Origin of the sequence: Streptomyces sp. HD (assembly GCF_028369295.1) — a bacterium.
Classification (GTDB): Bacteria; Actinomycetota; Actinomycetes; order Streptomycetales; family Streptomycetaceae; genus Streptomyces.
In genome coordinates this window covers 57,672-115,342 of sequence record NZ_JAQMYP010000028.1, presented here as the reverse complement: position 1 = coordinate 115,342, position 57,671 = coordinate 57,672, and the positions used below count along the sequence as shown (strand labels likewise).

Below are 57,671 nucleotides of genomic sequence, written 5' to 3'. Positions count from 1 at the left end.
TCAGGGGTACGACCAAGGTCCACTGCACCAGCGTTCCGTCCCTCTCTTGTCGCGGCCATTGTCACTCAGCCGTCACCAGCGCCATCTGGTGGTGGCTGTGGCGAGGCGTACGGTGTTCTCGACAGACCGGCGGCCTGGGGTGACACTTGTGCGGCCCACCGGCCCGACGTCCTTGACCCCTAGAGGAAGGTGCACGCGTGCCCCGCCGCAGAATCGGCTTCTGGTACCGCTTCGCCGCGGTGATCTGCAAACCACCGCTGGTGGTTCTGATCAAGCGGGACTGGCGTGGAATGGAGCACATTCCGGCCGAGGGCGGATTTATCACCGCGGTGAACCACAATTCGCACATCGATCCCTTCGCGTACGCGCACTTTCAGTACAACACCGGCCGGGTCCCGCGATTCCTGGCGAAGAGCGGGCTTTTCAAGAAGGGATTCGTCGGCGCTGCGATGCGCGGCACCGGGCAGATCCCCGTCTACCGGGAGACGACGGACGCGCTGAGCGCCTTCCGCGCCGCGATCAACGCCGTGGAGCGCGGCGAGTGCGTGGCGTTCTACCCGGAGGGCACCATCACCCGGGACCCGAACCAGTGGCCCATGACCGCCAAGACCGGTGCCGCACGCGTCGCCCTGCAGACCAAGTGCCCGGTGATCCCGGTCGCGCAGTGGGGGGCCAACGAACTGCTGCCGCCGTACGCCAAGAAGCTCAACCTCCTTCCGCGCAAGACGCACCAGGTGCTCGCGGGCCCGCCCGTGGACCTCTCCGGCTTCTACGACCAGGAGATGACCCCGGAGCTGCTGAAGGAGGCGACCGAGGTCATCATGGCCGCCATCACCCGCCAGCTGGAGGACATCCGCGGCGAGAAGGCGCCCGACACCCCGTACGACCCGCGCCAGGAGCGCATCGAGCAGCGACGCAGGACCGCCGCGCAGAACAGGCGGGCGCAGCAGGCGAAGGCCGAGCAGGAAGAGGGGCAGGGCACGTGAGCAAGCCCGTCAAGGCGGCAGTTCTGAGCGCCGGTTCGTGGGGCACGGCCTTCGGTATCGTCCTCGCCGACGCGGGGTGCGAGGTCACCCTGTGGGCCCGTCGCGCGGAGGTCGCCGAGGCCATCAACTCGACCCGGACGAACCCCGACTACTTCCCCGGCGTCGAGCTCCCGCAGGCCGTGCGGGCGACCACGGACCCCGCCGAGGCCATGGCCGGCGCCGACTTCACGGTGCTGTCCGTCCCCTCCCAGACCCTGCGCGCCAACCTCGCCGAGTGGACGCCGATGCTGGCGCCGGGCACGGTCCTGGTGTCGCTGATGAAGGGCGTCGAACTCGGCACCACCATGCGGATGAGCGAGGTCATCGAGGACGTGGCCAAGGTCGGCCAGGACCGCATCGCCGTGGTCACCGGCCCCAACCTGGCCCGCGAGATCGCCTCCCGCATGCCCGCCGCGGCCGTGGTCGCGTGCACCGACGAGTCCGTCGCCCAGCGTCTCCAGGCCGCCTGCCACACGCCGTACTTCCGGCCGTACACCAATACGGACGTGGTGGGTTGCGAACTGGGCGGAGCCGTGAAGAACGTCATCGGCCTCGCCGTCGGCATCGCGGACGGAATGGGCCTCGGCGACAACGCCAAGGGCTCGCTGATCACCCGCGGGCTCGCCGAGACCACCCGGCTGGGCCTCGCGATGGGTGCCGACCCGCTGACGTTCTCCGGACTCGCGGGCCTCGGCGACCTGGTGGCGACCTGTTCCTCGCCGCTGTCCCGGAACCACACCTTCGGCACGAACCTCGGCAAGGGCATGACGCTGGAGGAGACCATCGCGGTCACCAAGCAGACCGCCGAGGGCGTCAAGTCCTGTGAGTCCGTGCTGGATCTGGCCCGTCGGCACGGCGTCGACATGCCGATCACCGAGACGGTCGTCGGCATCGTGCACGAGGGCAAGCCGCCGGTCGTCGCTCTCAAGGAGCTGATGTCGCGCAGCGCGAAGCCCGAACGACGCTGAGCGACGCCCGCCCGGGCACGCTGTCTCAGGGCCCTACCAACGGGTACTCTCAACGCGATATGAGCACCGAGAACCTCCCCCAGAGCCCTGGCCAGCCGCCCCGCAAGCCGCGCGTGGCCGTCGTGTTCGGCGGTCGCAGCTCCGAGCACGGGATCTCCATGGTCACCGCAGGCGCCGTACTGCGCGCGATCGACCGGACGAAGTACGACGTCCTGCCGATCGGCATTACGCAGGGCGGCCGATGGGTGCTCACCGCCGACGAACCGGAGCGCATGGCGATCACCGAACGCCGTACGCCCAACGTCGAGCAGATGGCGGAGTCGAGCGAGGGCGGCGTGGTGCTCCCCGTCGACCCCGCGAACCGCGAAGTCGTCTACACCGAGCCCGGATCGGTGCCCAAGGCGCTCGGCGAGATCGATGTGGTCTTCCCGGTGCTGCACGGCCCCTACGGCGAGGACGGCACCCTCCAGGGGCTGCTGGAGCTCTCCGGTGTCCCGTACGTCGGTTCGGGCGTGCTCGCCTCGGCCGTCGGCCAGGACAAGGAGTACATGAAGCGGGTGTTCACCTCGTTCGGGCTCAAGGTGGGCCCGTACGTGGTGATCCGGCCGCGTGAGTGGGAGCAGGACGAGTCCGCCGCCCGCAAGAAGATCATCGACCTCGCCGGCGACCACGGCTGGCCGTTGTTCGTGAAGCCCGCGCGCGCGGGTTCGTCGATCGGCATCACCAAGGTCGAGGACCTCTCCGGCCTGGACGACGCGATCGCCGAGGCCCGGCGGCACGACCCGAAGATCCTGGTCGAGGCGGCGCTGCGCGGCCGTGAGATCGAGTGCGGTGTGCTGGAGTTCGAGGACGGCCCGCGCGCCTCCGTCCCCGCGGAGATCCCGCCGCCGGACACGCACGCGTACTACGACTTCGAGGCCAAGTACATCGACTCCACGCCCGGCATCGTCCCGGCACCCCTCACGCCTCAGGAGACGGCCGAGGTGCAGCGCCTGGCCGTGGACGCCTTCGAGGCGGCCTCCTGCGAGGGCCTGGTGCGCGCGGACTTCTTCCTCACCGAGGACGGCGAGTTCGTGATCAACGAGATCAACACGATGCCCGGTTTCACGCCGATCTCGATGTACCCGAAGATGTGGCAGGCCAGCGGGATCAGCTACCCGGACCTGATCGACCGGCTGATCCAGGCGGCACTGCGCAGGTCGACGGGCCTGCGCTGAACCCCGCGGCGCTCAGTAGGTCGTCCGCTTCGGAATCGCCTTCTTGATCGCCGACGCCAGGTCGATCAGCACACCCGAGCTGTCGCGCCCGGCAGGCACCGTCACCTCGACATACGCGTTTCGATTGGCGGTGGTGAAACGATGCGCCCCGCCGTCCTGTTTCTCCATCAGCCAGTCGACACCCTCGACCCCACCCGGAACCGCGTCGGCGTCGTGTCCCTCGGCCACGTCGGGGTCGACCATCTTCGGCGGTCGCGTGACCCCGCACCGCAGTATGATCGCCGGGTCCCCCCAGCCCGCGGTCAGCGCGGACGCGGGCGAGGGGTCCTCGCGGCGCACACCGTCCACCTTGGCCGGCAGTACTTTGTCCAGCTTCCGGCACAGCCCGGCCACCGTCGTGTCGGGGCTGGGAACCGCGGCCGACCCGCTGTCGTCTGCTGATGAGCAGCCCGCGGCGGTGATCAGCAGGACGAGTGCGGGCAGCCCGAGGACAGAAGTGTGCCGGTGACGGAAAGAGTTCACCGGCCAAGGGTAGACGGGGGCTACAGATGGACGACCGGGCAGGTCAGGGTGCGGGTGATGCCGTCCACCTGCTGGACCTTCGCGACCACCATGCGACCCAGATCGTCGACTGTGTCGGCCTGGGCGCGCACGATGACGTCGTAGGGTCCCGTCACGTCCTCGGCCTGGATGACTCCAGGGATCTTGCTGATCGTCTCGGCGACGGTCGACGCCTTGCCGACCTCCGTCTGGATCAGGATGTACGCCTGTACCACGGAACCTCCAGGGCGGCCACGAGGATCATGTGGGGAAAAGGAACGCCACGGTATCGCGTCGCCGCTCGTCGCGGGGAGACCTGCGGTGGCCGGGGCTCGCGTGCCGGGGCCGAGAACCTGTCCGCAGGCTCTCGGGCACGACAGAAGTTGACGTACACCTCGACCGTAGCGAGGACCGTAGTGACGCGCGACCGGGTGCGGACAGGGACAGAAGGGGCGTAAGGGTAATGAAGGGCACTGTTGGTGAGCTCGGTGAGTTCGGGCTCATCAGGGAGCTCACCTCCCGTCTGACCACCACCCCGGCGGTCCGGGTCGGCCCGGGCGACGACGCCGCGGTGGTGGCCGCGCCCGACCGCAGGGTCGTGGCCAGCACCGACATCCTGCTGGAGGGACGGCACTTCCGCCGCGACTGGTCCACGGCCTACGACGTCGGCCGCAAGGCCGCCGCGCAGAACCTCGCGGACATCGCCGCCATGGGCGCCGTACCGACCGCGCTGCTGCTCGGCCTGGTCGTGCCGGCCGAACTCCCGGTGACCTGGCCGAGCGAGCTGATGGACGGGCTGCGCGACGAGTGCCAGGTCGCGGGCGCCTCCGTGGTCGGCGGGGACGTCGTACGGGGCGACACGATCATGGTGTCGATCACCGCGCTCGGCGATCTGCGCAACCAGGAGCCGGTCACACGGGCTGGCGCGCAGCCCGGCGACCGCGTCGCCGTGACCGGCTGGCTGGGCTGGTCCGCCGCCGGATACGCCGTGCTGGCCCGGGGATTCCGCTCGCCGCGTGCCTTCGTGGAGGCGCACCGGCGTCCCGAGCCGCCGTATCACGCGGGCCCGGCCGCCGCCGCGCTCGGCGCGACCGCTATGTGCGACGTGAGCGACGGGCTGATCGCCGACCTCGGACACATCGCCGAGGCCAGCAAGGTCCGTATCGACATCCGGTCCGGCGCGATCGACATCCCGACGCAGATGAACGACATCGGCCAGGCCGTCGGCGTCGACCCCATGCAGTGGGTGCTGACCGGGGGAGAGGACCACGCGATCGTGGCCACCTTCCCGCCGGACGTGAAGCTCCCGGCCCGCTGGAAGGTGATCGGCGAGGTCCTCAACCCCTCCGCGCTGCCCCAGGTGACGGTCGACGGGGCGCCGTGGACCAAGAAGGGCGGCTGGGACCACTTCGGCGGGGACATCGAGTCATGATCCCGCGCGTTCTCACGGTGGCGGGCTCCGATTCCGGCGGCGGCGCGGGCATTCAGGCCGACCTGAAGACGATGCTCGCGCTCGGCGTGCACGGCATGAGCGTGATCACGGCGGTCACCGCCCAGAACTCCCTTGGTGTGCAGGGCGCCTGGGAGTTGCCGGTGGAGGCGGTGCGGGCGCAGTACCGCAGTGTCGTCGACGACATCGGCGTCCAGGCGATCAAGACGGGGATGCTCGCCTCGGCCGAACTCGTGGAGGCGGTCGCCGAGTTGATCGGCGGCACGGACGCGCCCGCCGTCGTTGACCCGGTGGGCGTCTCCAAGCACGGCGACTCGCTGCTGGCGGCCTCCGCGCTGGACTCCGTCCGCACCAAGCTGCTCCCGGTCGCGACCGTGGCGACGCCGAACCTCGACGAGGTGGCCCAACTCACCGGGGTGCACGTCGAGTCCGAGGACGACCTCAGGCGGGCCGCGGCGGCCGTGCTGGCGTACGGGCCCCGCTGGGTCGTCGTGAAGGGCGGCCACCTTTCGGGGGACGCCCTGGACCTGCTCACCGACGGCTCCGAGGAGCACTGGCTGCGCGCCCCGCGCCACGACAACCGGCACACCCACGGCACGGGCTGCACCCTCGCCTCCGCGATCGCGTCGCAGCTCGCCAAGGGACAGTCCGTGCCGGAGGCGGTGGCGGCGGCCAAGGAGTACGTCACCGCGGCGATCGTCGCCGGATTCGCGCTCGGCGGCGGAATCGGGCCGGTCGACCACGGCTGGGCCCTGAGGGCCCGCGCATAACCCGTCACACCGGGTACTCCGGCAACTTGATGTTGGTCGCCGACTTCTCGGTGAGCCGCTTGAAGAACGCCGCCAGCGGGCGGGAGGCGAGCAGCCGGTACATCCGGTCCCGGCTGCGGATCCGCCGCTCGGTGGCCGGCGCGAAGAACGGGCCCGCGTTGCCCGAGGTCTTCTGGCAGCCCTTGGCGAAGGCCGTGATCCGCGACTCGTACGCGGCGAACGCCGTACGGTGATCGCCGCCGGCCAGGGCGAGTTCACCGGCCAGGACATACGCGCCTACGACCGCCACCCCCGTGCCCATCCCGCCCATGGTCGCCCCGTACCCGGCGTCCCCCAGCAGCGCCACACGCCCTCGGGTGAGCCGTTCGACGTGGATCTGGGCGATCGCGTCGAAGTACAGGTCGTCGGCCGTCTCCAGGGCCTTGAGGACGTTCGGCCCCTCCCAGCCCATGCCCGCGAACCGGTCGGCGAGGATCCGCTTCTGTGCGGCCACGTCCTGGCGGTCGTACGACAGCCGCTCGGACCGGAAGACCAGCAGCGCGCCCGCACGGTCGGGATCGCCGTCGTAGTTGCCGATCGCGATCGCCCGGCCGGGCTCGCTGTAGACCCGGCCGGTGCGGTCCAGGCCCAGGTGGTTGGGGATGCCGAAGCCGGCCACGTAGTGGTCGAAGAAGCGCAGGTGGCCGGAGTTCTCGCCGAACGCGAGGGAGCGGGTGTGGGAGTGCAGGCCGTCCGCGCCGATCACCAGGTCGAAGCGGCGGGCGGGGCTGCGGTCGAAGGTGACGTCGACACCGTGGGGCGTGTCGGTGAGCGTGGCGATCGAGTCGCCGAAGATGTACTCCGCGCGGTCCCGGGTGCGTTCGTACATCAGGCGCGCGAGTTCGCCGCGGAAGATCTCCACGTCGCCGCTCATCATCTCCGACGGCAGGTCGACCTTCGGGGCGCCGTTCGCGTCGACGACCACCTGCCGCCCCATATGGGTCTGGCGGGCGTGGATCTCGTCCCAGATGCCCATCTCGGTGAGCACCTTGCGGTGCACATGCCCCCGGAAGTCGACGGCGAATCCGCCGCCGCGCAGCTCGGGCGCCTTCTCGACGACGGTGACCCGCGCGCCGTGGCGGAGCAGATTCAGCGCGAGGGCGGGTCCGGCGACGCTGGCGCCGGAGATCAGGACGGTGAGATGGCTGAGGTCGTGGGTCGCGTTCGTCGCGCTCGTCGTGTCGGTCGTGTTCGCCGTGTTCGCCGTGTTCGTCATGTACGGCAGCCTCGGTGGTGCCGCTGACCGCCCTCCTACCGTTCGCTGACCGCCGCTGACCGCAGGGCGCGGCCCTGTTCGAAGGCCTTGCCGTAGGCCTCGGGGGACAGCCTCGCGTGTACCGCCCGCCGAGTCCGTACGACATCGGGGTCACCCTCGGCCGAGGCGCCCCGCAGGCCCTCGGCGGCGCCCAGGAGTTCGGCCGCGCGCTCGGGGTGCGGGGCGACGGAGGCCAGGGCGTCGGCGGCGGCCGCCAGGGCGAGGGCGTCGGGCGAGTCCAGGGCGTGGGTGCGGGCCTGTGCGAACCAGCCGCGGGCCTGGTCGAGGTCGCCCTCGGCAGCGGCCGTGCGGCCGAGGCCGATGAGGATCAGGACCGTCTCGCCCACACTGAACCAGTTGGCCGCGCAGGCCTGAAGCGCGCTTTCGTAGTGCACGCGCGCGTGGGCGGTGTCCCCGGTCAGCCGGGCCGCGTCGCCGAGACCGCGCCGGGCGGCGGCCACCTTGTCCGGAGCGCCCGCCTCACGGGCCAGGTCGGCGGCCTGCGTGAAGTGGCCCGCGGCCTCTTCGGCGTCGCCGCGGTGGAGCAGCACGGTGGCCCGGGAGCGCAGCAGGTCGGAGGTCTCCTCGGGTGCGTCCAGTTCTCGGACGTACCCCAGCCCCTCGTCGAACAACTCCAGGGCGCGGTCGTACTCGCCCCGTCGGCCCGCGAAACCGCCCAGCGGATCGAGGCAGTTGGCCATGCCCCAGCGGTCCCCGGTCGCACGGAAGCCGGTCAGCGAGCGCGCGAAGGCGGCCTCGGCGGCCACGGGGTCGCCGGTGAACTGGTCCCGGTAGGCGAGCCCCAGGTCCAGCAGCGCCCTGCCCCACGGTTCGCCGCGCACCTGCACGGCGAGCAGGTCGTCGGCCACGGCGTACAGCGGTCCGGCGGCCAGCGACCACAGGACCATCATGAACGGGAGCCGCAGCGGCTTGTCCATGGTGTGCATGAGGGCGGCCACGCGCGCGATGCGGCCGGGTTCGCCGGGGTCGTCGCCGCGGCCGGTGACCGTGTTCATCAGGCACAGGGCGTACTCCTCGGCCAGTCCCGGGGGCGGCGTCCCGCCGACCGCTGCCAGGAGCGCGCGGGCCAACGGCACCTGCTCGCCGTGCGGGGTACGCAGCCGCCAGAACCACGACAGGGCCGCCATCAGCCGCAGGGCGTCCTCGGGTGCGGCGGCCACCAGGTGCCGCAGGGCCGCGTCCAGGTTGTCCCGCTCGGCGTCCAGGCGGGCCAGCCAGGGGAGTTGCCCACCGCCGCGCAGACAGGGCTCCGCGCGCTCGGCCAGCGCCCGGAAGTACGCGGCGTGGGCGTCCCGCCACCGGTGCTCGTCGGCGGCGTCCACGCGCTGCCCGGCGGCGAACGCACGGATGGTCTCCAGCATCCGGTAGCGCCCCTCGGACACCTCCAGGAACGACTTCTCCACCAGCGAAGCCAGCAGATCCTCCGGATACGCCGTCGCGCACACCGCCTCCACGGCCTCCAGGGTGGCCCCGCCCGCGAACACCGTCAGCCGCGTCGCGAGCTCCCGCTCCTCCTCCTCCAGCAGATCCCAGCTCCACTCCACGACGGCACGCAGCGTGCGATGCCGGGGCGCCTTGGAGCGGTCGCCGCGGGACAGCAGACGGAACCGGTCGTGGAGGCGGTCGGCGAGCTCGTCCGGGGTTAGGGTGCGCAACCGGGCCGCCGCCAGCTCGATGGCGAGGGGCAGCCCGTCCAGGGCGGCGCAGATGTCGGCCACACGCGTGTGCCCCTCGAATCCGGGACGCACCGCCCGCGCGCGGTCGAGGAAGAGCCGCCCGGCGGGCTCCGGCGGCAGCGGCGGCACCGGGATCAGCACCTCACCGGTGATCCCGAGGGACTCACGGCTGGTGGCGAGCACCCGCACCCCGGGGCACGCACCGAGGAGCAGCGCCACCAGCCGGGCCGCGTCCGCCACGAGATGCTCGCAGTTGTCCAGGACGAGAAGCAGCTCGCGCTCCTCCAGCGCGGCCGACAGCCGCTCGGTGCCGTCCGTCGCGGGCGTCCGGAAGCCGTCGCGCACACCGAGGGCGACCAGGACGGCGTACGGGATCTGCGCACCGTCGGTGAGGGGCGCCAGCTCGGCGTAACAGACGTCGGCGTGCCCGCTCGCCACCTCGATGGCCAGCCGGGTCTTGCCGGCGCCGCCGGGGCCGGTGAGCGTGACGAGACGGGAGCCGTCGAGCGCCGAGTCGATCTCGGCCAGTTCGGCCTCGCGGCCGACGAAACGGGTGAGCTGGACGGGGACGCTTCGGCGTTCGCTGTGCTGCCCCTGGAGCAGCTCCAGATGCAGCGCGGACAACTCGAGCGACGGGTCGGCCCCCAGCTGCTCCGCGAGCGCCCGCCGCGCCTCCTCGAACACCGTCAGCGCCTCCGCGGGCCGCCCTCCCGCGTGCAGCGCCCGCATCAACTGCCCGTACAGCCGCTCGCTGAGCGGGTGCGCGGCGAGCAGGGACCGCAGCTCCGGTACGAGATCGGAGCCGCCGCCGAGTGCCAGATCCGCCTCGATCCGGTCCTGGACGGCGGCCGGCCTGAGCTCTTCGAGCCGGATGCGCTCGGCGTGCGTGTCCGGCAGGTCGGGCAGCGCCGGGCCGCGCCACAGGGAGAGCGCCTCCCGGAGCAGACGCGCCACGCGCGCGTGGTCACCGGCGGCGAGCGCGGCCCGCCCCTCGCGCGCCAGGCGTTCGAAGCAGTGGGCGTCGACGGATTCGGGCGGAACGGTGATCCGGTAGCCGGCCGGCCCCGCCTCGATGTCCGTGTGCGGGGCCAGGCGCCTGCGCAGACGGGAGATCTGCGACTGGAGGGCGTTGGCGGCTCCGGCGGGCGGCTCGGCGCCGTACAGGCCGTCGATCAGACGCTGCGGGGACACCGCGTGACCGGCGTCGAGGAGCAGCAGGGAGAGCAGCGCACGGGGGCGGGGTCCGCCGGGGTCCAGTGGCGTGCCGTCGTCGGTGCGTACGTCCAGGGGGCCCAGGATGCCGAAGCGCATGCCCCGGATTCTGGCAGGTCAGTGTGGTGGAGGGAGCGGGGTCGGGGGAGCGGGGTCGGGTCAGCCGGTTGTCAGGTACGGCAAAAAGCCGGCCCACCCTCAGGTGGACCGGCTCTGTGCAGCGAACCAGCAGTGGCCGCGCGCTTAGCTGTGCGTCAGCGCGAGACCTTGCCGGCCTTGATGCACGAGGTGCAAGCGTTCACGCGCTTCGGCGTCCCGCCGACCACGGTACGCACGCGCTGGATGTTCGGGTTCCAGCGGCGGGACGTACGGCGGTGCGAGTGCGAGATGTTGTTGCCGAAGCCCGGCCCCTTGCCGCAGACGTCGCAGTTGGCAGCCACGGGTCACTCCAAAGACTTCAGATGCACTTACGGTTAATCCCGGCATGCCGGGATCGAGATCTAGGATCTGAGATCTGAGTGGCGCTGCCAGGGGAACGGCCCGATGTGGATCGGGCAACCGGAGCAGCATACAACGGCTGCGCCAGTGGAACGAAACTACCATGGCTGCTCAGGGGCCCGCTCCCGGCCCTCTTCCGGCGCCGAGCGGCCCTGGGTCTACGCTGCGTCCCACGGCCGGCAGCTCAAGGAGGCGCAGGTGGCGCAGGTGCCGCAGACATTCTTCGATGCTCTCGCGGTGCGCACCTGGTGCGGCCTCGCGTTGGAGTCGCTCGGTCGCGCGCGCGAGGACATCGACGCGATCAACGTCTATCCCGTGGCCGACGGGGACACCGGAACGAACCTGTATCTGACCGTGGAGTCGGCGGTCGCGGCCGTGGAGGCCGTGTTCACCGCCTACGACGACGGGAAACCCACCCTCGCGGACGCCGCCCGCGCCATGGCGCACGGAGCTCTCATAGGCGCCCGGGGGAACTCGGGGACGATCCTCGCCCAGCTGCTGCGCGGCATGGCCCAGGTGCTCGCCGCCGACGGTGAGACGGCTCACACGGACGGTTCCGGTCTTCGCCTCGCCCTGCGGCAGGCCGCCGACTCCGCCCGCGGGGCCGTGGCCCACCCCGTGGAGGGCACGGTCCTCACGGTCGCCTCGGCCGCCGCCGACGCCGCCGGTGATGCCGAGGGCGAGGACTGCGGGGCGGTCGCGCGGGCGGCCTACGAAGGGGCGCGTACGGCACTGGCGGCGACGCCCGGGCAGCTGGCGGTCCTGGAGCGCGCGGGGGTGGTCGACGCCGGGGGACGGGGGCTGGTGGCGGTGCTGGGCGCGCTGGTGGAGACGTTCACGGGGGAGGCGGTCGCCGCGTTCTCCGTCGTCCACACGCGCGTGGACGACGGTCCGCACGCAAACCCGATCGTCGGTGGGGGCGCGTCCCCCGCCGAGGAGTGCGGCGACGCCGTGGGCGACGGCGGTCCCGCCTTCGAGGTGATCTACCTCCTGGAGGCCGGCGACGACGCCGTGGCGCGGCTGCGGGAGCGGCTCGACGGCCTCGGGGACTCGCTCGTGATCGTCGGCGGGGACGGGCTGTGGAACGTACATGTGCACGTCGACGACGCCGGGGCCGCCGTGGAGGCGGGCGTCGAGGCCGGGCGGCCGTACCGGATCCGGATCACCCACTTCGGGGCCGACGACGCGCACACCACCGGCCGGCAGCCGAGCCGGGAGCGGGTCCAGCGGGGCGTCGTAGCCGTCGTGCCCGGTGAGGGCCTGGCCGGGCTGTACACCGAGGCCGGTGCGACGACCGTCCTCGCCCGCCCCGGCGAGCCGCCCGCGAGCGGGGAACTGGTCGAGGCCGTACGGCGGGCCCACGCGCGTGAGGTCGTGCTGCTGCCCAATGACGCAGACCTGCGCCACACGGCGGCCGCCGCGGCCGAGCAGGCCCGCACGGAGGGCATCCGCGTGGCGCTGATCCCGACCAGGTCGGCGGTCCAGGGCATCGCGGCGCTCGCCGTGCACGAGCCGGAGCGCCGCTTCGACGAGGACGTCGTGTCGATGACCTCGGCGGCCGGCGCGACCCGCTACGCCGAGGTCGCCGTCGCCGAGCGCCAGTCCTGGACCATGGCCGGCATCTGCCAGGCCGGTGACGTCCTCGGCCTGGTCGACGGCGACGTGGCCGTGATCGGCTCGGACGTCACCGCCACCGCCGAGTCCGTGCTCGACCGCATGCTCGCGGCCGGCGGCGAACTCGTCACCCTCGTCCTCGGCGACGAGGCGCCGGAGGCGATCGCCGAGCACCTCGAAGCACGCGTGCGTGAGTCGTATCTCGCCGTCGACACGGTGGTGTACCGGGGCGGGCGGCAAGGGGCGCTGCTGCTCATCGGCGTGGAGTGAGCGAGGCCTACTCCCTGGCCTGCTCCCCGGCTTGTTCCTCCATCACCTGAAGCATCTGCTCGGCCTCCGTCCGTCGCTCCTGCGCCGCCTCGTCGTCCTCCCCGGCACCGGCGTACGCCGCTAGCACCGCACGCGCGCGTGCCGCCGCCTCGGCCGGGCGGCTCAGGTCGGCCTCCAGCCAGCCCGCGGCGAGTTCGGCGCCGGTACGGCTGTGCAGGGCGTCGTCGCCGAGGGAGACGAACACCGCGATGGCCTGCGCCACCTGGGACAGCGACTCCTCCAGCACGCTCTGGATCGACTCGTCCTCGGCGTCCTCGGCCGCGGACCGCGCGAGGAGGTCGCTGAACTGCCGGTGGGTGTGGCCGAGTTCGGCGACGACCCGCTCGCGTGCCTCCTCGTCCTCGGCCTCGTCCAGCGCCGCCCTGCACTCCTGGACCGCGCTCGCCATCAGCTCGGCCGCGGAGTCCTCCCGGCCCTCGACACGCAGCGCCAGCCACGCACGTGCGCGCAGGGAGCGGACGAGGCCGTGGACGTTGCCGAGGGTGCGCCACAGCGTGCCCGCGCGCTCGTAGGCCCGGTCGGCCTCGTCGAGCAGGCCCGCGTGGCCGAGGGACTCGGCGGCGAGGTGGGCGAGTGTGGCGTGGTCGTGCTGCTCGGGCCAGTGCCGGGCGATCTCGGCGGCCTGCAACCGGCGTTCGGCCGCCTCGCGGTGTTCGCCGAGCTCGCTCAGACAGTCGCCGAGCCACCACTGCGTCTGGACGACCGCCCCGTCGCCGTGCGTGTCGGCGGACAGGTCCGGCAGCGCCGACTCCAGCACCTCGGCGGCCTCGGCGAACCGGCCCTGCCGCAGCAGGAACCCGCCGAGCTGGTGCCGCGCCCAGGCACCCAGCGTGCGGCTCTCGCCCGCCTCGTCGGCCCAGTGCGCCGCCTCCAGGGCGTGTTCCGCGGCCTCCTCGGACAGCCCCCGCCCGCCGAGCACCTCGGCCAGCTGCAGATGCAGCTGGGCCCGCCCCGGGGCCTCCAGATGCGGCCCGCCGTGCTCCAGGGCCGCCCGCAGCGCCCGCTCGGCCTCCGCGATGTCGCCGAGATGGTGCGCCAGCCCGGCCAGCCGGGCCTCGTACTCCACCGCGAACCACGGCAGCCCGGCGCCCACGAACGCCTCCGAGGCCCACCCGAACAGCACCGCGGCGCCCTCCACGTCCCCGGTGAGCACCGCCAGCTCCGCGAGCATCGCCTGCGCCTCGGCGGCCCGTGAGGCGAGCCGTACGTCGTCCTCGGTGCACCCGTCGACGAGCGCGAGCACCTCACGCGCGGCGGTCTCGGCGTCGGCCAGGACGGCCCCCTGGAGCGTCTCCCCGGCCTCGTGCACACCCCGCATTAGGATCCGCGCCCGGCTCATCAGCACGGCCGCCGTCTGCCGTACGCCCGTGCCGTCCTCGGCGTACAGCGCCAGGGCCCGGTCGTACAGGTCGGCGATCGTGGTGAGGGCCTCGGACACCTCGCCCGTGAGTGCGCGTACGTACGCTCCACGCGCGTGTGCCGCCAGGGCCTCCCCGGGGTCGCCCGCCTCCGCGTACAGCTCGGCGGCCTCCTCGAACAGGGGGAGGCCCTCGGGGCCCAGGTCCATCGCCCGGTGCTCGGCGATCTCCGCGCGGTCGAGGGCGTCCAGCTCGACGCCCTCGGCGGCGCGGGAGACGGCCGCCCAGGCCTCGATGGCGTTCGGCTGCAGGGTGTCCGACAGCCGCCGCGCCTCGGCGATCAGCGCGGGCAGATCGGGCCGCTCGGCCGGGTCCTCGGGGGCGTTCGCCGCAGCCGGTACGGGTGTCACCGCCGGCGTCGGCCTGGCCGCCGTACGCACGCCCAGAGGCAGCCGCTCCACCAGCGGCTGCCGCGCCATACGCGCGCGTGCCCGCTCGCTGATGTACGTCGTGCCGTTGCGCTCGTCGAAGCGCGCGGCCAGGGCGAGGGCCTCCTCGCGCGCGTGGGCGGCGAGTTCGCGGGCGGTCCAGGTACGGCCCGCCGGACCCGGCACCTGCCGGCCGGCCGGACCGAGCGCGCTCAGGCGGTCCATGAGCAGGGCCACCACCGTCATGAACTCCAGCTTGCTGCGCGGATGCCCGTCGTCCGTGAAGTACGCCGGCCGCTCCGCGAGCAGCTCCAGGCCACGCGCCTCGTTGCCGGTCAGCGCACAGAACTCCACATGGTCCGCGTACGCGCCCCGCATGCTCTCCATGGACCGTACGAGCCTGAAGCCCCGCAGATGGTTGGCGCGGGCCTCGTCCACGCGGCCCAGGCGCAGCAGCGGCGTCAGGGAGGACGCGAGGACCGTGTGCGGCTCGTGGGCGCAGGTGAACTCGCCCTCCAGGACCGGCCGCCACAGCCGCAGCGCCTCGCTGTCCCGGCCCCGCTCCGCCTGCCACCAGCCCTGCCCGTGCAGCTCGCACGCGTGGCAGTCGGCCATGCTGTCCCGGTCGGCCGCCAGCCAGGCGTCGTACGCCCGCTCCGCCCGCGCCACGTCGCCGACATGCGCGGCGACGCTGAACTCGGCGCCACGCACGGCGCGTTCGGAGTGCCCGGCGAGCCGGTAGCGGTGCTCCATCTCGCCGAGCCACTTCTCGATCGAGGCCAGCGGGACGTGCGGCTGGTCGAGCATGCCCGACGACATCCACTTGAAGACCCAGTGCAGCGAATGCGTCTCGTACTCGTCGAAGTCCTCGGGCCGCTCGTCCCACATGCGCAGCAGACGCGCGAAGGGGACGAACATCTTGTCCTTCTCGGAGCTGTAGTTGTAGACCTTCAGCTGGTGTCCGAGCGCCTCGATCACCGCGAGCGGGACGTTCAGCCTCTCGGCCTCGGTGAGCAGCTGCTCCGCGCGCGCGTTGCGGGCGGGACCCTCCGGCTCCTCGCCGTTCTCCGCCATCGCCCGGCGCAGTGCGTCGAAGTCGGTGATCTCACTCATCAGCGTCCTCCCTCGCCGTTCGTGGCCCATTCCAGCAGGCCGATGAAGGCCCGGTTCAGCAGCGCCGAGTCGGCGGGCCGGAGCGGGCGCTGGGCCATCAGCAGGGCCTGCCCGTAGAGGGACTCGGTGGCGGTGCCGATCAGTTCCGGATCGCCCAGCGAACTGATCCGCCGGATCAGCGGGTTGAGGTGGTTGAGCACGAGACGCGCGCGTGGAACGCTGCCGCGCAGCGAGCCGAGGATGCCCGCCCACAGGTCGTCGGCCTGCTCCTCGGCCTCCGCGCGGGCCTGCTCGTGCCGGGCCGCGCGGTCGTCCAGGTGCAGCGCGGGCACGGACAGCGGATGGAAGGCGCGCAGTACGACATCGCAGCCCAGCGGGTCGAGCTTCGCCCGCGCGGCCGCCAGGAAGCCCGACAGGGCCAGCTCCTCGGCCGGGTCCACCGAGTCCAGATGGGCGGTCACGGTGTCCGCGTCCAGCTCGGCGACGACCGTCCCCGGCCGCACCGACGGCAGCGCCTCGATCAGCTCGCTGTCGTACGTGTAGCCGCCGTTGATCACCCCCACGCCCTGTGCGGACGCGATCGGCGCGACCTGCCGGTACTCCTCCACGGTCCGCGTGAAGTGCACCACCGGGTGCCGCTGCGCGAACTCCTCCAGGGACAGCCGCCCGTCGGTCGTCTCGAACGGCAGCCACGGCAGCATCGTGCGCAGCATCTCCCCGTCGTGCCGCGCGAGGGACTTGACCCCCAGGTGGTGCACGGACAGGAACGCCGCCAGCCGTTCCGGATCACCGGCCGCGAGCCCCGTCAGCCAGGACCGAATCCTTTCGCCGAGCGCCTCCCGTACGCCCGCCAGCGTCTCGTCCTCGTACAGCGACTCGCGCGACGCCGTCGGGCGCAGACTGTCGGTGTCCAGGACGCAGCGCACGAAGAACGCCCAGTCGGGCAGCAGCTGTTCGGCTCGCTCCGTCAGCAGCATGCCCTTGAGGTGGACGCGATGACCCGCCCGCTGGGCCGGGCTGACCGCCGACGGAAGGACGTACGCCACGCCCCGGATCCCCGCGAGCGGCACGTCCAGCTCGATCGAGTCCAGCGGCGTGAAGCCGAACAGCTCGCGACAGTGCCGCGCCAGAGCCACCCTCCGGGTGGCGGGGGAGGGGTAGGGCCGGTCCCAGGGCGCCGGCAGGTCGGTGACCGCCTCACCGCCGACCCGCACGTCGTACGGCAGCAGCGAGCCGAAGTCCCGCGCCAGCGCCAGCACCCGGTCCTCGGCCAGCCACTCCGCGGCACCGGCCCGCGCCACGAGGTGCACGGTGGTGCCCGGTTCGGGCCGGGCGTCGTCCGGTAGCGTCCGCACCGTGTACGAACCGTCGTCCGTGGCCGTCCACTCCACGGGCGCCGCGTCCGGTGTACGCGCGCTGCGGCTGACCACCCGGATCCGCTCGGCGACCACGAAACAGGCCAGCAGACCGATGCCGAACTGCCCCAGGAAGTCGGACCGTGCCTCCTGCAGCCCCTCGGCACGCTTGGAGCTGCGCCCGATGGTCGCGAGGAGGTCGTGTACATCCGCCTCGGTCAGCCCGACACCGGAGTCCTCGACCCGCAGGGCGCCCTCCTCGGCGTACAGCCGCACCTTCGCGGGTGCGTCCGGCTCCTCGGCGCGTCTGGCGGTGATGGCGTCGACGGCGTTCTGCAGCAGCTCGCGCAGATAGACCTTCGGACTGGAGTAGAGATGGTGGGAGAGCAGGTCCACCAGACCGCGCAGGTCGACCTGGAACGTACGAGGCGACTGTGAGGGCTGAGGGGCCTGGGATGACTGTGAGGTCTGGGAGTCCATCGTCGCTGCGCCGTTGGGGGGACTTGGCGACGGCGCGGGGTCGGGCGGTCCCGGTGAGGCGGTGACCGCGAAAGGATGGCCGGAGCGCGCCATCCTAGGGCCGAATCGAGCCGCCTGACCAGGGCTTTCCGGGACGTTTACCGGGACGGCCGCCGCGACCTCTACGGCATTGTCAGTGGTGTGGTGTGGAATGGATCTCGTGCCCGCACTGGAAGAACCACTGAAAAAGGTGCTCGGCCCTCCCACCGCGAAGGTGATGGCCGAGCACCTCGGCCTGCACACCGTCGGCGACCTTCTGCACCACTACCCGCGCAGATACGAGGAGCGGGGCCAGCTCACCCACCTCGCCGACCTCCCCATGGACGAGCACGTCACCGTGGTCGCGATGGTCGCCGACGCCCGCCTGCACACCTTCGCCTCCGCCAAGGCCCCACGCGGCAAGGGCCAGCGCCTCGAAGTCACCATCACCGACGGCAGCGGCCGCCTCCAACTGGTCTTCTTCGGCAACGGCGTTCACAAGCCCCACAAGGAGCTCCTGCCGGGCACCCGTGCGATGTTCGCGGGCAAGGTCTCCGTCTTCAACCGCCGTCTCCAACTGGCACACCCGGCCTACGAGTTGCTGCGCGGCGCCGACGACGAGGCAGCCGAATCCGTGGAGACCTGGGCGGGCGCCCTGATCCCCATCTACCCCGCCACCGCCAAGCTGGAGTCCTGGAAGATCGGCAAGGCGATCCAGACGGTCCTGCCCAGCGCCCAGGAAGCCGTCGACCCCCTCCCCGACAGCCTCCGCGCGGGCCGCGGCCTGGTCGCCCTCCCCGAGGCCCTCCTCAAGATCCACCGCCCCCACACCAAGGCCGACATCGAGGACGCCCGCTCCCGCCTCAAGTGGGACGAGGCCTTCGTCCTCCAGGTGGCCCTCGCCCGCCGCCGCTTCGCCGACGCCCAACTCCCCGCGGTACCGAGGAGGCCCGCCCCCGACGGCCTTCTCACGGCCTTCGACGACCGCCTCCCCTTCACCCTCACCGAGGGCCAGCAGAAGGTCTCCAGCGAGATCTTCGGCGACCTGGCCACGGAACATCCGATGCACCGGCTGCTGCAGGGAGAGGTGGGTAGCGGAAAGACAATGGTGGCGCTGCGCGCCATGCTCGCCGTGGTCGACGCAGGCGGCCAGGCCGCCATGCTCGCGCCCACCGAAGTGCTGGCCCAGCAGCACCACCGCTCCATCGTCGAGATGATGGGCGAGCTCGCCGAGGGCGGGATGCTGGGCGGGGCCGAGCAGGCCACCAAGGTCGTGCTGCTCACCGGCTCCATGGGAGCCGCCGCCCGCCGCCAGGCCCTGCTGGATCTCGTCACCGGCGAGGCCGGAATCGTGATCGGCACGCACGCGTTGATCGAGGACAAGGTGCAGTTCCACGACCTCGGGCTGGTCGTGGTCGACGAACAGCACCGGTTCGGCGTCGAGCAGCGCGACGCCCTGCGCGGCAAGGGCAAGCAGCCGCCCCATCTGCTCGTCATGACCGCCACCCCCATCCCGCGCACGGTCGCGATGACCGTCTTCGGTGACCTGGAGACCTCGGTCCTCGACCAGCTCCCCGCCGGCCGTTCCCCGATCGCCTCCCATGTCGTCCCGGCCGCCGACAAACCCCACTTCCTGGCCCGCGCCTGGGAGCGGGTGCGCGAGGAGGTGGAGAACGGCCATCAGGCGTACGTCGTCTGCCCCCGCATCGGCGACGAGGAGGACGACCCCAAGAAGGCCGGCAAGAAGAAGTCCCCCGAGGACGAGGCCGAGAAGCGCCCGCCGCTCGCCGTGCTGGAAGTGGCCGACCAACTCACCAAGGGGCCGCTCCAAGGCCTCAAGGTCGAGGTCCTGCACGGCCGGATGCACCCCGACGACAAGGACGCCGTCATGCGCCGCTTCGCCGCCGGCGAGACGGACGTGCTGGTCGCCACCACGGTCATCGAGGTCGGCGTGAACGTCCCGAACGCCACCGCCATGGTGATCATGGACGCCGACCGCTTCGGCGTCTCCCAGCTCCACCAGCTGCGTGGCCGAGTCGGCCGCGGCTCCGCGGCGGGCCTCTGCCTCCTGGTCACCGAGATGCCGGAGGCCAGCGCGGCCCGCCAGCGCCTGGCCGCGGTCGCCTCCACCCTCGACGGCTTCGAACTCTCCCGCATCGACCTGGAGCAGCGCCGCGAGGGCGACGTCCTGGGCCAGGCCCAGTCGGGCGCCCGTACCTCTCTGAGGGTCCTCGCTGTCATCGAGGACGAGGAGATCATCGCCGAGGCGCGAGACGAGGCTGCGGCACTGGTGGCGGCGGACCCGGAGCTGACGCAGCTTCCCGGCCTGCGGACGGCTCTGGATGCCCTCCTGGACGAGGAAAGGGAGCAGTACCTGGAAAAGGGGTGAGCGGAACCCACCCAGGGGCGCGGGGCTGTAATCCATATGCGGCTACCGCCGCGCGGGCGCGACCAGCCACACTGTTACCTAAAGCCGTCCACGACCAAGGACCGAAGATGACCCGCGTGATCGCCGGCGCAGCCGGCGGACGTCGTCTAGCCGTGCCCCCCGGCACGGGAACCCGTCCCACCTCAGACCGCGCACGCGAAGGTCTCTTCTCCACCTGGCAGTCCCTCCTGGGCGGCCCCCTGGAGGGGGAGAGGGTCCTCGACCTGTACGCCGGTTCAGGCGCCGTCGGCCTGGAGGCCCTGTCCCGAGGCGCAGGCCACACCCTCCTGGTGGAGGCCGACGCCAGAGCCGCCCGCGTCGTCCGTGAGAACGTCAAGAACCTCGGCCTCCCCGGCGCCGAGGTCCGCGCGGGCAAAGCGGAACAGATCATCCAGACTCCGGCGCCGACCGAGCCGTACGACATCGCCTTCCTCGACCCGCCGTACCGAGTCACAGATCACGATCTTCGCGAGATTCTCCTCACACTCCGCTCGGGGGGCTGGCTCGCGCCCGAGGCGCTCGTCACCGTGGAGCGCAGCACCAGAGGCGGCGAATTCAGATGGCCGGACGGCTTCGAGGCCATCCGGGCCCGTCGTTACGGCGAGGGAACGTTTTGGTACGGTCGCGCCGCCTCTACGTGCGAAGACGCACGATGACCGGACCGGAGAGCGAGGGATCACAAGTGCGCCGCGCCGTCTGTCCCGGGTCGTTCGACCCGATCACCAACGGACATATCGACATCATTTCCCGCGCCTCCAGGCTGTATGACGAGATCTACGTCGCCGTCATGATCAACAAGGCCAAGAAGGGCCTGTTCGAGATCGACGAGCGGCTCGACCTGATCCGCCAGGTCACGGCCGAGTACGGCAACGTCCGGGTCGAGGCCTTCCACGGCCTCCTCGTCGACTTCTGCAAGCAGCGCGACATCCCGGCCATCGTGAAGGGCCTGCGCGCGGTCAGCGACTTCGACTACGAGCTGCAGATGGCACAGATGAACATCGGTCTGTCGGGCGTCGAGACGCTGTTCGTCCCGACCAACCCCACCTACAGCTTCCTGTCCTCCTCCCTGGTCAAGGAGGTCGCGACCTGGGGCGGCGACATCTCCCACCTGGTGCCGCCGGTCGTCCTGGAGGCCCTCAACAAGCGCCTGCGCAAGGACTGATGGGGCTACAGTCGTCCCGTCCGTCTCCATCACAGCTGTAGAGAGTGGCGAGCACACGGTGGACGTGCAGAAGAAGCTCGACGAGATCGTCTCGGCGATCTCAGGTGCCCGGTCGATGCCCATGTCGGCCTCGTGCGTGGTCAACCGCGCCGAACTGCTCTCGATGCTCGAAGAGGTCCGTGAGGCCCTGCCCGGCTCGCTCGCCCAGGCCCAGGAGCTGATCGGCGGCCGTGAGCAGATGGTCGAGCAGGCCCGCCAGGAGGCCGAGCGGATCATCCAGGGCGCACACGCCGAGCGCGGCTCCCTGATCTCCGACACCGAGGTTGCCCGCCGCTCCCAGAACGAGGCCGAGCGCATCGTCGCCGAGGCCCGCAAGGAGGCCGAGGACATTCGCGCGGAGGCCGACGACTACGTCGACTCCAAGCTCGCCAACTTCGAGGTCGTCCTCACCAAGACCCTCGGCTCCGTCGGCCGCGGCCGCGAGAAGCTCCTCGGCACCGGCCCCGGCACCGACGAGCAGGGCTACGAGGACGAGGACGCCCCCGAGCGCAGCCACGACCCGGAGACCCTGCGCCGCAACGCCGACGCGTACGTCGACGTCAAGCTCGGCGCCTTCGAGGCGGTCCTGGCCAAGACCCTGGAGGCCGTCGGCCGGGGCCGGCAGAAGCTGCACGGCCGTATCGCCACCGACGACCTCGGCGCCCTCGCCGACGACATCAGCACCGTCCAGCACTCCAGCGACGCCGACTACCTCGCCGACCTCGCCGCTCTCGCGGAGCGGGACACCCCGGCGACCCCCGCGGAGCAGGCGCCGGCCGTACCGCCACAGCCGCAGTACGACCCGCAGACGCCACAGACCCCACAGCCGGCGTACGGCTATCAGCAGACGGACAACACCTACGGCGGCTACCCGCAGCAGGCGTACGCCCAGCAGCAGGACCCGTACGGCTACCAGCAGGCCGATCCCTACGCCTACCAGGGCTACGACGCCCAGCAGGCGGCGTACGACCAGCAGCAGGCCCAGCAGCCTCAGCAGGCCGCCTCGCAGTCGTACGCCCTCGACGAGACCAGCCTCTTCGACACCGGCATGATCACTCCGGAGCAGCTGAGGGCGTACGAGCAGGGTCGCGGCCAGTAGACCACCACCGGATTGGGCCGTGAGCGAAAGGTCCAGTATCCTGGCTCTTCGGTCGCGAGTACGTCCGCGATCAACGCTGCCCGCAAGCACCGATGGGCAGTGCCCCTTGAGCTCAGCAGATCGAAAGCAGGAATGGCGTGACAGCCCGCCTCGACCACCGCAACCCTCTCGTGTTCGACACGCACGAGCTGGGCCGGCGGCCCGGTGCGCTGCAGCGCCTGACCCGCACGGTCGACGCCCCCAAGGACTTCGGTGTCCAGGGAGTCGTCGGAGTGCCGGAAGGCGCCCCGGTGGAGCTCGAACTCCGACTTGAGTCGGTCATGGAAGGGGTGCTTGTCACAGGCACCGCCCGTGCACAGGCTGAGGGGGAGTGCGTAAGGTGTCTGGAGTCGCTTCAGCTCGATGTCGAAGCGGACTTCCAGGAGATGTTCTCGTACCCTGACGCCGACGACCGGGGCCGCGTCCACGCGGAACCGGGCGACGACGCCGAGGACGACGAGGACAGGCTCTTTCTTGAGGACGGCTTGTTCGACCTCGAATCCGTGCTGCGCGATGCGGTGGTGCTCGCACTGCCGATGCAGCCGGTGTGCCAGGAAGACTGCCCCGGCCTGTGCTCCGAGTGCGGAGCCCGGCTGGCGGACGACCCGGACCACCACCACGACGCCGTCGACATCCGTTGGGCGGCACTGAAGGGACTCGCCGGTTCACTCGGAGACGGCGAGAAGGACGAGATGAGCGGCGCCGAAGCGGAAGCGGGCGTCGACGAGAAGCAGGAGAAGTAGCCGTGGCTGTTCCGAAGCGGAAGATGTCGCGCAGCAACACGCGCCACCGCCGGTCGCAGTGGAAGGCTGCGGTCACCCCCCTGGTTGCGTGCGAGCGCTGCCACGAGCCCAAGCAGCAGCACATTGCGTGCCCGTCTTGCGGCACCTACAACAAGCGCCAGGTCCTAGAGGTCTGAGCGGCTGGTGAGAGGCACTGTGTCCACGCCGAAGAAGAACGCATCGGACAACCAGGCCTCGTCTCACACGCTGTTGGAAGGGCGGCTCGGGTACAAGCTTGAGTCCGCCCTTCTGGTGCGTGCGCTGACCCACCGGTCGTACGCGTATGAGAACGGCGGCCTGCCCACCAACGAGCGCCTGGAGTTCCTCGGGGACTCCGTCCTCGGCCTCGTTGTCACGGACACGCTGTACCGCACCCACCCCGACCTGCCCGAAGGCCAGCTGGCCAAGCTTCGGGCCGCGGTGGTCAACTCGCGTGCGCTGGCGGAGGTCAGCCGTGGGCTCGACCTGGGCTCCTTCATCCGGCTCGGCCGTGGTGAAGAGGGCACGGGCGGCCGGGACAAGGCGTCCATCCTCGCCGACACCCTGGAAGCGGTGATCGGCGCGGTCTATCTCGACCAGGGACTGGACTCGGCGGCGGAGCTGGTGCACCGCCTGTTCGACCCCCTGATCGAGAAGTCCTCGAACCTCGGAGCCGGCCTGGACTGGAAGACCAGTCTCCAGGAGCTCACCGCGACCGAGGGGCTCGGCGTGCCCGAGTACCTGGTCACGGAGACCGGCCCCGACCACGAGAAGACCTTCACTGCTGCCGCCCGCGTCGGAGGCGTCTCGTACGGCACCGGCACCGGCCGCAGCAAGAAGGAGGCGGAGCAGCAGGCCGCGGAATCCGCGTGGCGGTCCATCAGGGCCGCGGCGGACGAGCGAGCCAAGAAGGCGGCGGCGAACGCCGCCGAACCCGACGCCGACGCGTCGTCGGCCTCCGCCTGACCGAACAGCGCGATCCGAGCGCCCGCCCCGGCCACGGGGCGGGCGCTCGGCCCATACCCGCAAGGTGTGTACGGGGGATCCCATGCCCGAGTTGCCCGAGGTCGAGGTAGTCCGGCGCGGTCTGGAGCGGTGGGTCGCCCACCGGACGGTCGCCGATGCCGAGGTGCTGCACCCGCGTGCCGTACGCCGGCACATCGCCGGTGCGGACGACTTCGCGCACCGCCTCAAGGGGCATCGGATCGGCGTGCCCAGCCGGCGTGGCAAGTACCTGTGGCTGCCCCTGGAGGACACCACCCAGTCGATCCTGGCCCACCTCGGGATGAGCGGTCAGCTGCTGGTCCAGCCACAGGAAGCGCCCACCGAGAAGCATCTGCGCATCCGGGTCCGCTTCGCCGACGAGCTGGGCACCGAACTGCGCTTCGTCGACCAACGCACCTTCGGCGGACTGTCGTTGCACGACACCACCCCCGACGGACTGCCCGACGTCATCGCGCACATCGCCCGCGACCCGCTCGACCCGCTCTTCGACGACGAGGCCTTCCACCAGGCACTGCGCCGCAAGCGGACGACCATCAAACGGGCCCTGCTCGACCAGTCGCTGATCAGCGGCGTCGGCAACATCTACGCGGACGAGGCCCTTTGGCGCGCCCGCCTGCACTACGACCGCCCGACCGCGACCTTCACCCGCCCGCGCACCCTCGAACTCCTGGGCCACGTAAGGGACGTGATGAACGCGGCCCTCGCGGTGGGCGGCACCAGCTTCGACAGCCTGTATGTCAACGTCAACGGCGAGTCGGGCTACTTCGACCGGTCGCTCGACGCGTACGGCCGTGAGGGCCTGCCGTGCAAGCGGTGCGGTACGCCGATGCGCCGGCGGGCCTGGATGAACCGGTCCAGCTACTTCTGCCCGAAGTGTCAGAGGGCGCCGCGCCTCTCGTCGTAGCGCTGACGTGCCTGGAGTACGTCGTCCATCCGGCCCTCCACGAAGTGGATGAGGCTCAGCAGCCGTTCCGCGACCCCGCGCCCGAGCGGCGTCAGTTCGTAGTCGACCCGTGGGGGATTGGTCGGCTGGGCCTCGCGGTGCACCAGGCCGTCCCGCTCCAGGGCGTGCAGGGTCTGGGACAGCATCTTCTCGCTGACGCCGTCCACCCGGCGGCGCAGCTCGTTGAAGCGCAGCGACCCCTCGTACAGGGCGCCGAGCGTGAGCCCGCCCCAGCGGCCGGTGACGTGCTCCAGCGTGCCGCGCGAGGGACAGGCCTTGGCGAACACGTCGTACGGGAGGTCCTGCGCCTCCGTGCGCTCCTGCGTGGTGTCCATCCCGCAAGCGTACTCCGACGCAGCGCTGGCGTTGGGTTTGCGCTAACTTTCCGTTAGCTTTGATTGATCGCAGGGGGTGGCGACTTGGAAGAAGCTGTGTGGGACGGCCCGTTCCACCGGGTGCGCAGGGACGGATACGAGATCTGCTTCCTCCCGGGCGAGGGAGAAGATCTCGACGACGTCTGCGACGTCGACATGTGGGTGACGTTCGCCGACGGACAGCGCTGGTCGGGGACCGTCGCCACCCTCGACGAGGCGCGCCGCCTGATGGACCGGTGGCAGGACACGGGGGAGAGTCTCGGCGGTCGGTACTACTACGGCTGGGACAGCCTGATCGTGCGGGATCCGGGCATCCCCGCCATGGTCCGCGTCATCGACCACCTCGTGGAGACCGGCCACTACAGGGCGGCTCTGCGCCCCATCGGCCTCGCCGAGGACTGACGGACAAGGCCCGGAGCCCGGATCAGTAGCCGAAGTCCTGGGTCCACCAGGGGCCGCCCGCGCCGAAGTGCACGCCGACTCCCAGGGTCTTGAAATCGCAGTTCAGGATGTTGGCCTTGTGGCCCGGGCTGTTCATCCAGGCTTCCATGACCGCGGCCGCGTCGGCCTGGCCGCGGGCTATGTTCTCGCCACCGAGGTCCGTTATGCCGGCCTTCGCGGCCCGGTCCCACGGGGACGCCCCGCTGGGGTCGGTGTGATCGAAGAAGCCCCGGTCGGCCATGTCCGCGCTGAAGGCCTGGGCCAGATCGGTGAGCGAGCTGTTCGCGGCGACCGCGCTGCAGCCGACCTGTGCGCGCTCCTCGTTGACGAGCTTCAGCACCTCGGCCGCGGCGGCGGCCTCCGCGGAGACCTGCACGGGGGCGCCGGCCTGCTCCTTGCCCGGTTCCTTCGTCTTCGCGGGCGCCGGAGCCTTCGTGGCCTTGCGCGAAGGGGTCTCCTGCTGCTTCTCGCTGGGCGTCGCCGGCGGCTTCTTCGACGGGGTCTTCGTCGGCGCGGCCGACGAGGTCGAGGGAGCCGGCGAGGCGGGTCGGTCGACGTCGCGGCTGGTCGGGTCGCCGCCGTCCTCCCGCTCCGCGCTGCCGGACGTGCCGCCCTGCTCGCTGGGGGAGTTGGTCGGGGTGTCGGCGGCCTGCACCCTGTCCGCGCCGCTGCCGCCGAGCTGGTAGTTCTCGACGCCGGGCACCACACCCGTGGCGACCGCGACCGTGCCCAGGGCGACCGCCGCGGACACGCCGAGCAGCCCGGTCTTCACCGGGGCCCCGGCCTTCTTCCTACGGCGGTGCGAGCGGTCGCCGGAGCGAGGGGAGCCGGCGTCGGGCGTGAAGCCGTCACTGCGGAAGGCCGCCGCGGTTGCCCGCTTGTCGTCGCTCGGGAAGGTCGTGGCGGCCGTGATGGCGTCGTAGCCGTCGTCCGTGGCGAAGAGGTAGGCGTCGCTCCTCGCGTAGGCCTCGGCGTACGCCTCCGGGTTCAGATAGGGCGCGATGCCCCTCGTGGGTCTGTCGCTCGCGTACGAGTCCAGCGGGTCGTGGCTCTCCGTATAGGAGCCGTCCGTGTGTGTGACCCCCGTGGCGCGGCCCCTGGCGGCGCGGCCGGCGGCGGAGCGTCGGTGGCGTCCCATGTTCTGGCCTTCCTCGTCCGTGCGGTCTCAACGTCCTCACAGAACTCACTCGATCGTGTGAGTTTCATATGGGATTCATTGGGTGGGGACGGTACCGCATGGCGCCCGAGGAGGAAGTGCCCGGAGAGACATTGGCCCGTTAGGTTGCACTCATGAGCGAGGATGTACGACTGATCGCCTGGGTGCGAGGACGCGTCCAAGGTGTGGGTTTCCGCTGGTTCACGCGGGCCAAGGCCCTGGAGATCGGAAGCCTGAGTGGTTTTGCTCTCAATTTGGACGACGGCAGGGTCCAGGTGGTCGCGGAAGGGTCGCGAGAGGGCTGCGAGGGACTTCTGGACTGGCTTCAGGGCAACGACACGCCCGGGCGGGTGGACGGAGTCACCGAGATCTGGGACACACCCCGCGGGGGTTACGACGGCTTCGCCATCCGCTGAGCCGGTTCTGTAAAGCGGGCCCGGCACAAGCGGAGGGATCTGCCACCGGCAACTGCCCCGAGCAGAAATGAGCAGGTGGTTGCCAAGAACCCCACTGCGGTGGCAGGCTCCGCACCTAAGAATGATCGCCACGCCCCGAGGGGCCCGCAGGAGTCGCCGCACCGCCGCTTTCCGGCCGTGCGCCCCCGGGTTTGCCACCGATACGGGGCGTGATCGTGTTGACCGTCAAACTTTTTGGTGAGACGCTGAAAGCCCCGCGCACCTTAGCTGTTTGGCATGGCTGAACGGCAGCACAATTCCAAGCCTGCCAAGCAACCGCGGGTGCGAATCCCTCACGACCCACACCGCTTCGGTCGGTCACTCAGTGTGGAGGACCATCCATCATGGCAAAGGCGCTTCTCGGTTACGTCGGCGGCTCCGACCCGCGACTCCTCGCCGAGATGCGACGGCTCCAGCAGCGTGTCCAGGACCTGGAATCCGAGCTCGTACGGATCCAGGAGGAGAACGACGCGCTGACGGCTGCCGCTTCTCACGACAGGATCATGGAGAGCATCGACGCACACCAGGCGGAGCCTGCGCTCACCTGATCACTGCATCGCTCCACGACAGCACCAGCAGTGGTTGGGCGGCCCGTATCAACCGCTAAGTTCAACCGCTAAGTTGTCAACGGCTGGCCAGTCAGCCGTCGGGAAGTTGCAAGGGACGCTTCGGCGTCCCTTCTTTCTTGCCCCCGCCTTAATGCCTCGCGCATCCTTTCACCCTCTATAACGTCTGGTGTGCCCTGCACGTTCATCGGTGAAACCGTGCGTTCATGGAGCGAAACATCCCCGGAAGGTAGAGTCCAGCGGCGTGCACCTCAAGGCCCTGACCCTCCGCGGGTTCAAGTCGTTCGCCTCGGCGACCACGCTCCGGTTCGAGCCGGGCATCACGTGCGTCGTCGGGCCCAACGGCTCGGGCAAGTCCAATGTGGTGGACGCGCTCAGCTGGGTCATGGGCGAGCAGGGCGCCAAGTCGCTGCGCGGCGGCAAGATGGAGGACGTCATCTTCGCCGGCACCACCGGCCGCCCGCCGCTGGGCCGCGCCGAGGTGTCGCTGACCATCGACAACTCCGACGGGGCGCTGCCCATCGAGTACGCCGAGGTCACCATCACGCGGATCATGTTCCGCAACGGCGGCAGCGAGTACCAGATCAACGGCGACACGTGCCGCCTCCTCGACATCCAGGAACTGCTCTCCGACTCCGGCATCGGCCGCGAGATGCACGTCATCGTCGGCCAGGGCCAGCTCGACTCCGTCCTGCACGCCGACCCGATGGGCCGCCGCGCCTTCATCGAGGAGGCCGCGGGCGTCCTCAAGCACCGCAAGCGCAAGGAGAAGGCGCTCCGGAAGCTGGACGCGATGCAGGCCAACCTCGCGCGCGTGCAGGACCTCACGGACGAACTGCGCCGCCAGCTGAAGCCGCTGGGCCGGCAGGCGGCGGTCGCACGCAGGGCCGCGGTCATCCAGGCGGATCTGCGCGACGCCCGGCTCCGACTCCTCGCCGACGATCTCGTACGGCTGCGGGAGGCGCTGCAGGCCGAGGTCGCCGACGAGGCCGCGCTGAAGGAGCGCAAGGAGGCCGCCGAACAGGAGCTGAAGAAGGCGCTTCAGCGCGAGGCGCTCCTGGAGGACGAGGTACGCCGGCTCACGCCGCGCCTGCAGCGGGCCCAGCAGACCTGGTACGAGCTGTCCCAGCTGGCCGAGCGGGTGCGCGGCACGATCTCGCTGGCCGACGCGCGCGTGAAGAGCGCGACGTCCGCGCCGCCGGACGAGCGTCGGGGCCGCGACCCCGAGGACATGGAGCGCGAGGCCGCCCGGATCCGGGAGCAGGAGGCCGAGCTCGAAGCCGCGCTGGAGGCGGCCGAGCGGGCCCTTGAGGACACGATCGCCCACCGCGCCGAACTGGAGCGGGAGCTCGCCCTCGAAGAGCGCCGTCTGAAGGACGTCGCCCGCGCGATCGCCGACCGCCGTGAAGGGCTCGCCCGGCTGAACGGCCAGGTCAACGCGGCGCGCTCGCGGGCCGCCGCCGCCCAGTCCGAGATCGACCGGCTGGCCGCCGCCCGCGACGAGGCCCAGGAGCGTGCCTTCGCCGCCCAGGAGGAGTACGAGGCCCTGAAGGCCGAGGTCGACGGGCTCGACGCCGACGACGCGGAACTCGGCGAGCAGCACGACGCCGCGAAGGGGCGCCTGAGGGAGGCGGAGGCGGCCCTGACGGCGGCCCGCGAGGCGGCCACCGCGGCAGAACGCAGCCGCGCCGCGACCCAGGCCCGCCATGAGGCGCTCGCCCTCGGCCTGCGCCGCAAGGACGGCACAGGCGCGCTGCTCGGCGCGAAGGACCGCCTCACGGGACTGCTGGGCCCGGCTGCGGAACTGTTGACGGTGACGCCGGGCCATGAGGTGCCGCTGGCGGCGGCCTTCGGGGCGGCGGCGGACGCGATCGCGGTGACGTCTCCGTCTGCTGCGGCCGAGGCGATCCGGTTGTTGCGCAAGCAGGATGGCGGAAGGGCGGCCCTGCTGCTGGCGGGGGAGGCGGTGGACGCTTCGGCTGCAACGCCCCCAAGGGGCGCGGGGAACTGCGCGCCCAGCCACAACGCACCCGCAGACGCCGGACTCCAGGAATCGGCACCACCTGCGGCGAACTTCGTTCGTGGCCCTTCCGAACTCATGACCGCCGTACGCCGCCTCCTCCACGGCATCGTCGTCGTCGACACCCTCGAAGACGCCGAGGACCTCGTCTACACCCACCCCCACCTCACCGCCGTAACCGCCGAAGGCGACCTCCTCGGCGCCCACTTCGCGCACGGCGGCTCCGCAGGCGCCCCCAGCCTCCTCGAAGTACAGGCCTCCGTGGACGAGGCCGCCGCCGAACTCGAAGAGCTGGCCGTCCGCTGCGAGGAACTCACCGAGGCACAGCACGCGGCCGCCGAACAGCGCAAGGCATCCGCCGCGCTCGTGGAGGAGCTGGGGGAGCGGCGCAGGGCGGCGGACCGGGAGAAGTCGTCCGTGGCCCAGCAGCTCGGCCGGCTCGCCGGCCAGGCGCGGGGCGCGGCAGGGGAAGCGGAGCGCTCCGTCGCCGCCGCCGCACGGGCCCAGGAGTCGCTCGACAAGGCCCTGATGGAGGTCGAGGAACTGGCCGAGCGCCTCGCCGTCGCCGAGGAGATGCCGGTCGAGGAGGAGCCCGACACGTCGGTACGGGACCGTCTCGCGGCCGACGGGGCCAACGCCCGCCAGACCGAGATGGAGGCCCGCCTCCAGGCCCGTACGCACGAGGAACGCGTCAAGGGACTGGCCGGCCGCGCCGACTCCCTCGACCGCGCCGCCCGAGCGGAGCGGGACGCACGCGCGCGTGCCGAACAGCGACGGGCCCGGCTGCGCCACGAGGCGGCCGTCGCGGAAGCCGTCGCCTCCGGTACGCGGCAGCTGCTGTTGCACGTCGAGGTCTCCCTCGCCCGCGCCGACGAGGAGCGCACTGCCGCCGAGGCCGCCAAGGCGCGGCGCGAGCAGGAACTCACCGTCGCCCGTAACCAGGGCCGCGACCTCAAGGCCGAGCTCGACAAGCTGACCGACTCCGTGCACCGGGGCGAGGTGCTCGGCGCGGAGAAGCGGATGCGGATCGAGCAGCTGGAGACCAAGGCGCTGGAGGAGCTGGGCGTGGAGCCCGCCGGGCTCGTCTCCGAGTACGGCCCCCACCAGCTCGTACCGCCTTCCCTGGCCGCCGAGGGCGAGCAGCTTCCCGAGGATCCCGAGCACCCCCGCAACCAGCCCAAGCCGTTCGTGCGGGCCGAGCAGGAGAAGCGGCTCAAGGCCGCCGAGCGGGCCTACCAGCAGCTCGGCAAGGTCAATCCGCTCGCGCTGGAGGAGTTCGCGGCGCTGGAGGAACGGCACAAGTTCCTCAGTGAGCAGCTCGAAGACCTCAAGAAGACCCGCGCCGACCTGCTCCAGGTCGTCAAGGAGGTCGACGAACGCGTCGAGCAGGTCTTCACCGAGGCGTACTGGGACACGGCCCGGGAGTTCGAGGGCGTCTTCAGCCGGCTGTTCCCCGGCGGCGAGGGGCGGCTGATCCTGACCGACCCCGACAACATGCTCACCACGGGTGTCGATGTCGAGGCGCGTCCGCCCGGCAAGAAGGTCAAGCGGCTGTCGCTGCTCTCGGGTGGTGAGCGCTCACTCACCGCCGTGGCGATGCTGGTGTCGATCTTCAAGGCCCGCCCGAGCCCGTTCTACGTCATGGACGAGGTCGAGGCCGCCCTCGACGACACCAACCTCCAGCGGCTGATCCGCATCATGCAGGAGCTGCAGGAGGCCTCGCAGCTGATCGTGATCACACACCAGAAGCGCACGATGGAGGTCGCCGACGCGTTGTACGGCGTCTCGATGCAGGGCGATGGTGTGTCGAAGGTGATCAGCCAGCGGCTTCGCTGACGCCGTCAGCCGCCTTTCATTCAAGAGTCGAACACATTCCCCTCACCTGGGCGCTTCTATGTCACATCCGGGACCCCTTGACTTCGGAATCTGAAGACATAGGGTCAGCGACGTTGCTTTTGCCTTCACCCGGCAGCGTTGCCGGTGCCCGAGGAGTACACGTGACCAGCACAGCGCAGGCACCCACGTCAGGGGCCAGGACGGCTCAGCCCGAACATCTCGGGCACGTCGTCTTCATCACCGCGGCGGCCGCCATGGGCGGCTTCCTCTTCGGCTACGACAGTTCCGTCATCAACGGAGCCAACGGCGGCATCCAGGCCCGGTTCGACCTCAGCTCCGGTGTCACCGGTACCGTCGCCGCCAGCGCCCTGCTCGGCAGCGCCCTCGGCGCCGCGATCGCCGGCCGCATAGCCGACCGCATCGGCCGCATCCGCGTCATGCAGATCGCGGCGGTGCTGTTCGCCGTGAGTGCCGTCGGTTCCGGACTGCCGTTCGCCGCGTGGGACCTCGCCGCCTGGCGTGTCCTCGGCGGTATCGCCATCGGTATGGCCTCGGTCATCGGCCCGGCCTACATCGCCGAGGTCGCCCCGCCCGCCTACCGTGGCAGGCTCGCCTCGTTCCAGCAGGCCGCCATCGTCATCGGCATCGCCGTCTCCCAGTTGGTCAACTGGGCCATCCTGAACATGGCCGACGGCGAGGAGCGCGGCACGGTGGCGGGCCTGGAGGCCTGGCAGTGGATGCTCGGCGTGATGCTCGTGCCCGCCGTGGTCTACGGCCTGCTGTCCTTCGCCATCCCCGAGTCCCCGCGCTACCTGATCAGCGTCGGCCGTGTCGACGACGCGAAGAAGGTCCTCGCCGACGTCGAGGGCGACGCGAACCTGGACGCCCGGGTCGCCGAGATCGACCAGGCGATGCGCAGTGACCACAAGTCGACGTTCAAGGACCTGCTGGGCGGCCGCTTCGGGCTGCTGCCGATCGTGTGGATCGGTATCGGCCTCTCCGTCTTCCAGCAGCTGGTCGGCATCAACGTCATCTTCTACTACTCGAACCTGCTGTGGCAGTCCGTCGGCGTCGACCCGTCGAGCTCGTTCTTCTACTCGTTCGAGACCTCGATCATCAACATCATCGGCACCGTGATCGCGATGATCTTCGTGGACCGCATCGGCCGCAGGCCGCTCGCCCTCATCGGCTCCGTCGGCATGGGCATCTCGCTCGCGGCGGCCGCCTGGTCCTTCTCCTTCCAGCACGGCAACGACCCGCTGCCGACCGCGCAGGGCTACGTCGCGCTGATCGCCGCCAACGCCTTCGTCCTCTTCTTCGCCCTGTCCTGGGGCGTGGTCGTCTGGGTCATGCTCGGCGAGGTCTTCCCGAACAAGATCCGCGCCGCCGCCCTGGGCGTGGCCGCCTCGGCCCAGTGGATCGCCAACTGGGTGATCACGATCACCTTCCCGGACCTGTCGGACTGGAACCTGTCGCTCACCTACGTGGCATACGCGGTGTTCGCCTTCCTCTCCATCCCCTTCATCCTCAAGTTCGTGCCCGAGACCAAGGGCAAGAAGCTGGAGGAGATGGGCTGACCGGCCCCCGAACCCGGGGGGAAGGGCCAAGTCCCCGCTGCCCCTCTCCCCGTATCCCCGCCGCCGCCCCGGCTCGGCCACTGCCCGAGCCGGGGCGGCGGTGTCGTGTACGACGGGTCAGGCGCCGAGTCCCGGCAGCACCCGCTCGCAGAACAGCCGCAGACTCCGCCACCCCTCCTCCACGGGCATCCCGCCCGACAAGGGATGCAGCACGTAGTTGTCGAACCCCAGCGCCACGCACTCCTCAGGCGTCACGATCCGGTACACGCCCTCGGCGCGCAGCTCGTCCACCGTCGTGGCCGCCGACTTCACGGCGGACCGCACCTCGCCGGACTGCCAGGAGGCATACGTCCGCGCCTCGTGCAGGAAGTGCCGGCCGTGCTCGCCCCAGGCCCGGTCGGGGTCCTCGGCGATGTGCAGCAGGGGTGTCTCGGCGGCCGGCATCATGGTCCAGCCCTCGGTGCCGTACTCGACCAGCCGCTCCTTGTAATACGCCTCCAGCTCCGGCAGATGCGCGCTGGGGAAGAACGGCAGGCCGAGGCGGGCGGCCCGGCGGGCGGCGGCCTTCGAGGAGCCGCCGACCAGGAGCAGGGGGTGCGGGTCGGTGCAGGGGCGCGGGGTGACCCGCACCGTACGGCCGCGGTACTCGAACTCCTCGCCGGTCCACGCCTTCAGCAGCGTCTCCAGCAGCTCGTCCTGGAGTTTTCCGCGCCGCTTCCAGTCCACGTCGAACTGGGCGTACTCCTCGGGCCGGTACCCGATCCCGGCGACCGTCACCAGCCGCCCGCCGCTCAGCAGATCCAGCACCGCGATCTCCTCGGCCAGCCGCAGCGGGTCGTGCAGCGGACCGATGATCGCCGAGACGGTGACCGCGAGGCGCTCGGTCGCTCCGAAGACCGCGGCCGCGAAGGCGAACGGTGACGGCAGCCAGTTGTTCTCGGCGCCGTGATGCTCCTCCGTCTGCACGGTGGTGATCCCGTGCTTATCGGCGTACGCGGCCATCCGGACGGCGGCCTGGTAGCGGGCGGCCAGTGCGGCGGGGGTCGCGTCGGGCTCGACGAGGTTGAAGCGTACGACCGTGACGGGCATGGGGGTCCCCCTTCACCGGGCGAGTGTGAAGGCGGACGTTAGCTGACGGTGTGTCAGACATCCAGAGGGGTGTCGCAGGACTCCATGGCCGATACTGGACGGGTTATGGACATCGTCATCCTTGCTGTAGTCATCGCCGTGGTCGTGCTCGGCGCGCTCGGCGGGCTCATCGTCGGCAGCCGGCGCAAGAAGCCGCTGCCCCCGCCGCCGCCCGCCGCGCCCGACATCACCGCCCCTCCGGCCGAGCCGCACGTCGGCGACGAGGCCGAGACGCCGCGCGACGAACCGCGCCGGACCATAGAGGAGGTGGATCTTCCCGACGGCTCGACCGGGGTCGCCGTCGAGGAACCGCCCGTAGTCGAAGAGCTCCCGCCGACCGAGATCGAGGTCCCGGAGCCCACCGCCGGCCGCCTGATCCGTCTGCGCGCCCGGCTCTCCCGCTCCCAGAACGCCCTCGGCAAGGGGCTGCTCACGCTCCTGTCGCGCGAGCACCTCGACGAGGACACCTGGGAGGAGATCGAGGACACCCTGCTCACCGCCGACGTCGGCGTGGCTCCCACCCAGGAACTGGTCGAGGGACTGCGCGAGCGTGTGAAGGTCCTCGGCACCCGCACCCCCGCGGAGCTGCGCGGCCTGCTGCGCGAGGAACTCCTCAAGCTGGTCGGCACCGACTTCGACCGCACGGTCAAGACCGAGCCGGAGACCAGCAAGCCCGGCATCGTGATGGTCGTCGGCGTCAACGGCACCGGCAAGACCACCACCACCGGCAAGCTCGCCCGCGTCCTCGTGGCCGACGGCCGCAGCGTGGTCCTCGGCGCCGCCGACACCTTCCGTGCCGCCGCCGCCGACCAGCTCCAGACCTGGGGTGAGCGGGTCGGCGCCTACACCGTGCGCGGGCCGGAGGGCGGCGACCCCGCCTCCGTCGCCTTCGACGCGGTGAAGGAGGGCAAGGAGATGGGGTCCGACGTCGTCCTCATCGACACCGCCGGGCGCCTGCACACCAAGACCGGCCTCATGGACGAGCTCGGCAAGGTCAAGCGGGTCGTCGAGAAGCACGCTCCGCTGGACGAGGTGCTGCTCGTGCTGGACGCCACGACAGGGCAGAACGGCCTGGTCCAGGCCCGCGTCTTCGCCGAGGTCGTCGACATCACCGGCATCGTGCTCACCAAGCTGGACGGCACGGCCAAGGGCGGCATCGTGGTCGCGGTCCAGCGCGAGCTGGGCGTACCGGTGAAGCTGGTCGGGCTCGGCGAGGGCGCCGACGACCTGGCGCCGTTCGAGCCGGAGGCGTTCGTTGACGCCCTTATCGGCGAGTGAATTCACCTCACCTACGAAATTTCGTATGTGGTCGGTCGAAGAAGTGCCCGCCTCCCAAGGTGCATTTGGGAGACGGGCGCTTCGCTGTGTACACCTATGCGCGCGACCTGTGGGCCACGTAGGCCAAGGTCCCCAGCAGTAGCCGCGCAGCCGGTGGCTTCGTCGCCGTGTCCAGTGCCGGGGGTCGCAGCCAGCGCACCGGGCCCAGGCCGCCCCGGTCGGACGGCGGGGCCGTGATGTGCGTACCGGGGCCGAGGCCGCGCAGATCGAGGTGGGTCGGGTCGTCCCAGCCCATGCGGTAGAGGAGCTCGGGGAGCTCGGCTGCGGCGCCGGGGGCGACGAAGAAGTGGGCGCGGCCGTCGGGGGTCGCGGTGACCGGGCCGAGGGGGAGGCCCATGCGTTCGAGCCGGGCCAGCGCGCGGCGTCCGGCGGGCTCGGCCACCTCGATCACGTCGAACGCGCGCCCGACGGGCAGCATCACCGCGGCGCCCGGGACCTCTGCCCACGCCTTGCTGACCTCGTCGAGTGTGGCCCCGGCCGGAACCTCGGGCGCGAAGGCGAGGGGGTGTGCGCCGGGCGCGTCACAGTCGGAGTGGCCGCACGAACAGGCGCCCGCCGCGGCCCGCGCGCCCGGCACCACGTCCCAGCTCCACAAGCCGGTGAACTCGGCGACGGTGGTGCACTCCGAGGAACGGCCGCGTCGTCGCGAGCCGGATCGGATCTCCCGGATGCCGCCGATCGTGAAGCCCATGCCCCCTCCAACGGGTCCAGCGCGCCGGTGGTTACGACGCGGATGCGGAACGTGACCCTGTGTGTTCCCTGGGGTGACCGGTTGCCTCCTGGCTCCGCTCGGTTCACGCGGCGCTTTGAGGTGCTCAGGGTTGTGGACTCCGCGACGCACGCCCCAGAGTGCTTCGCTCTGCCCACTTCCGGTCGTCCCATGTCAAGTGAATCGCGTAGAGGCCACCGTTAGTTCATTCGAAGGGGTGGCGAATGGTGGCGATTCCGGGATCGCCATGGCTGGAGGCGTGATCGTAGGATTACTGTGAGTGCACACAGCTTCGGGGCACATGCGCTCGTGGGTATGCCGGGGGCAAGTCGGCTTTCCGTTCGAAGGGTGAGAACCGCCGGACGGCGACCGTATTTACCGGCATTCTGATAGGGCTTGGCGCACTCGGTGACAAGTGGTCCAAGGGATGGGGGCGTTCCAGTGAGCGGCAACAGCGGAAGCGGTACGAGTGCAGGTAGCGCATCGCACGCTGACAAGCGCCCGAACGAACTGCTCACGTCCTGGTTCGTGCGCAGCGGCTGGTCGAAGGGCGAACTCGCCCGTCAAGTGAACCGCCGCGCCCGCCAGTTGGGTGCCAACCACATCTCGACCGACACCTCCCGCGTACGCCGCTGGCTGGACGGCGAGAACCCCCGCGAGCCCATCCCGCGGATCCTGTCCGAGCTGTTCTCCGAGCGGTTCGGCTGCGTCGTCTCCGTCGAGGACCTCGGTCTGCGCGCCGCCCGTCAGTCACCCTCCGTGTCCGGTGTCGACCTGCCCTGGACGGGTCCGCAGACGGTGGCCCTGCTGAGCGAGTTCTCCCGCAGTGACCTGATGCTGGCGCGGCGCGGCTTTCTCGGGAGTTCGCTGGCCCTGTCCGCGGGCCCGGCGCTCATCGAGCCGATGCAGCGCTGGCTGGTCCCCGCCCCGCCCGCCCCGCACCACGAGACCCGGCCCGTCCCCTCCACACGTGCGCGTGGCCGCCTGTCCAAGCCCGAGCTGGACCTCCTGGAGTCCACCACCGTGATGTTCCGGCAGTGGGACGCCCAGTGCGGCGGCGGCCTGCGCCGCAAGGCGGTCGTCGGCCAGCTGCACGAGGTGACCGACCTGCTGCAGGAACCCCAGCCCGAGGCCACCACCCGCAAGCTGTTCAAGGTCGCCGCCGAGCTGGCCGAGCTGGCCGGCTGGATGTCCTACGACGTCGGACTGCAGCCGACCGCGCAGAAGTACTTCGTCCTCGCGCTGCACGCCGCCAAGGAGGCCGGTGACCGGCCGCTCGGCTCGTACATCCTCTCCAGCATGAGCCGCCAGATGATCCACCTCGGCCGGCCCGACGACGCCCTGGAGCTGATCCATCTCGCGCAGTACGGCAGCCGGGACTGCGCCGGCCCGCGCACCCAGTCGATGCTGTATGCGATGGAGGCCCGCGCCTACGCCAACATGGGCCAGCCCGGCAAGTGCAAGCGGGCGGTCCGGATGGCCGAGGACACCTTCACCGAGGCCGGGGACTGGGACGAGCCGGACCCCGACTGGATCCGCTTCTTCTCCGAGGCCGAGCTGTACGGCGAGAACTCCCACTCCTACCGCGACCTCGCCTATGTCGCCGGCCGCAGCCCGACGTACGCCTCGCTGGCCGAACCCGTGATGCAGCGGGCCGTGGACCTGTTCGAGAAGGACAGCGAGCACCAGCGGTCGTATGCGCTGAACCTGATCGGCATGGCCACGGTGCATCTGCTGCGTCGCGAGCCCGAGCAGAGCGCGGTCTACGCCGAGCAGGCCATGCGTATCGCCAAGAAGGTGCGCTCCGAGCGCGTCAACACTCGTATTCGAAAGACCGTCGACACGGCTGTGCGCGACTTCGGGGATCTCGCCGAGGTCGTGGACCTCACCGACCGGCTGTCGGTGGAACTGCCGGAGAGCGTCGAGGCGGTCTGAGCCCCGGGTCATTCCCGGAAACCCCCAGAACCCCGGCCGCGGCCGGCCCTCCCGAACTGCCCGACTCGGCTCCCCCATGCCAGGTCATCGGAAGGCCCGCCGCGGTCGGCTCTGCTCCTTCAACGAAGGTTGCGCCACGATAACGATCGCGCAGCCCAACATCTCGCAGTTCATCAACGCGTAACACGCACGGCACCTTCGTCACGGCGGCGAAACAACCAGGGGCGCCCACCGAAACCGCGCTGCGTCAATCTCGTGGCGCATAACCGGCCCGCCCCTCATTCCGCTCAGGCTTCGCCCGCACGGGGCCGTACCAATGACGAGGAGACGCCGATGGCACCAGCCATCATGATGGCGGCAGACAAGGTAGAGCTGTCGCCCGCCAACACAGGTTTCATGCTCATCTGTTCCGCCCTGGTGATGCTCATGACCCCGGGCCTGGCCTTCTTCTACGGAGGCATGGTCCGCGTCAAGAGCACCCTGAACATGCTGATGATGAGCTTCATCAGCCTTGGGATCGTCACCATCCTGTGGGTGCTGTACGGCTTCTCCATGGCGTTCGGCACCGACTCCGGCAGCCTCATCGGCTGGAACTCCGACTGGGTCGGCCTCACCGGGGTCGACAAGGGCGAGCTGTGGGGTACCTACAACATCCCGCTCCTTGCCTTCATGGTCTTCCAGCTCATGTTCGCGATCATCACACCCGCCCTGATCAGCGGTGCTCTCGCGGACCGGGTGAAGTTCTCGGCCTGGGCCCTGTTCATCGCGCTGTGGGCGACGATCGTCTACTTCCCTGTGGCCCACTGGGTCTGGGGTGAGGGCGGCTGGGCCTTCGACATGGGCGTGATCGACTTCGCCGGTGGTACGGCGGTTCACATCAACGCGGGTGCCGCGGCGCTCGGTGTGATCCTCGTCATCGGCAAGCGGGTCGGGTTCAAGAAGGACCCGATGCGTCCGCACAGCCTGCCGCTGGTCATGCTCGGCGCCGGTCTGCTGTGGTTCGGCTGGTTCGGCTTCAACGCCGGCTCGTGGCTGGGCAACGACGACGGCGTCGGCACGCTGATGTTCGTCAACACGCAGGTCGCCACCGCCGCCGCCATGCTGGCCTGGCTGATCTACGAGAAGATCCGCCACGGCGCGTTCACCACGCTGGGCGCCGCCTCCGGTGCCGTCGCGGGCCTCGTCGCCATCACCCCGTCCGGTGGTGCGGTCACCCCGCTCGGCGCGATCGCCGTCGGTGCCATCGCCGGTGTCCTGTGCGCCATGGCCGTCGGCCTGAAGTACAAGTTCGGCTACGACGACTCGCTCGACGTCGTCGGTGTCCACCTGGTCGGCGGTGTCGTCGGCTCCCTCCTGATCGGCTTCTTCGCCAGCGGTAAGGGCCAGTCCGAGGCCACGGGCGTCTTCTACGGCAACCACAGCTTCGACCAGCTGTGGAAGCAGCTCGCCGGTGTCGGCGCTGTCCTCGCCTACTCCCTGATCGTCTCCGCGATCCTCGCCTTCATCCTCGACAAGACCATCGGTATGCGGGTCTCCGAGGACGAAGAGGTCACCGGTATCGACCAGGCCGAGCACGCCGAGACCGCATACGACTTCAGCGGCGCCGGTGGCGGTGCTGCGAAGACCGCCGTCGCGGCTCCGGCCGCAGCCGCGAGCAAGAAGGTGGACGCATGAAGCTCATCACCGCAGTCGTCAAGCCGCACCGGCTCGACGAGATCAAGGAAGCCCTCCAGGCCTTCGGAGTGCACGGCCTGACGGTCACCGAGGCGAGCGGCTACGGTCGTCAGCGGGGCCACACCGAGGTCTACCGCGGTGCCGAGTACACCGTGGACCTGGTCCCGAAGATCCGCATCGAGGTACTGGCCGAGGACGACGACGCCGAGCAGCTGATCGACGTCATCGTCAAGGCCGCCCGCACTGGCAAGATCGGTGACGGCAAGGTCTGGTCCCTGCCGGTCGAGACGGCCGTACGGGTCCGGACCGGTGAGCGCGGGCCGGACGCGCTCTGAGGACGCGCTTCGCGAGAAGTGCTCTGGAGAGACGCGCTCCACGAGTGGCGCTCTGAACAGAAGAAGGACAGGAGTCGCTGGGTGACGGGTACGGACGTTCGCAAGGATGCAGAGGACTCGGGACCCAGCGGCTACGCGGCGGCCCGGCTGCGTCTCCTCACCGAGGGGGCGCAGTCCGGGCCGCCGCGCCGTGCCGCCCTCGCGGAGCTGACCGACGAATGGCTGACCGGCCTGTTCGCGGCCGGTGCCGAAGGGCTGCGCGGCGTCTCCCTGGTCGCCGTCGGCGGGTACGGCCGCGGCGAGCTGTCCCCGCGCAGCGACCTGGATCTGGTCCTGCTGCACGACGGCGGTGACAGCAAGGCGGTGGCCGCGCTGGCCGACCGCATCTGGTACCCGATCTGGGACCTCGGCCTCGCCCTCGACCACTCCGTGCGTACGCCCGCCGAGGCCCGCAAAACGGCAGGCGAGGACCTCAAGGTCCAGCTGGGCCTGCTGGACGCCCGGCACATCGCCGGCGACCTGGGCCTCACGGCCGGACTGCGTACGGCCGTCCTCGCCGACTGGCGCAACCAGGCACCCAAGCGCCTGCCCGAACTCCAGGAGCTCACCGCCGAACGCGCCGAGCGGCAGGGCGAGCTGCAGTACCTCCTGGAACCCGATCTGAAGGAAGCGCGCGGCGGCCTGCGGGACGCCACCATCCTGCGCGCCGTCGCCGCCTCCTGGCTGGCCGACGCCCCGCGCGAGGGCCTCGCCGACGCCCGGCGCCGACTGCTCGACGTACGCGACGCCCTCCACCTGACCACCGGGCGGGCCACCGACCGGCTCGCGCTGCAGGAGCAGGACCAGGTCGCCGCCGAGCTCGGGCTGCTCGACGCGGACACGCTGCTGCGCCAGGTGTACGAGGCGGCCCGGGTCATCTCGTACGCCAGCGATGTGACGTGGCGTGAAGTGGGGCGGGTACTGCGGGCACGCGCCGTACGGCCGCGGCTGCGCGCCATGCTCGGTGGCGGGAAGCCGACCGCCGAGCGCTCCCCGCTGGCGGAGGGCGTGGTCGAGCAGGACGGCGAGGTGGTGCTCGCCCGCGCCGCGCGCCCCGAACGCGACCCCGTGCTCCCCTTGCGCGCCGCTGCTGCCGCCGCACAGGCCGGACTCCCGCTCTCCCTGCACGCCGTGCGGCGCCTGGCGGCCACCGCGCGCCCGCTGCCCACGCCCTGGCCCGCCGAGGCACGCGAACAGCTGGTGACCCTGCTGGGCTCCGGCCGGCCGACCGTCGACGTGTGGGAGGCGCTGGAGGCCGAGGGGCTGATCACGCACTTCCTGCCCGACTGGGAGCGGGTGCGCTGCCGTCCGCAGCGCAACGCCGTGCACATCTGGACCGTCGACCGGCACCTGATCGAGACGGCCGTGCGCGCCTCCGAGTTCACCCGCCGTGTCCACCGCCCCGACCTGCTCCTGGTGGCCGCGCTGCTGCACGACATCGGAAAGGGCTGGCCCGGCGACCACTCGGTGGCCGGCGAGATCATCGTCAAGGACGTGGCCGCGCGCATCGGCTTCGACCGCGACGACGTCCTCGTGCTCTCCACTCTCGTACGTCATCACCTGCTGCTCGTCGAGACGGCCACCCGGCGCGACCTGGAGGACCCGGTCACCGTGCACTCGGTCGCCGAGGCGGTCGGCTCGCAGGGCACGCTGGAGCTGCTGCACGCCCTGACCGAGGCCGACGCCCTGGCCACCGGCCCCGCGGCGTGGTCGTCCTGGCGCGGCTCACTCGTCGCCGACCTGGTGAAACGGGTCGCGGCCGTGCTCGCCGGGGACGAGCCGGTCGAGCCCGAGGCCGCGGCGCCCACCGCCGAGCAGGAGCGGCTCGCCATCGAGGCGGTCGCCACTGGCAGTCCCGTCCTCGCCCTGCGCGCGCAGACCGAGCCGCCGGCGGAGGAGCAGTCCCCCGGCGATCCGGAGCCGCTCGGCGTGGAGCTCGTCATCGCCGTACCGGACCAGCCGGGCGTGCTGCCCGCGGTGGCCGGAGTCCTGGCGATGCACCGCCTGACCGTGCGCACCGCCGAGCTGAGCGCCCAGGATCTGCCGGACGGCGTCGACGGCTCCGTCCTGCTGCTGAACTGGCGGGTCGCCGCAGAGTACGGCTCCCTGCCGCAGGCCACCCGGCTGCGCGCCGACCTCGTACGCGCCCTGGACGGCTCCCTGGACATCGCGGGCCGTCTCGCCGAGCGGGACGCCGCGTACCCGAGGCGCCGGGGCGTGGTGGCCCCGGCAGCGAGGGTGTCGGTCCACCCGGCCGCCTCCCGGCTGGCCACGGTCATCGAGGTGCGCGCCCAGGACGCCCCGGGACTGCTGTTCCGGATCGGCACGGCGCTGGAGGACGCGAGCGTGCGGGTGCGCAGCGCTCACGTCAGCACTCTGGGCGCCAACGCGGTCGACGCGTTCTATGTCACAGGCCCCGAGGGCGCGCCGCTGCCCGGCGAGGAGGCGGCCGCCGTGGCCCGCAAGCTGGAGGAGACATTGCGGGGCTAGGGTCTGTCTTTCGCGTCGGGTGCCAGGGCCCGCGACGCCGAGCTGATCCGAAAGACAGGCCCTGACCCCGGGGATCCCGGCAACCTGTTTCGCCGGGATACCCTGGAGGGCGATTCCCAGCTGCCACCGACCCCGAGGACCGCGAGCGCCGTGTTCGATACTCTCTCCGATCGCCTCTCAGCGACTTTCAAGAACCTGCGCGGCAAGGGACGGCTCTCCGAGGCGGACATCGACGCCACAGCGCGCGAGATCCGCATCGCACTCCTCGAAGCGGACGTGGCGTTGCCCGTCGTCCGGACGTTCATCAAGAACGTCAAGGAGCGCGCCCTCGGCGCCGAGGTCTCCAAGGCGCTGAACCCTGCCCAGCAGGTCCTGAAGATCGTCAACGACGAGCTCGTCACGATCCTCGGCGGCGAGACCCGCCGCCTGCGCTTCGCCAAGCAGCCGCCGACCGTGATCATGCTGGCGGGTCTGCAGGGTGCCGGTAAGACCACCCTCGCGGGCAAGCTCGGCAGCTGGCTGAAGGAGCAGGGCCACTCGCCGCTCCTGGTCGCCGCCGACCTCCAGCGCCCCAACGCCGTCAACCAGCTCAGCGTCGTCGCCGAGCGCGCCGGCGTCGCGGTCTTCGCGCCCGAGCCGGGCAACGGCGTCGGTGACCCGGTCAAGGTCGCCAAGGACTCCATCGAGCACGCCAAGGCCAAGGTCCACGACATCGTGATCGTGGACACCGCCGGGCGCCTGGGCATCGACCAGGAGATGATGCAGCAGGCCGCGGACATCAGGGACGCGGTCTCGCCGGACGAGATCCTCTTCGTCGTCGACGCGATGATCGGTCAGGACGCCGTCAACACCGCGGAGGCCTTCCGCGACGGCGTCGGCTTCGACGGCGTGGTGCTCTCCAAGCTCGACGGTGACGCCCGCGGTGGTGCCGCCCTGTCGATCCGGCAGATCACCGGCAAGCCGATCATGTTCGCGTCGAACGGCGAGAAGCTCGACGACTTCGACGCCTTCCACCCGGACCGGATGGCCTCCCGCATCCTCGACATGGGTGACCTGCTCACCCTGATCGAGCAGGCGGAGAAGACCTTCGACCAGGCCGAAGCCCAGAAGATGGCCGAGAAGCTGGCCTCCAAGAAGGGCCAGGACTTCACCCTCGACGACTTCCTGGCCCAGATGGAGCAGGTCAGGAAGATGGGCTCCATCTCCAAGCTGCTCGGCATGCTCCCGGGCATGGGCCAGATCAAGGACCAGATCAACAACCTGGACGAGCGGGACGTCGACCGCACCGCCGCGATCATCAAGTCGATGACCCCGGCCGAACGCCAGGAACCGACGATCATCAACGGCTCGCGGCGCGCCCGTATCGCCCGCGGTTCCGGCGTCGAGGTCAGCGCGGTCAAGAACCTGGTCGAGCGGTTCTTCGAGGCCCGCAAGATGATGTCCCGCATGGCCCAGGGCGGCGGCATGCCCGGGATGCCGGGGATGCCGGGCATGGGCGGCGGTCCCGGCCGTACCAAGAAGCAGCCGAAGAAGGCCAAGGGCAAGCAGCGCTCCGGCAACCCGATGAAGCGCAAGCAGCAGGAGCAGGAGGAGGCCGCCCGCCGGGCCGCGGCGGCCCAGGGCGGCGGCGCCTTCGGGGTGCCCGGCCAGCAGGCTCCGCAGGACTTCGAGCTGCCGGACGAGTTCAAGAAGTTCATGGGCTGAGTTCCGGGAAGTTCATCGGCCGAGTTCCGTTCCGTACGCCGCAGAGGGCGCCCTTCTTCACAAGGGGCGCCCTCTGCGCGTGCCATGGCCCGCGGTCTGCCGTAACGTCCAGATATGAGCAATGCCGCGCCACCACGCAAGGCCCCTGACCAGCCGTGGCGCACCGAGGGCACGCCGGACGAGCCGCTAGGGCGGCCCCGCGGCCGATGGGGGCGCGGCCGGTGGTGGGGCCTGCTCCTCACCGCGGTGATCGTGTTCCTGCTCGCCTATGTGGGGCTGTCGTACTTCGACCGGGGCAACGAGCCGACGATCTCCTACACGGAGTTCAGCAAGCAGGTCGACGCCGACAACGTCTCCAAGATCTACTCCAAGGGCGACGCCATCCAGGGCGAGCTCAAGGACGCCCGGGACAAGCCCGACGGCGACGGTGACTACACCAGGTTCAAGACGCAGCGCCCGGCCTTCGCGGACGACGACCTCTGGCAGGAACTGAGCAGCCGCGGTGTGACGGTGACCGCGGAGCCGGTCGTACGGGAGCGCGGTGTTCTGTCCAACCTGCTGTTCTCCCTGATCCCGATCGCGTTCCTGGTGGCGGTCTGGGTCTTCTTCGCCCGGCGGATGGGCACGGGGGGCCTGGGCGGCGCGGGCGGCATGCTCGGCCGCAAGGCGCCGCCCAAACCGGTCGAGCTCCAGCCGGGCACGGAGCGCACGACGTTCGCCGACGTGGCCGGCATCGACGAGGTCAAGGGCGAGCTGGACGACGTCGTCGACTTCCTGGAGCACCCCGACGCCTACCGCAGGATGGGCGCGAAGATGCCGCGCGGCGTGCTGCTCGCGGGCTCGCCCGGCACCGGCAAGACCCTGCTGGCCCGTGCGGTGGCGGGCGAGGCGGGCGTGCCGTTCTTCTCCGCCTCCGCGTCCGAGTTCATCGAGATGATCGTCGGCGTGGGCGCCTCCCGGGTCCGGGAGCTGTTCGCCGAGGCCCGAAAGGTGGCACCGTCGATCATCTTCATCGACGAGATCGACACCATCGGACGCATGCGCGGCGGCGGCGCCTCGGTCAGCGGTCACGACGAGCGCGAGCAGACGCTGAACCAGATCCTCACCGAGATGGACGGCTTCTCCGGCTCGGAGGGCGTGGTCGTCATCGCGGCCACGAACCGCGCCGACATCCTGGACCCGGCGCTGACCCGGCCCGGCCGCTTCGACCGGGTGGTCAGCGTCGCTCCGCCGGACCGCGGCGGACGCGAGGCCATCCTGAAGATCCACACTCGCCAGATTCCGCTCGCCGAGGACGTGGACCTGACCCAGCTTGCCCGTACCACCCCGGGCATGACCGGCGCGGATCTGGCCAACCTCGCCAACGAGGCCGCACTGCTCGCGGTCAAGCGCAAGCAGGATCAGGTCACCCAGTCGGACCTGTCCGAGGCCCTGGAGAAGGTGCAACTGGGCGCCGAGCGCACCCTCGTGATGCCCGAGGAGGACCGCCGACGCACCGCGTACCACGAGAGCGGACACGCCCTCCTCGGCATGCTCCAGCCGGGCGCCGACCCCGTACGCAAGATCACCATCGTGCCGCGCGGCCGCGCGCTCGGCGTGACCATGTCGACCCCCGAGGTGGAGCGGTACGCGCACTCGGAGGGCTATCTGCGGGGCCGCATCATCGGCGCCCTGGGCGGCATGGCGGCGGAAGAGGAGGTCTACGGGGTCGTCACCACGGGTGCCGAGAACGACCTCGAACAGGTCACCAACATCGCCCGCGCGATGGTCGCCCGCTGGGGCATGAGCGAGCGGGTGGGCAGGCTGTCCGCCCTGCCGAGCGACGCCCAGCAGGCGTACGGGCTCTCGGCCGCCCCGCACACCCTCGACGTCATCGACCACGAGATGCGCCGCATCGTCGACGAGTGCTACGAGGAGGCCTGCCGCAAACTTCGCGACCACCGCGGCCAGTTGAACGCCCTGGCGGAGGCGCTGCTGGAGAACGAGACGCTGGAGGAGGTCGACGCGTACCGGATCGCCGGGATCACCAGGCTGACGAAGAACGAGGCTCCGTAGCGCAAGGCTCCGTGGCGCAAGGCTCTGGGCCGGGACGCCGGGCTCAGGGCACGCGGGCGATCAGGTACCGGAAGACGTTCGGCATCCACACCGTGCCGTCCCGCCGCAGGTGCGGATGCAGTGCCTCCGCCACCTCCTTGTCGACCTGGGCCTGGTCGGTCGCGGCGATCGCCGCGTCGAAGAGCCCAGTCGACAGCAGTCCTCGTACGGCGCTGTCGACGCCCGCGTACCCGAAGGGGCACGCCACCCGCCCGGAACCGTCGGGCCTGAGGCCCGCGTGCTGGGCGACCTCCTCCAGGTCGTCACGCAGGGCCGGGCGCCAACTCCCCGTACTGCGCAGGGGATCGGCCAGTTTCGTGGCGACCCGCAGCACGGACGACGTGGCACAGCGCTCCGGCGGACCCCAGCCGGCGAGCACCACGGCGGCCCCGCGCTCGGCCAGCGGTGTCGCGGCCGCGAGCGTCTCACCGAACCCCTCGGAGTCGCCCGCCAGACACCCGATGGGCTCGAAGGCGGTCACCAGGGTGTACGCGGGCGTCTCCGCGTCGGCCGCGTCGCGAGGTGAGCCGTCGACCAGCCTGGCGCCGGTACGCGCGCGCGTGTCCCACGCCCCGGGCAGCAGACGCTGCCGTGCGAGGGTCAGCCGTTCGGGGGAGGAGGACTCGACACCGGTGACGGCCGCGCCTCTTGACGCCGCCATCAGCAGGGCGAGCCCACTGCCGCAGCCGAGGCCCAGCAGCCGGGTGCCGGGGCCCACTTCCAGTCGCTCGTAGACGGCCTCGTAGAGCGGGACCAGCATCCGCTCCTGGATCTCGGACCAGTCACGCGCGCGTGCACACAGGTCCACGCGAGGTGCCGGGCCTGCATGAGGCACGTGCTGCCGCACGAGCGTAGGTGTCATGTAAAGCGCCCCAATCCGCCGAGAGTTGCCGCTGTACCCGATTCCATAGCCCCCGTGACGTGCGCTCGCACTCCCCCCCGTATGCCAGGAAACTCCGCGTCCGCACTCTCGTCCAGGGGTCTGGGGGTCCGGCTTGTGGGCCTGCTACGCCGGCGAAAAGAATTCACATCGCGGCAACGTGGATCCGTAGCATCGCGCCATGGCAAAGGCACCCGTACTCACGCCGCGGGCGGACGACTTCCCCCGCTGGTACCAGGATCTGATCAACAAGGCCGAGCTGGCCGACAACGGTCCGGTGCGGGGCACCATGGTCATCCGACCGTACGGGTACGGGCTGTGGGAGCGGATGCAGGCCGAGATGAACGTCCGGATCAAGGAGACGGGCACGCAGAACGCCTACTTCCCGCTGCTGATCCCGCAGTCCTACTTCGTGAAGGAGGCCGACCACGTCGAGGGCTTCGCGCCCGAACTGGCGGTGGTCACACACGGCGGCGGCAAGGGACTGGAGGAGCCCGCGGTCGTCCGCCCGACCTCCGAGATGATCATCAACGACTACTTCTCGAAGTGGGTGCAGAGCTACCGCGACCTGCCGTTGCGGATCAACCAGTGGGCGAACGTGGTCCGTTGGGAGCTCAGGCCCCGCCTCTTCCTGCGCACCACGGAGTTCCTCTGGCAGGAGGGCCATACGGCGCACGCCACCTACGAGGAGGCGCGCGACTTCGCCGCGCACATCCAGCGGCACGTCTACGGCGACTTCCTGGAGAACGTCCTCGCGATGGACTTCCTGTCGGGCCGCAAGACGGCCAAGGAGCGCTTCGCGGGCGCCGTCAACACCCTCACGCTCGAAAGCATGATGGGCGACGGCAAGGCCCTCCAGATGGTCACCAGCCATGAGCTGGGCCAGAACTTCGCCAAGGCCTTCAACACCCGGTACCTGTCGAAGGAAGGCACACAGGAACTGGTCTGGCAGACCTCCTGGGGCTCGACCACCCGCATGATCGGTGCCCTGGTGATGACTCACGGAGATGACAACGGACTGCGGGTGCCGCCGCGCCTGGCGCAGATCCAGGCCGTCGTCCTCGCGATCAAGGGCGACGAGGCGGTTCTGGCCAAGGTCCGCGAAATCGGGGACCGGCTGAAGGCGGCGGGCATCCGCGTCCACGTCGACGACCGCACGGACACGCCCTTCGGCCGCCGCGCCGTCGACTGGGAACTCAAGGGCGTCCCGGTCCGCATCGAGATCGGCCCCCGTGACCTGGAGAACGGCACGGCGATGCTCACGCGCCGCATCCCCGGCAGCAAGGAGCCCGTGCCGCTGGACACGCTCGTGCCCCTGCTCCCCACGCTCCTCGAAGAAGACCAGCACCTTCTGCTACGGCAGTCCCGCGAGCGCCGCGTGTCACGCACCGTCGACGTGTCGACGATCGAGGAGGCCGTCGAGGCCGCGGTCGCCGGCGGCTGGGCGCGCCTGCCGTGGGCGACGCTCGGCGAAGAAGGCGAGGCCAGACTGGCCGAGCACGCCGTGACCGTACGCTGTCTGCTCGCCGAGGACGGGTCGGTGCCGGACGCCGAGGACGCACCCGGTAACGTCGCGGTCGTTGCGCGCGCTTATTGAGATGACGCCCGTGGGGATCGAGAGCGGCCGAAACGCCTCTTGCGTATTCGTGAGCCACAGGGGACCCGTCGAGTGGACGCGGGCTACGCGCCGGGGCGTACGTCAGGCTACGCACCAGCTTGGTACGAGCTGTGAGGCTTCTCCGCAGATCGGCGCACCCGCCCTCGTCAGGGCGCATCATTCGCAACTGACGGGTACGTGCAAATTATTTGGGATGGCCCGGAATCGGAACACAGCGGCACTCCGGCTCGTTGTCATTACGTGAGCACGACACAGACACCACCTGTTCTCGCCGCAGAACTGGCAGAGGCGTGGGCCGACATTCAGCGGTACCACCCCGAGTTGCCGGATCTCGCCGCGCCAGAGTCCCTGATCGGGGAGTCGTCGTCCGCGTGCGGTCACGAGCTCTCCTTCGAACGACTGCTTCATGAGGCAGTCCATGGCATCGCCGCCGCGCGCGGCGTTCGCGACACCTCCCGGGCCGGCCGCTACCACAACCGCAGATTCCTCTCCATCGCCGAGGAGCTGGGCCTGGACCACCCCGAGGAACCGCATCCGAGCAGCGGTTTCTCCCTGGTCACGCTCAACCCCGAGGCCAAGCGCCGGTACCGCCCGACCATCGAACGCCTCCAGCGCGCCCTGAAGGCCCACACGGCGGCGACCTCCGCCGACACCAGCCGGACCTTCCGGGGCCCGGCCGCCCGCCACGGCTCCTCCGGCGGCGGCGTCCGCGTCAAGGCGGTCTGCGACTGCGGCCGCAACGTCCGGGTCGTTCCGTCGGTCCTGGCCCAGGCACCGATCGTGTGCGGCGGCTGCGGGAAGCCGTTCCGGATCCCGGAGGTCGTGGGAGCGGCGTAACGCGTCACCGCGGGGCATCCAGCACCGGCATCTCGTGGCTGCCGGTCGGACCGCCCGACACGTCGGGGTGCCGCCGAGATCGCCGACGCAGGCGGCACCCCACAGCTCCGGGCCGCGCGACCCACTCCGAGGCACCCGAGGCGCCGGGTGCCTCTCAGTCATGCCCGTGCCCCCTCACCGCCCCTCGGCGCAGTGCGACCCGCAGCGTGTGGCACAATGGCTAGCTGTACTCGACAGCCGCACAGGACCCCTCTCTCCTCCGGCTGACGCGTCCATCGGGCACTCGGGTACCGCAACCCCACGCGGCTTCTCTCGCCGTGCCCAACCACGTCAAAACCAGGAGAACCCACTCCCGTGGCAGTCAAGATCAAGCTGAAGCGTCTGGGCAAGATCCGTTCGCCTCACTACCGCATCGTCGTCGCCGACTCCCGCACTCGCCGTGACGGCCGTGCGATCGAGGAGATCGGCAAGTACCACCCGACCTACAACCCGTCGGTCATCGAGGTGGACGCCGACCGTGTGGCGTACTGGCTGGGTGTCGGCGCGCAGCCGACCGAGCCCGTCCTCGCCATCCTGAAGAAGACCGGCGACTGGCAGAAGTTCAAGGGCGAGCCCGCCCCGGCTCCGCTGCTGGTTGCCGAGCCGAAGAAGGCGCGCCCGTCGTTCGAGGCCCTCGGTGGCGACGACGAGGGCAAGGGTGAGGCGATCACCCAGAAGAAGAAGGCTGAGAAGAAGGACGAGGCCGCCGCCGAGTCCGAGTCGACCGAGGCCTGAGCAGCATGCTCGAAGAGGCGCTTGAGCACCTCGTGAAGGGCATCGTCGACAACCCTGACGATGTGCAGGTCGCCTCGCGCAACCTGCGTCGCGGGCGTGTGCTGGAGGTCCGGGTCCACCCCGACGACCTCGGCAAGGTGATCGGCCGCAACGGCCGCACCGCACGCGCTCTGCGCACCGTCGTGGGCGCCATCGGTGGCCGCGGTGTCCGTGTCGACCTCGTCGACGTGGACCACGTCCGCTGACGCCGAACGCAGCACCGGCTCGGGCCGGGGAGGGCCACTGGGCCGTCCCCGGCCCGCAGTCGTATGAGCCCCGGGGCTCGTAGTCGTTCCGACAGGAGATCAAGCACAGTGCAGCTGGTAGTCGCACGGATCGGCCGCGCCCACGGCATCAAGGGCGAGGTCACCGTGGAGGTACGTACGGACGAGCCGGAGCTCAGGCTCGCCCCCGGTGCCGTACTCGCCACCGATCCCGCATCCGCAGGCCCGCTCACCATCGAGACCGGCCGCGTCCACAGCGGCCGTCTCCTCCTGCGCTTCGAGGGCGTGCGCGACCGCACCGGCGCCGAGGCGCTGCGCAACATCCTCCTGATCGCCGAGGTCGACCCGGACGAGTTGCCCGAGGAGGAGGACGAGTACTACGACCACCAGCTCATGGACCTGGACGTGGTGACTGCGGACGGCGTCGAGGTCGGCCGTATCACCGAGATCTCGCATCTGCCGTCCCAGGACCTGTTCATCGTGGAGCGTCCCGACGGCAGTGAAGTCATGATCCCGTTCGTCGGGGAGATCGTCACCGAGATCGACCTGGAGGAGCAGCGGGCGGTCATCACGCCTCCGCCGGGCCTGATCGACGACCAGGCCGAGACCGTCTCCACCAGGGATGACAGCGCATGAGGCTCGACGTCGTCACGATCTTCCCCGAGTACCTGGAGCCCCTGAACGTCTCCCTGGTCGGCAAGGCACGCGCGCGTGGACAGCTGAACGTGCATGTGCACGACCTGCGGGACTGGACGTACGACCGCCACAACACGGTCGACGACACCCCGTACGGCGGCGGCCCCGGCATGGTCATGAAGACCGAGCCCTGGGCGGACGCGCTGGACTCCGTCCTGGCCGACGGCTACGAGACCGGCTCGCGCGCGCCCTCCCTCATCGTCCCCACTCCCAGCGGCCGTCCCTTCACCCAGGAACTCGCCGTCGAGCTCTCCGAGCGGCCGTGGCTGATCTTCACGCCGGCCCGCTACGAGGGCATCGACCGCCGTGTCGTCGACGAGTACGCCACCCGGATGCCCGTCCACGAGGTGTCCATCGGTGACTACGTCCTGGCCGGTGGCGAGGCGGCCGTCCTGGTCGTCACGGAGGCCGTGGCCCGCCTGCTGCCCGGCGTCCTGGGCAACGCCGAGTCGCACCGCGACGACTCCTTCGCGCCCGGCGCCATGGCCAACCTCCTGGAGGGGCCCGTCTACACCAAGCCGCCCGAGTGGCGCGGCCGGGGCATCCCGGAGGTGCTGCTCAGCGGCCACCACGGCAAGATCGCCCGCTGGCGGCGGGACGAGGCGCTCAGGCGTACGACGGCCAACCGGCCCGACCTCATCGAGCGCTGCGACCCCAAGGCCTTCGACAAGAAGGACCGCGAGATGCTCTCCATCCTGGGCTGGATGCCCGATCCGGAGGGGGAGCGGTTCGGCCGATTTTGGCGCAGGACCGAGGGCGTGGAAGAATGAGTCGCTGTTGTGCGTCGTCCGGCGTGCGCCCCTGCCACAGGGGGACACGACGCCCGCCCCGGCACGGACAGCATCCTCACGAAACACCTAGCTCCCGTCTATGACCTGTGGCATGGGCGAAGAAAGCAGACGAAATGTCTCACCTGCTCGACTCAGTCGACGCCGCGTCGCTGCGCAGCGACGTCCCGGCCTTCCGCCCGGGTGACACCGTCAACGTCCACGTCCGCGTCATCGAGGGCAACCGCTCCCGTGTGCAGCAGTTCAAGGGCGTTGTGATCCGCCGCCAGGGCGCCGGTGTCCGCGAGACCTTCACGGTCCGCAAGGTCTCCTTCTCCGTCGGCGTCGAGCGCACCTTCCCGGTGCACACCCCGATCGTCGAGAAGATCGAGCTCGTCACCAAGGGTGACGTCCGCCGCGCCAAGCTGTACTACCTGCGCGAGCTGCGCGGCAAGGCGGCGAAGATCAAGGAGAAGCGCGAGAACTGAGCGCTTCAGGGGGCTCGCCCTCGCGGGGTTCAAAGCGGGGCCGGATAACATCTGGCCCCGATGAACACCGAAGCACAGCAGACGGAGCGCGACCGCTCCTCCCGCCCCTCCGACTCCGGGACGACCTCGGACGAGGAGACCTCGGACACAGAGGGGCAGGAGGGACGGTCGCGTTTCGCGTTGGTGTCGCGGATCACCGAGTGGCTCCCGGGCGGCCGGATCAGCCTTACCCTGCTGCTCCTTCTGGTGTTCGTGCTGCTGCTCAACACGTTCATCCTGCGGCCGTTCCAGATTCCCAGCGGATCCATGGAGTCCGGATTGAGGATCGGCGACCGCGTTCTCGTAAATAAGTTGGCGTACCGTTTCGGTGCCGAGCCGCGACGCGGCGATGTTGTCGTGTTCGACGGAACTGGGTATTTCGGGGACGCGGACTACATCAAACGCGTTGTCGGTGTGGGGGGAGACCATGTGGTCTGCTGTGACAAGGAGGGGAGGATCCGGGTGAACGGCCGGTCGGTCGACGAGTCGACATTCCTGTACCGCGGCGACAGCCCGTCGACGGTGCGCTTCGACGTCGTCGTGCCCGACGGCACCCTGTTCGTCCTCGGCGACCACCGCAGCGACTCCAGCGACTCCCGCGACCATCTGGGCTCGCCCGGCGGCGGCATGATCCCGGTCGAGGAGGTCATCGGCCGTGCCGACTGGATCGTATGGCCGACCGCTCACTGGACCCGCCTGCACCGTCCGGACGCCTACGCGCGTGTGCCCGCCGCGGAAGAGGGTGCCCATGGGTAACCGTGGCAAGCCCCGCGGCGTGCCCAACAGCCCCGCCGAAAATCTGCTGCCCACCGGCGCCCGGCGCGCCGCCAGCCCCGCCGGCGGTCGTACGCGCGCGGAGCGGCGCAAGCTGCAGCGCAAGGTCAAACGGCGCCGCAGGCGCTCCGCGATGAAGGAGATACCCCTCCTCGTCGGCGTCGCGGTCCTCATAGCGCTCGTCCTGAAGACCTTCCTCGTCCAGGCCTTCGTGATCCCGTCCGGCTCCATGGAGCAGACGATCCAGGTCGGCGACCGCGTCCTGGTCGACAAGCTCACCCCCTGGTTCGGCTCCAAGCCGCAGCGCGGGGACGTCGTCGTGTTCAAGGACCCCGGCGGCTGGCTCCAGGACGAGCAGACGACGGTGAAGAAGGAGGATCCCGTCGTCATCAAGCAGGTCAAGCAGGCGCTCACGTTCATCGGTCTGCTGCCCTCCGACGACGAGAAGGACCTCATCAAGCGTGTCGTCGGCGTCGGCGGCGACCGGGTCAAGTGCTGTGACACGCAGGGTCGCGTCACCGTCAACGGCGTTCCCCTGAACGAGGACTATCTGTACCCCGGCAACGCCCCCTCCAACGCGCAGTTCGACATCACCGTCCCGCAGGGACGCCTGTGGGTGATGGGGGACCACCGTGCCGACTCCGCCGACTCCCGCTCGCACCAGGACCAGGGCTACGGCGGCACGGTCTCCGAGGGCGAGGTCGTCGGCCGCGCCATGTGGATCGCCTGGCCGTTCGGTCACTGGACCTCTCTGGACGAACCGAAAACCTACGCTTCGGTGTCCGACTCGGCGACCGGGTCGACCGCCTCCGCCGAGCTGTCGCATAGGGTTGCGTCAGACGTTTCGAACGGAACGATCCAGCTCCCGAGCCCTGCGGAACTCCCGCTCGTTATGGGAGTGGTGGGCCTGCGCCGCGCATGGGGCAGGCGGCGGCACAGAGTAAGGAGTTGGCGTGGGGGATGTGGCGGTTGGCGCACGATCCGGGCACGACGGCGAGGAGCACCGCGGACACCCCGTGGGAGCAGCCGACCCGGCCGCGGACGGCGCCGTGACCTCCGGGAATGACCCCGGAGCGGATGGTGACGGCGGAGGGTCGCAGGGGCAGCCCCCGACCGGCGGTCAGGGGTCGGACGGGGCGGCCCCCAAGCCGAAGAAGCAGCGCTCCTTCTGGAAGGAGCTGCCCATCCTGATCGGTATCGCGCTGGTCCTCGCGCTGCTGATCAAGACGTTCCTCGTGCAGGCGTTCTCGATCCCCTCCGACTCGATGCAGAACACCCTCCAGCAGGGTGACCGCGTCCTGGTCGACAAGCTCACGCCCTGGTTCGGCTCCGAGCCCGAGCGCGGCGAGGTCGTCGTCTTCCACGACCCCGACAACTGGCTGGCGGGCGAGCCCACTCCGGACCCCAACGCCCTGCAGACCTTCCTCAGCTGGATCGGCCTGATGCCCTCCGCGGAGGAGAAGGACCTGATCAAGCGCGTTATCGGCGTCGGCGGCGACACGGTCGAGTGCAAGAAGACCGGCCCGCTGATGGTCAACGGCAAGGCCCTGAACGAGCCGTACGTCTACCCCGGCAACACCCCGTGCAGCCAGGACGACCAGGGCGGCCAGTTCAAGGTGAAGGTCCCCGAGGGCCACATCTGGGTCATGGGCGACCACCGGCAGAACTCCCGGGACTCGCGCTACAACCAGTCGGACGCCAACAACGGCATGGTCCCCGTCGACGAGGTCGTCGGCCGCGCCATCGTGATCGCCTGGCCGATCAACCGCTGGGACAACCTGCCGGTCCCGGCCACCTTCGACCAGGACCTGAGCGCCCGATCCGCCGCGCTGACGGTCGCACCGCAGGGGCTCGCCCTGGCCGGTGCGGTGCCGCTGGTGCTGTGGCGCCGGCAGCGGAGCAAGGCGGCCGAGACCCGCTGATCGCTGAACGGGCATGCCCGGGGGCGGCGAGCAGCTCGCCGCCGTCCCGCCCGGGACCGCCTCACCCGTCGCCGAACGCTGTCGCCGAACGCTGGGGAAAGCTTTGCCGAGCGTGTGACCTTGGTGCTCGGGAGGGGCTGCCCGGTGTCGGTACCGCCGGGTAGGGTGCGGACCCATGGGTGGCGAGAGCACGACACGTACGGCGCCGCGTGACGGCGGCGCGAGCAGGGGCCCGGCGGGCAGTCGGACCGGACAGCGGTTGTCCGGGCTGGCGGTGGCGCTGGGCCTGGTGCTGTTCCTGGGCGGGTTCGCCTGGGGAGTGGTGGTCTACCGGCCGTACACCGTGCCCACCAGTTCGATGGCGCCGACGATCGGCGCCGGCGACCGGGTCCTGGCCCAGCGCATCGACGGCGGTGACATCCGCCGTGGTGACGTTGTCGTCTTCACGGACAAGACCTGGGTGACCAACGCCCCGGTCGTCAAGCGCGTGGTCGCCGTCGGCGGGGACACGGTCGGCTGCTGCACGGACGGCAAGCTGACCGTCAACGGCAAGCAGATCGACGAGCCCTATCTGGCCGATGACGGCCTGGCCGAGCTGCAGAACTTTCCGACCGTGACCGTGCCGAAGGACCGGCTCTTCCTGCTCGGCGACGAGCGGAGCGGTTCCCTGGACTCCACGGCCCATCTCACCGACGCCGCCCGCGGAACCGTGGCGCGCAGTGCAGTGTCGGCCCGGGTGGAGGCCGTCGTATGGCCCATGGACGGCACGCTGGAGCGCCCCACGGGCTTCGAGTCCCTCGGCGGGCTGTCGTCGCCGGGGCCGCTGCGGACGATCGTCGCGCTGATCGTGGTGGGCGGTGTGCTGGTGCTGGGCGGCGGGGCGTACGGGCCGATCGCGAACCGGCGGGCCAAGCGCTCCACGCCCCGGACGGAGCCCGTGAGTGCCCGCTGAGGCGGCGGGCGTGGGGTACGGACCGGGGGGCGGAACCGACGCGGGGGAGAGCCCGTACGGCGACTCGTACGACGGCGGGCTGCGCAGGGTGGCGCGCGTCGTCCTGCTCGACCCGCAGGACCGCATTCTGCTGCTGCACGGCCATGAGCCGGAGGATCCGGCCGACGACTGGTGGTTCACCCCGGGCGGCGGCGTCGAGGGCGACGAGAGCCACGAGCAGGCCGCGCTGCGGGAGCTGGCCGAGGAGACCGGTATCACCGAGGTCGAACTCGGTCCGGTTCTGTGGCGGCGCAGGTGCTCCTTCCCGTTCGCCGGCCGCCGCTGGGACCAGGACGAGTGGTACTACCTGGCCCGTACGACGCAGACGGCGACCCGGGCCGTGGGCCTCACCGAGCTGGAGCGGCGCAGCGTCGCCGGAGCCCGGTGGTGGACTTGTGAGGAACTTGCCCGGGCGCATGAGACGGTGTATCCGACCAGACTTGCCGAGCTGCTGCGCACACTGCTCGACGATGGTCCCCCCGCCCGGCCCGTGACCCTTGACGCCGAAATTGTCTAGGTGCTGACGGGACTGGCGCACAATGGTGGGATCGCACGGCTGAAGGGGAACATGCCATGAGCGCCGAGGACCTCGAAAAGTACGAGACCGAGATGGAGCTCAAGCTCTATCGGGAGTACCGCGATGTCGTCGGTCTGTTCAAGTACGTGATCGAGACCGAGCGGCGCTTCTACCTGACCAACGACTACGAGATGCAGGTGCACTCGGTCCAGGGTGAGGTGTTCTTCGAGGTGTCCATGGCGGATGCCTGGGTGTGGGACATGTACCGGCCGGCGCGGTTCGTGAAGCAGGTTCGGGTGCTCACGTTCAAGGACGTGAACATTGAGGAGCTCAACAAGAGTGACCTGGAGCTCCCGGGCGGGTGATGTTCACCCGTGTGGGTGAGCAGGTT

52 protein-coding genes (1 of these 52 only partly in view) are annotated in these 57,671 nt (G+C 70.6%); 39 read left to right on the top strand and 13 right to left on the bottom strand.

The window, feature by feature from the left end:
• On the bottom strand, positions 1-28 hold the beginning of the coding sequence (gene cofC / locus POF73_RS26305; RefSeq protein WP_272120183.1) for a 2-phospho-L-lactate guanylyltransferase. 689 nt of this gene lie to the left of the window's left edge; 28 of the gene's 717 nt are visible here — the first part of the coding sequence; its start codon is at positions 26-28; its stop codon lies beyond the left edge, outside the window.
• 169 nt (positions 29-197) lie between these two features.
• Between cofC and POF73_RS26300 the strand changes: the two genes are divergently transcribed.
• From POF73_RS26300 to POF73_RS26290, 3 genes are read left to right on the top strand one after another with little or no spacing between them, the layout of a single operon-like run.
• The gene (locus POF73_RS26300; protein WP_272120181.1) at positions 198-986 is read left to right on the top strand and encodes a lysophospholipid acyltransferase family protein; all 789 of its coding nucleotides are present in this window, start codon (positions 198-200) and stop codon (positions 984-986) included.
• Positions 983-1,993, top strand: coding sequence for an NAD(P)H-dependent glycerol-3-phosphate dehydrogenase (locus POF73_RS26295; RefSeq protein WP_272120179.1), 1,011 nt, complete (start codon positions 983-985; stop codon positions 1,991-1,993). Before POF73_RS26300 ends, POF73_RS26295 begins: the two co-directional genes overlap by 4 nt.
• Before the next feature lie 59 nt (positions 1,994-2,052).
• Complete coding sequence (locus tag POF73_RS26290) at positions 2,053-3,210, top strand: D-alanine--D-alanine ligase family protein (RefSeq protein WP_272120177.1); 1,158 nt, start codon at positions 2,053-2,055, stop codon at positions 3,208-3,210.
• Positions 3,211-3,222: 12 nt separating this feature from the next.
• On the opposite strand, the gene POF73_RS26285 is transcribed toward POF73_RS26290, so the two are convergent.
• Positions 3,223-3,732, bottom strand: a complete 510-nt coding sequence (locus tag POF73_RS26285) for a DUF3515 domain-containing protein (RefSeq protein ID WP_272120175.1) — start codon at positions 3,730-3,732, stop codon at positions 3,223-3,225.
• Between the two features lie 20 nt (positions 3,733-3,752).
• Positions 3,753-3,986, bottom strand: a complete 234-nt coding sequence (locus POF73_RS26280) for an Lrp/AsnC family transcriptional regulator (protein WP_003997603.1) — start codon at positions 3,984-3,986, stop codon at positions 3,753-3,755.
• Between the two features lie 227 nt (positions 3,987-4,213).
• Here POF73_RS26280 and POF73_RS26275 point away from each other — a divergent pair, with 227 nt between their 5' ends.
• Positions 4,214-5,182 (top strand): thiamine-phosphate kinase, encoded by a 969-nt coding sequence (locus POF73_RS26275; RefSeq protein WP_272120170.1) that lies wholly within the window; start codon positions 4,214-4,216, stop codon positions 5,180-5,182.
• Entirely contained in the window at positions 5,179-5,970 is a 792-nt protein-coding gene (gene thiD, locus POF73_RS26270) for a bifunctional hydroxymethylpyrimidine kinase/phosphomethylpyrimidine kinase (protein WP_272120167.1), read from the top strand. The genes POF73_RS26275 and thiD overlap by 4 nt, the downstream gene beginning before the upstream one ends.
• A 4-nt stretch (positions 5,971-5,974) precedes the next feature.
• On the opposite strand, the gene POF73_RS26265 is transcribed toward thiD, so the two are convergent.
• The 3 genes from POF73_RS26265 to rpmB all read right to left on the bottom strand — a co-directional run bounded on the left by POF73_RS26265 (position 5,975) and on the right by rpmB (position 10,613).
• Entirely contained in the window at positions 5,975-7,225 is a 1,251-nt protein-coding gene (locus POF73_RS26265) for an FAD-dependent monooxygenase (RefSeq protein WP_272120165.1), read from the bottom strand.
• A gap of 35 nt (positions 7,226-7,260) precedes the next feature.
• Positions 7,261-10,272 carry a BTAD domain-containing putative transcriptional regulator gene (locus tag POF73_RS26260; RefSeq protein WP_272120163.1) on the bottom strand — a complete coding sequence of 1,004 codons (3,012 nt, stop codon included), beginning with the start codon at positions 10,270-10,272 and terminating at the stop codon, positions 7,261-7,263.
• A gap of 155 nt (positions 10,273-10,427) precedes the next feature.
• Positions 10,428-10,613 carry a 50S ribosomal protein L28 gene (gene rpmB / locus POF73_RS26255; protein WP_003993230.1) on the bottom strand — a complete coding sequence of 62 codons (186 nt, stop codon included), beginning with the start codon at positions 10,611-10,613 and terminating at the stop codon, positions 10,428-10,430.
• Positions 10,614-10,869: 256 nt separating this feature from the next.
• Here rpmB and POF73_RS26250 point away from each other — a divergent pair, with 256 nt between their 5' ends.
• Positions 10,870-12,555, top strand: coding sequence for a DAK2 domain-containing protein (locus POF73_RS26250; protein WP_272120148.1), 1,686 nt, complete (start codon positions 10,870-10,872; stop codon positions 12,553-12,555).
• A 7-nt stretch (positions 12,556-12,562) separates the two neighbouring features.
• On the opposite strand, the gene POF73_RS26245 is transcribed toward POF73_RS26250, so the two are convergent.
• Together POF73_RS26245 and POF73_RS26240 are read right to left on the bottom strand one after the other, a co-directional pair.
• Positions 12,563-15,514 carry a tetratricopeptide repeat protein gene (locus POF73_RS26245; protein WP_272120147.1) on the bottom strand — a complete coding sequence of 984 codons (2,952 nt, stop codon included), beginning with the start codon at positions 15,512-15,514 and terminating at the stop codon, positions 12,563-12,565.
• Positions 15,514-17,349, bottom strand: coding sequence for an HSP90 family protein (locus POF73_RS26240; RefSeq protein ID WP_272120145.1), 1,836 nt, complete (start codon positions 17,347-17,349; stop codon positions 15,514-15,516). Before POF73_RS26240 ends, POF73_RS26245 begins: the two co-directional genes overlap by 1 nt.
• Before the next feature lie 190 nt (positions 17,350-17,539).
• Between POF73_RS26240 and recG the strand changes: the two genes are divergently transcribed.
• From recG to mutM, 8 genes are all read left to right on the top strand, one after another.
• The gene (gene recG / locus POF73_RS26235; RefSeq protein WP_272120143.1) at positions 17,540-19,756 is read left to right on the top strand and encodes an ATP-dependent DNA helicase RecG; all 2,217 of its coding nucleotides are present in this window, start codon (positions 17,540-17,542) and stop codon (positions 19,754-19,756) included.
• A 107-nt stretch (positions 19,757-19,863) separates the two neighbouring features.
• Positions 19,864-20,451: a 16S rRNA (guanine(966)-N(2))-methyltransferase RsmD gene (gene rsmD, locus POF73_RS26230; protein ID WP_272120141.1), complete on the top strand. Its 588-nt coding sequence runs from the start codon at positions 19,864-19,866 to the stop codon at positions 20,449-20,451.
• 26 nt (positions 20,452-20,477) lie between these two features.
• Complete coding sequence (gene coaD, locus POF73_RS26225) at positions 20,478-20,957, top strand: pantetheine-phosphate adenylyltransferase (RefSeq protein WP_272120223.1); 480 nt, start codon at positions 20,478-20,480, stop codon at positions 20,955-20,957.
• Positions 20,958-21,015: 58 nt separating this feature from the next.
• Positions 21,016-22,095, top strand: a complete 1,080-nt coding sequence (locus POF73_RS26220; protein WP_272120139.1) for an ATP synthase F0 subunit B — start codon at positions 21,016-21,018, stop codon at positions 22,093-22,095.
• 137 nt (positions 22,096-22,232) lie between these two features.
• Positions 22,233-22,877, top strand: coding sequence for a YceD family protein (locus tag POF73_RS26215; protein ID WP_272120137.1), 645 nt, complete (start codon positions 22,233-22,235; stop codon positions 22,875-22,877).
• Between the two features lie 2 nt (positions 22,878-22,879).
• A complete protein-coding gene (gene rpmF / locus POF73_RS26210) occupies positions 22,880-23,053 on the top strand; it encodes a 50S ribosomal protein L32 (RefSeq protein WP_015657589.1) in 174 nt (57 codons plus the stop codon).
• 7 nt (positions 23,054-23,060) lie between these two features.
• Entirely contained in the window at positions 23,061-23,861 is an 801-nt protein-coding gene (gene rnc, locus POF73_RS26205) for a ribonuclease III (RefSeq protein ID WP_443049653.1), read from the top strand.
• Between the two features lie 82 nt (positions 23,862-23,943).
• Positions 23,944-24,804, top strand: coding sequence for a bifunctional DNA-formamidopyrimidine glycosylase/DNA-(apurinic or apyrimidinic site) lyase (gene mutM / locus POF73_RS26200; RefSeq protein ID WP_272120132.1), 861 nt, complete (start codon positions 23,944-23,946; stop codon positions 24,802-24,804).
• Here the strand turns inward: mutM and POF73_RS26195 are convergent.
• Entirely contained in the window at positions 24,777-25,178 is a 402-nt protein-coding gene (locus POF73_RS26195) for a winged helix-turn-helix transcriptional regulator (protein ID WP_272120130.1), read from the bottom strand. The two genes, mutM and POF73_RS26195, sit on opposite strands and share 28 nt — an antisense overlap.
• A gap of 84 nt (positions 25,179-25,262) precedes the next feature.
• On the opposite strand from POF73_RS26195, the gene POF73_RS26190 reads away from it, so the two are divergent.
• Positions 25,263-25,619: a hypothetical protein gene (locus POF73_RS26190; RefSeq protein ID WP_272120128.1), complete on the top strand. Its 357-nt coding sequence runs from the start codon at positions 25,263-25,265 to the stop codon at positions 25,617-25,619.
• Between the two features lie 22 nt (positions 25,620-25,641).
• Here the strand turns inward: POF73_RS26190 and POF73_RS26185 are convergent, their stop codons facing one another.
• Entirely contained in the window at positions 25,642-26,796 is a 1,155-nt protein-coding gene (locus POF73_RS26185) for a CAP domain-containing protein (protein ID WP_272120125.1), read from the bottom strand.
• A 152-nt stretch (positions 26,797-26,948) separates the two neighbouring features.
• Here POF73_RS26185 and POF73_RS26180 point away from each other — a divergent pair, with 152 nt between their 5' ends.
• The 4 genes from POF73_RS26180 (at position 26,949) to POF73_RS26165 (ending at position 33,268) form a co-directional block, all read left to right on the top strand.
• Positions 26,949-27,230 (top strand): acylphosphatase, encoded by a 282-nt coding sequence (locus tag POF73_RS26180; RefSeq protein WP_272120123.1) that lies wholly within the window; start codon positions 26,949-26,951, stop codon positions 27,228-27,230.
• 383 nt (positions 27,231-27,613) lie between these two features.
• Positions 27,614-27,817 (top strand): hypothetical protein, encoded by a 204-nt coding sequence (locus POF73_RS26175; RefSeq protein WP_272120120.1) that lies wholly within the window; start codon positions 27,614-27,616, stop codon positions 27,815-27,817.
• A 262-nt stretch (positions 27,818-28,079) separates the two neighbouring features.
• Positions 28,080-31,691, top strand: coding sequence for a chromosome segregation protein SMC (smc, locus tag POF73_RS26170; RefSeq protein WP_272120118.1), 3,612 nt, complete (start codon positions 28,080-28,082; stop codon positions 31,689-31,691).
• Positions 31,692-31,852: 161 nt separating this feature from the next.
• Positions 31,853-33,268 (top strand): sugar porter family MFS transporter, encoded by a 1,416-nt coding sequence (locus POF73_RS26165; protein WP_272120116.1) that lies wholly within the window; start codon positions 31,853-31,855, stop codon positions 33,266-33,268.
• Between the two features lie 117 nt (positions 33,269-33,385).
• On the opposite strand, the gene POF73_RS26160 is transcribed toward POF73_RS26165, so the two are convergent.
• Positions 33,386-34,357: an LLM class flavin-dependent oxidoreductase gene (locus POF73_RS26160; protein ID WP_272120114.1), complete on the bottom strand. Its 972-nt coding sequence runs from the start codon at positions 34,355-34,357 to the stop codon at positions 33,386-33,388.
• 105 nt (positions 34,358-34,462) lie between these two features.
• Here POF73_RS26160 and ftsY point away from each other — a divergent pair, with 105 nt between their 5' ends.
• On the top strand, positions 34,463-35,674 hold the full coding sequence (gene ftsY, locus POF73_RS26155) for a signal recognition particle-docking protein FtsY (RefSeq protein ID WP_272120112.1): 1,212 nt from the start codon (positions 34,463-34,465) through the stop codon (positions 35,672-35,674).
• Positions 35,675-35,768: 94 nt separating this feature from the next.
• Here ftsY and POF73_RS26150 read toward each other — a convergent pair whose 3' ends face one another.
• Positions 35,769-36,425, bottom strand: a complete 657-nt coding sequence (locus POF73_RS26150) for a bifunctional DNA primase/polymerase (RefSeq protein WP_272120110.1) — start codon at positions 36,423-36,425, stop codon at positions 35,769-35,771.
• A gap of 459 nt (positions 36,426-36,884) precedes the next feature.
• On the opposite strand from POF73_RS26150, the gene nsdA reads away from it, so the two are divergent.
• The 6 genes from nsdA (at position 36,885) to ftsH (ending at position 46,675) form a co-directional block, all read left to right on the top strand.
• Positions 36,885-38,378 (top strand): transcriptional repressor NsdA, encoded by a 1,494-nt coding sequence (gene nsdA / locus POF73_RS26145; RefSeq protein ID WP_272120108.1) that lies wholly within the window; start codon positions 36,885-36,887, stop codon positions 38,376-38,378.
• Between the two features lie 333 nt (positions 38,379-38,711).
• Positions 38,712-40,052 carry an ammonium transporter gene (locus POF73_RS26140; protein ID WP_272120107.1) on the top strand — a complete coding sequence of 447 codons (1,341 nt, stop codon included), beginning with the start codon at positions 38,712-38,714 and terminating at the stop codon, positions 40,050-40,052.
• Positions 40,049-40,387 (top strand): P-II family nitrogen regulator, encoded by a 339-nt coding sequence (locus tag POF73_RS26135; RefSeq protein WP_003997576.1) that lies wholly within the window; start codon positions 40,049-40,051, stop codon positions 40,385-40,387. The genes POF73_RS26140 and POF73_RS26135 overlap by 4 nt, the downstream gene beginning before the upstream one ends.
• An 81-nt stretch (positions 40,388-40,468) precedes the next feature.
• Positions 40,469-42,916, top strand: a complete 2,448-nt coding sequence (locus tag POF73_RS26130; protein ID WP_272120098.1) for a [protein-PII] uridylyltransferase — start codon at positions 40,469-40,471, stop codon at positions 42,914-42,916.
• A 150-nt stretch (positions 42,917-43,066) separates the two neighbouring features.
• Positions 43,067-44,620: a signal recognition particle protein gene (gene ffh, locus POF73_RS26125; protein ID WP_272120096.1), complete on the top strand. Its 1,554-nt coding sequence runs from the start codon at positions 43,067-43,069 to the stop codon at positions 44,618-44,620.
• Between the two features lie 114 nt (positions 44,621-44,734).
• Positions 44,735-46,675, top strand: coding sequence for an ATP-dependent zinc metalloprotease FtsH (gene ftsH / locus POF73_RS26120; RefSeq protein WP_272120093.1), 1,941 nt, complete (start codon positions 44,735-44,737; stop codon positions 46,673-46,675).
• Positions 46,676-46,718: 43 nt separating this feature from the next.
• On the opposite strand, the gene POF73_RS26115 is transcribed toward ftsH, so the two are convergent.
• Entirely contained in the window at positions 46,719-47,576 is an 858-nt protein-coding gene (locus tag POF73_RS26115) for a class I SAM-dependent methyltransferase (RefSeq protein ID WP_272120091.1), read from the bottom strand.
• Positions 47,577-47,775: 199 nt separating this feature from the next.
• On the opposite strand from POF73_RS26115, the gene proS reads away from it, so the two are divergent.
• The 13 genes from proS to POF73_RS26050 all read left to right on the top strand — a co-directional run bounded on the left by proS (position 47,776) and on the right by POF73_RS26050 (position 57,645).
• On the top strand, positions 47,776-49,191 hold the full coding sequence (gene proS / locus POF73_RS26110) for a proline--tRNA ligase (RefSeq protein ID WP_272120090.1): 1,416 nt from the start codon (positions 47,776-47,778) through the stop codon (positions 49,189-49,191).
• A 261-nt stretch (positions 49,192-49,452) separates the two neighbouring features.
• Positions 49,453-50,049 carry a hypothetical protein gene (locus tag POF73_RS26105; RefSeq protein WP_272120088.1) on the top strand — a complete coding sequence of 199 codons (597 nt, stop codon included), beginning with the start codon at positions 49,453-49,455 and terminating at the stop codon, positions 50,047-50,049.
• 354 nt (positions 50,050-50,403) lie between these two features.
• Entirely contained in the window at positions 50,404-50,823 is a 420-nt protein-coding gene (gene rpsP / locus POF73_RS26100) for a 30S ribosomal protein S16 (protein WP_272120086.1), read from the top strand.
• Positions 50,824-50,828: 5 nt separating this feature from the next.
• The gene (locus tag POF73_RS26095) at positions 50,829-51,068 is read left to right on the top strand and encodes an RNA-binding protein (protein ID WP_003973401.1); all 240 of its coding nucleotides are present in this window, start codon (positions 50,829-50,831) and stop codon (positions 51,066-51,068) included.
• 108 nt (positions 51,069-51,176) lie between these two features.
• Complete coding sequence (gene rimM, locus POF73_RS26090) at positions 51,177-51,722, top strand: ribosome maturation factor RimM (RefSeq protein ID WP_272120055.1); 546 nt, start codon at positions 51,177-51,179, stop codon at positions 51,720-51,722.
• Positions 51,719-52,552, top strand: coding sequence for a tRNA (guanosine(37)-N1)-methyltransferase TrmD (trmD, locus tag POF73_RS26085; RefSeq protein WP_272120053.1), 834 nt, complete (start codon positions 51,719-51,721; stop codon positions 52,550-52,552). Before rimM ends, trmD begins: the two co-directional genes overlap by 4 nt.
• Before the next feature lie 134 nt (positions 52,553-52,686).
• A complete protein-coding gene (rplS, locus tag POF73_RS26080) occupies positions 52,687-53,037 on the top strand; it encodes a 50S ribosomal protein L19 (protein WP_018531094.1) in 351 nt (116 codons plus the stop codon).
• Positions 53,038-53,097: 60 nt separating this feature from the next.
• Positions 53,098-53,832, top strand: a complete 735-nt coding sequence (lepB, locus tag POF73_RS26075) for a signal peptidase I (RefSeq protein ID WP_272120049.1) — start codon at positions 53,098-53,100, stop codon at positions 53,830-53,832.
• Positions 53,825-54,916, top strand: coding sequence for a signal peptidase I (gene lepB / locus POF73_RS26070; RefSeq protein ID WP_272120047.1), 1,092 nt, complete (start codon positions 53,825-53,827; stop codon positions 54,914-54,916). Before lepB (POF73_RS26075) ends, lepB (POF73_RS26070) begins: the two co-directional genes overlap by 8 nt.
• Positions 54,804-55,772 (top strand): signal peptidase I, encoded by a 969-nt coding sequence (lepB, locus tag POF73_RS26065; RefSeq protein ID WP_272120045.1) that lies wholly within the window; start codon positions 54,804-54,806, stop codon positions 55,770-55,772. Before lepB (POF73_RS26070) ends, lepB (POF73_RS26065) begins: the two co-directional genes overlap by 113 nt.
• A 175-nt stretch (positions 55,773-55,947) precedes the next feature.
• On the top strand, positions 55,948-56,724 hold the full coding sequence (lepB, locus tag POF73_RS26060; protein ID WP_272120043.1) for a signal peptidase I: 777 nt from the start codon (positions 55,948-55,950) through the stop codon (positions 56,722-56,724).
• Between the two features lie 10 nt (positions 56,725-56,734).
• Positions 56,735-57,280: an NUDIX hydrolase gene (locus POF73_RS26055; protein ID WP_272120219.1), complete on the top strand. Its 546-nt coding sequence runs from the start codon at positions 56,735-56,737 to the stop codon at positions 57,278-57,280.
• Positions 57,281-57,336: 56 nt separating this feature from the next.
• Complete coding sequence (locus POF73_RS26050) at positions 57,337-57,645, top strand: DUF2469 domain-containing protein (RefSeq protein WP_003965949.1); 309 nt, start codon at positions 57,337-57,339, stop codon at positions 57,643-57,645.
• Positions 57,646-57,671 lie beyond the last annotated feature (26 nt).

Excerpts from the sequence above, each read along its gene's own strand:
- POF73_RS26150 (WP_272120110.1), bottom strand. The coding sequence starts at position 36,425 with ATGGGCTTCACGATCGGCGGCATCCGGGAGATCCGATCCGGCTCGCGA.
- lepB (WP_272120043.1), top strand. The coding sequence starts at position 55,948 with ATGGGTGGCGAGAGCACGACACGTACGGCGCCGCGTGACGGCGGCGCG.
- rsmD (WP_272120141.1), top strand. The coding sequence starts at position 19,864 with ATGACCCGCGTGATCGCCGGCGCAGCCGGCGGACGTCGTCTAGCCGTG.
- POF73_RS26275 (WP_272120170.1), top strand. The coding sequence starts at position 4,214 with ATGAAGGGCACTGTTGGTGAGCTCGGTGAGTTCGGGCTCATCAGGGAG.
- POF73_RS26185 (WP_272120125.1), bottom strand. The coding sequence starts at position 26,796 with ATGGGACGCCACCGACGCTCCGCCGCCGGCCGCGCCGCCAGGGGCCGC.
- POF73_RS26180 (WP_272120123.1), top strand. The coding sequence starts at position 26,949 with ATGAGCGAGGATGTACGACTGATCGCCTGGGTGCGAGGACGCGTCCAA.
- POF73_RS26095 (WP_003973401.1), top strand. The coding sequence starts at position 50,829 with ATGCTCGAAGAGGCGCTTGAGCACCTCGTGAAGGGCATCGTCGACAAC.
- POF73_RS26290 (WP_272120177.1), top strand. The coding sequence starts at position 2,053 with ATGAGCACCGAGAACCTCCCCCAGAGCCCTGGCCAGCCGCCCCGCAAG.
- lepB (WP_272120047.1), top strand. The coding sequence starts at position 53,825 with ATGGGTAACCGTGGCAAGCCCCGCGGCGTGCCCAACAGCCCCGCCGAA.
- ftsH (WP_272120093.1), top strand. The coding sequence starts at position 44,735 with ATGAGCAATGCCGCGCCACCACGCAAGGCCCCTGACCAGCCGTGGCGC.
- mutM (WP_272120132.1), top strand. The coding sequence starts at position 23,944 with ATGCCCGAGTTGCCCGAGGTCGAGGTAGTCCGGCGCGGTCTGGAGCGG.
- POF73_RS26195 (WP_272120130.1), bottom strand. The coding sequence starts at position 25,178 with ATGGACACCACGCAGGAGCGCACGGAGGCGCAGGACCTCCCGTACGAC.
- ftsY (WP_272120112.1), top strand. The coding sequence starts at position 34,463 with ATGGACATCGTCATCCTTGCTGTAGTCATCGCCGTGGTCGTGCTCGGC.
- POF73_RS26240 (WP_272120145.1), bottom strand. The coding sequence starts at position 17,349 with ATGGACTCCCAGACCTCACAGTCATCCCAGGCCCCTCAGCCCTCACAG.
- POF73_RS26245 (WP_272120147.1), bottom strand. The coding sequence starts at position 15,514 with ATGAGTGAGATCACCGACTTCGACGCACTGCGCCGGGCGATGGCGGAG.
- trmD (WP_272120053.1), top strand. The coding sequence starts at position 51,719 with ATGAGGCTCGACGTCGTCACGATCTTCCCCGAGTACCTGGAGCCCCTG.
- POF73_RS26160 (WP_272120114.1), bottom strand. The coding sequence starts at position 34,357 with ATGCCCGTCACGGTCGTACGCTTCAACCTCGTCGAGCCCGACGCGACC.
- lepB (WP_272120049.1), top strand. The coding sequence starts at position 53,098 with ATGAACACCGAAGCACAGCAGACGGAGCGCGACCGCTCCTCCCGCCCC.
- rplS (WP_018531094.1), top strand. The coding sequence starts at position 52,687 with ATGTCTCACCTGCTCGACTCAGTCGACGCCGCGTCGCTGCGCAGCGAC.
- POF73_RS26175 (WP_272120120.1), top strand. The coding sequence starts at position 27,614 with ATGGCAAAGGCGCTTCTCGGTTACGTCGGCGGCTCCGACCCGCGACTC.
- POF73_RS26135 (WP_003997576.1), top strand. The coding sequence starts at position 40,049 with ATGAAGCTCATCACCGCAGTCGTCAAGCCGCACCGGCTCGACGAGATC.
- POF73_RS26115 (WP_272120091.1), bottom strand. The coding sequence starts at position 47,576 with ATGACACCTACGCTCGTGCGGCAGCACGTGCCTCATGCAGGCCCGGCA.
- thiD (WP_272120167.1), top strand. The coding sequence starts at position 5,179 with ATGATCCCGCGCGTTCTCACGGTGGCGGGCTCCGATTCCGGCGGCGGC.
- POF73_RS26140 (WP_272120107.1), top strand. The coding sequence starts at position 38,712 with ATGGCACCAGCCATCATGATGGCGGCAGACAAGGTAGAGCTGTCGCCC.
- POF73_RS26265 (WP_272120165.1), bottom strand. The coding sequence starts at position 7,225 with ATGACGAACACGGCGAACACGGCGAACACGACCGACACGACGAGCGCG.
- proS (WP_272120090.1), top strand. The coding sequence starts at position 47,776 with ATGGCAAAGGCACCCGTACTCACGCCGCGGGCGGACGACTTCCCCCGC.
- recG (WP_272120143.1), top strand. The coding sequence starts at position 17,540 with ATGGATCTCGTGCCCGCACTGGAAGAACCACTGAAAAAGGTGCTCGGC.
- POF73_RS26260 (WP_272120163.1), bottom strand. The coding sequence starts at position 10,272 with ATGCGCTTCGGCATCCTGGGCCCCCTGGACGTACGCACCGACGACGGC.
- POF73_RS26050 (WP_003965949.1), top strand. The coding sequence starts at position 57,337 with ATGAGCGCCGAGGACCTCGAAAAGTACGAGACCGAGATGGAGCTCAAG.